This is a genomic window from Undibacterium sp. Ji83W (assembly GCF_049340385.1).
Lineage (GTDB): Bacteria > Pseudomonadota > Gammaproteobacteria > Burkholderiales > Burkholderiaceae_D > Undibacterium.
Genome location: NZ_JBMPOZ010000012.1, coordinates 173,015 through 224,634 on the forward strand (window position 1 = coordinate 173,015; position 51,620 = coordinate 224,634).

Sequence of the window (51,620 nt, forward strand, 5' to 3'; positions counted from 1 at the left end):
CAGGGTATGCATATCATCGTACTGACTGGCGACAATGCCGTCACAGCACAGGCAGTGGCAAAACAACTGGGGCTGGATGATGTGCGCGCCGACTTGCTGCCTGCAGAGAAATTCCGCATTGTGCAGGAGTTGCAGGCACAGGGCCGCGTGGTGGCCATGGCAGGCGATGGCATCAATGACGCACCTGCATTGGCACAGGCAGATGTGGGCATCGCCATGGGCAGCGGCACTGATGTTGCCATGCATAGCGCCCATGTGGTGCTAGTGAAAGGTGACTTGCGCGGCATCGTCAAAGCCCGCTCCCTGAGTCAACAGGCGATGAAAAACATCAGGCAAAACCTGTTCTTTGCCTTTGCCTATAATTTTGTGGGCGTGCCTGTGGCTGCCGGGCTTTTGTATCCGTGGTTTGGGATTTTGCTTAGCCCCATGATAGCTAGTGCAGCGATGAGCTTGAGTTCAGTATCGGTGATCAGCAATGCCCTGCGCTTGCGGCATGCCAAACTATAGTATTGAAGCGAGAGGAACAGGTAGAATACGCGCCTGTCCCTGCCAACACCTGGCATTGCCTTCGTAAATAGAAAAATTCATGCGTCTTTCCGTCCTGGCTATTGTTATATCTGCCCTGTTTATTCCACGTGTACACGCTGCCGAAAAACCCATCAGCGCGACCGTCTATGTTGCAGGTGATATCGCCGACTGTAGAAAAATCCCGCCTCTGGAAAATATGGCAGCCAAAACTGCAGAACTGATTGCTGCCGGCCTGGCAAAGGACAGCATGGCAAGAGCAATTACCTTGGGTGACAACACTTATCCTGTCGGCAAGCCCAAAGAATTTGGCAAATGTTATGATCCAACCTGGGGGCGCTTCAAGGATAAAACCCTGCCCTCGCCCGGCAACCATGATTACGGCACGCCCAAGGCTTCGGGTTATTACAATTACTTTGGTGAACTGGCCGGGCCAGACAGGCGCGGTTATTATGCAACTCAATTGGGCAAGTGGCTTATCCTTTCACTCAACAGCAATCTCGCCCCTGCCCAGATGCAAGTGCAATTGAAATGGCTGAAAGAAGAACTGGGCAGCAACAAGCAAAGCTGCACTCTGGCCTTCTGGCATCATCCTGTGTATAGCTCTGGCGGCCACGGCAATAATAAAAACATGCAAGAAGCCTGGACCATGCTGGCTGCTGCAAAAGCAGATATCGTGCTGACTTCACACGATCACGATTACGAACGCTTCGCCCCACTTGATGCGAATGGCGACCGGGATGACAAAAATGGTATACGCAGTTTTGTCGTTGGCACAGGTGGTGCCAGGTTGACGCCTATGTTTTTTCCCAAGGGTGCGACAGAAATCCGCGATAACTCTACCCACGGGGTATTGAAGCTGAGCCTGCATGACAAGTCCTATGAGTGGGAATTCTTGTCTGTGCCAGGACAAAGCCTCATTGATAAAGGCCGGGCTGCCTGCCACTGATCAGCCTCCTCAGCTTATAGTTGATATAGCTTGGCAAACCGTTAGTCTAGCCTTCTACACATATGCGGCTGCCAGTGTTGTCAGGCGATACTCGAGAATTGCCTGGCATTTATACCGTGCCGCGAGCATTCTGACGCTCTGATCCTTGCAGGGCCAGGAGGCCAAGATTAATCAGGTTCGGCATATCACCTTGGCAATATTTGGGTTATACGGAATACGAAATGGATGATATCGTCCATATCAAATTCAGATGATGATTCCGGATTTTTTTGCACTATACTCAAGTACGGCTCAACAACTTAGTCAGCTTTGCTGCCTGGCTTGTCACTTCCCGCGTCCGCCAGACGCATCATGGAGTCGTTATGCATATAGAAGAAACCCTCAGGCTGGATTTCAAGGATGTTTTGATACGTCCAAAACGGTCCACCCTCACCTCCCGTTCCCAGGTCAATCTGGAACGTGAATTCGTTTTCCATCATTCCCGCAAGACTTATCACGGTATCCCCATCATTGCTGCGAATATGGATTCTACCGGCACCATGGAAATGGCCGCCGCGCTGGACCCGCATCAATTATCTGTCGCCTTGCACAAGCATTATGATGAAGATGCGCTGGTCGACTATTTCTCTGCCTTGCAAAGAAAAGCGACGGCCTTTTATTCCATGGGTATCACCCAGTCCGATTTCGAGAAGTTTTCAGCCGTCATGGCACGCGCCCAGAACGCCATAGAATATGTCTGCATAGACGTAGCAAACGGGTATACCGAAGGCTTTATCAACTTCGTCAAAAAAGTGCGCACCACTTACCCGCACCTGACCATCATGGCTGGCAATGTGGTAACTGGCGACATTACTGAAGAATTGATACTGGCTGGTGCCGATATCGTCAAGGTGGGCATAGGACCTGGCTCAGTCTGTACCACGCGCAAGATGACGGGCGTGGGTTATCCGCAATTATCAGCGGTGATTGAGTGTGCCGATGCAGCGCACGGTCTGGGCGGACAAATCTGCGCCGATGGTGGCTGCGTCGTGCCGGGTGACCTGGCCAAGGCCTTTGGTGCCGGTGCCGACTTCATCATGCTGGGTGGCATGCTGGCTGGCCATGATGAATGTGCAGGTGATTTGATAGAACGCGATGGCCAGCAATTCAAGCGCTTTTACGGCATGAGCAGCCGCGCTGCTATGGACAAATATGCCGGTGGTGTCGCCAAATACCGTGCATCTGAAGGCAAGGAAGTACTGATACCTTACCGCGGCCCGGTGGAAGCAACTTTGCAGGATATTTTGGGTGGGGTACGTTCAGCATGCACTTACGTGGGTGCACACAAACTGAAGGAATTGACCAAGCGCACGACTTTCATCCGGGTGACACAGCAATTGAATGAAGTGTTCGGAAAATCCTGAAACACATAAACACTGTTTATCACTAAACGCCTTGACGATAAATTAGTAACAATACTACAAGCCAACTTCGAAAGAAGTTGGCTTTTTTTTCACAATTCGTATCATTTAAATGATTTAGCCAGCATTTGGCACAAATCCTGCATAGTTACGCGCAAGTAAAGTAGTTTTGATCTGGGTATTTTCATGATTTCAATCACTTCTGTGATTTGAATATTGCTAAGTGGCTATATCCATGGCAGGATAGCCGTTCGGATTTGTGAAAATTTCCTTAGCAGTGAACAAACTGGTTTTGCACCAAATAAATGCATTTATTTTTTGATTGCACCATTTTTTTGCATCGATGCTTTTTGCTGTGAAACAGCCGCTTGCTTGATTTAATTTTGGCTTTAAAACGGTCTTTTGTCTGGAGTAATATGAAAACGGTAGTCATTAAAAAAACAGGGAAGTTGTCATTTCTTACTTTCAGCCTGGCATCCAGTGCGCTGCTCATTAGCGCTTGTCAAAAGACCCCTGAACCGGCTCCTGTTGCCAGCGTACCTGATGCGCCTTCATCTACCCCCATGCCTACTGGTCTGGTGAAAAATCCTGTCAAACATGCCGATACTGCCGACGTGACCAAGTGGATGGATATGGCATCCAACAAGTCTGCTGCGCAAATCGCCAAAGAAGAAAAACTGGCGAAAGAAGCAAAAGAAGCCAAGGAAGCGAAAGAGGCTAAAGACGCCAAAGATGCAAAATTGGCAGCTGAGGCGAAAGCCCTGGCAGCCAAAGTCAAAGAAGTGCCTAAGGTCGCTTCTGCCACAGCAACTGCGCCAGCCCCAGTACCTAAACCTGTAGAAGCACCACCACCAGTGGTCGCTGCGGCACCCAAACCAGCGCCAGTTGCGGCACCGGTAGAAAACCTGACCTTGAAAGTTATCTCCAGCGTACAACCGAAATACCCCAGCACTGCAGTGCGTGCCGGTATCACTTCAGGCGTTGTCAGCGCTCGTGTACATGTTGATACTGATGGCAAAGTCTCGCAGGTAGAAATCGTCAAAGCCAATCCACCCAAGCATTTTGACAAGGAAGTGATTGCGGCAGCATCTCAATGGAAATATGCACCCATCTCCAAACCCTTGACGACTCTGCTGGAATTCAATTTCAAGCTCGATAATTAAAGAGTCAAAATTCAAGATTTATAATTAAAAAAAGCCAGCCTGATATTAAATCAGACTGGCTTTTTTTATGTTTACTGCTTGCTCAGCCTAGTCGCAGACTCTGACGTTGATCCTGATTGGCTGCTTGCGCTTTTTTGAACTTGCCAGCGTTACCCGTTTTACCAGCGCCGACGCCTTCTGCCATGCCTGCCATTTTGAATACACCCACCACCTGATGTAAATTATCAGCCTGTTCCAACAAGCTTTGGGCCGCAGCAGCGGCTTCTTCCACCAGGGCAGCATTATGCTGGGTCACCTGGTCCATCTGGATGATCGCCACATTCACCTGCTCGATCCCACGACTTTGCTCGCCGCCTGCCGCAGCAATCTCGCTCATGATGTCAGCCACCTGCTTGACCGAAGTCACGATCTGGCTCATCGTAACGCCAGTTTCATCCACCAGTGCAGTACCTGCATCAACTTTGGATACCGAGTCTCCTATCAATTGCTTGATCTCTTTGGCAGCACTGGCTGATCTTTGCGCCAGATTGCGCACTTCAGAAGCAACAACTGCAAAACCACGACCCTGCTCACCAGCCCTGGCAGCTTCGACTGCAGCGTTCAAGGCCAGGATATTGGTCTGGAAGGCAATGCCATCGATGACGCCAATGATATCGACAATTTTGCGCGAACTATCCTTGATAGCTCCCATGGTATTGACCATTTGCCCAACCACGTCCCCACCCTTGCTGGCAAAGTCTGATGAAGACATGACCAGTTGATTGGCTTGCGCGGCGCTGGCGGCATTATGTTGTACGGTTGAAGTCAGCTCTTCCATCGACGACGCAGTTTCTTCGAGTGAGCTGGCCTGACTTTCAGTACGTTCAGACAAATCCAGATTGCCCGTGGCAATCTCGTTCGATGCAGTAAAAATAGTGTCGGTGCTGGTCCTGACCTGCCTGACTATATTGATCAAACTCTGGTTCATATTCGACAAGGCTTGCAACAATTCGCCCGCCTCATCTTTCGAGCTGATCTTTATGTCCTGACGCAAATCACCGGCAGCGATATTGTTTGCGATATCAATCGCATAATTCAATGGACGCGAAATGCTGCGTACCAGCCATACACCCATGGCAGACGCAAACAGCACGGACAATATAATAAACAAGGACGCAAATACCTGGAAACGGCCAAAGAAACTTTGCGAAGCTTCATATTCAGACTTGCCAACGTTAAGTTGCAATTGTATGAGCCCATCCATGGATTCTTTCATGGATAAAAACAAGGGGTCCACTTTGCTGTTGAATAACTTCGAAGCCGCATCCATGTCTTTATTTTTCAGCGCTGTCAAAGTCGGATTCAAACCCTCTTCCAGGAATTGTTTGCGTCTTGCCGCAAACTGGTCAGCCAGGGCTTTTTCTTCTGGCGTCAGATATGTCGCCATGTACTCGCTCCAGATCTTGCTCGCCTCAGCCTTGCCTGCTTCAACAGCGGTGATGTGGGCTGGAGCTTTTTCCGGGGCATCAATTATTGCCTTGGCTGTAACGACCTGGTTTCTCATGAGCAGGCGTATCACGCCGTCCAGTTGTCCCAGCGCGACCAGCCTGTCGTCATAGACGGTTTTAATCGAATTATTGCTGGCATTCAAACTCAGGTAGCCAGCAGAACCTATGGCCAATACAAGCAAAGACAATAGAATAAAACTGAAAATCAGCTTGGTCTTGATACGAATATCCTGAAACATACTAGCCTCCGTAACATCGGGCGGATGGTGAACAACCATAAGTCAGCGTATCGCCTGCGAGGTATTTACTTCTAAATTGCAGGGACAACGGGGATGAGCGCATCAGAACTGGCCTGATGCGTGATTTGACTTTAAATGCTAAAAGGCAATAACTCAAGGCGCGACAAGTAATTCAACAATGCCTGAGCTATTTCCCCCACAAAGTATGAAAGATTGTTTCCATACACAAATATCGGTAGGAAATTTGAAAAATGTGGAAATTACTTTGCCTGATTATCTACATCACCAGTTGCCAGCTTGCGCAACACCTGGGCAGCCGCCATCAGACCGAAAGACGCTGTGACAACGATGGACGAACCAAAGCCGGCACAATTCAAACCAGTGACACCTGCACTGGCATTGTTATTGGTAGCGGCGTCGACACCGGCATTGGCATCGACTTCACAAACTTCGGCAGTCTCTGGCACGCTCAAGGCTTCCATGGAGAACACTGCATCAATGCCAAATTTACTTTTTGCCCCGCGCGGGAAACCATGGTTTTGACGCAGGCGTTTGCGCACCAGTGCCAGCAAAGGCTCTTGCTCGGTACGTGAGAGATCACGAATTTCTATCTTGCCGGGATCAGTCTGTCCACCTGCTGCACCTATGGTAATCAGCGGTATAGCATGTTGGCGGCAATAGGCAATCAGGGCCGTCTTGGCTTTGACATTGTCGATGGCATCGATCACATAATCAAAACCTGGCTGACCGAGCATGGCATCAAGATTGTCTGGCGTGACAAAGTCTTCGACTTCATTCACCTTGCAATAGGGATTGATCAGGGCAATCCGTTCGGCCAATGCAGTGACCTTGGCCTTGCCGACCGTATCAGTATTTGCCTGTATCTGGCGATTGATATTTGATTCAGCCACATTATCGAGATCTATCATGGTGATACGGCCTATGGCACTACGCGCCAGCGCCTCCACTACCCAGGAGCCTACACCACCGACGCCAATAACGCAGACATGCGCCTGCTTGAAACGCTCAAGACCTGCGGCTCCATATAGACGGGCAATACCACCAAAGCGGCGTTCAAAATCGATATCTATTACATCTTGCATAAGAAAATTGCGCCCGCAGGCTGGACATTGTAAGCAGGCGCTATTTTACTTGATGCGGCTCAAGCCGTGACTTTACCTGCCGGCTTTGCGCTTCAAATCAGAGAACAGCGAAAATACCCATGGCCTGGTCGCCATCAGCAGCGCCATGCCCTGCCTTTGTTCTGATGACAAGCTGGCATCAATATCTGCCAGCTCGTTAAATTCAGTCAGCAGGCGTGCCATTTTTCTTTGCAAAACAGCAATCGATGCTGCACTGAGTTCGCGGGTTTCAAAGCGTAAAACTGCCTGCTCTTCATGAAAGTCGCTCTGCAAAAATTCTTCCATGACTTGCGACTGATATTTCTTGCGTATAGGCCCGCCATCACGCCATTGCAGGGTGGTGTGAGTCAGTAATTTGATGCGGTTATTTGGATGAAGTTCGATCAAGCCCAGACGCTCAAGCTTCATCAATAACTGTAATAACTCAGTTTCTGCAATCTCAAATTGCCGGGCAATTTCCTTGACTTGCCATTGATTCAGCAAGAGGTAAAACACGCCCAGCAGCCTGGGTTGCTCTGCCAGTGTTTGTTCCTGCGACTCAGTTAATTCCCCCTTCAACTCTTGCTGGCCGCGTGCCAGCCTTGCCAGTTCCAGGAAATCCAGTTCCAGCAACTGGCAGATGGATTCCAGCCTGCGGACTGTAAACGTCGATTCAGAAAACAAACGTTTCACGCTGGCTTCACTGATTTGCAAATGAGCAGCCAGCTGCGCATAGGTCAGGCCTTTTTGTTTCAGGTGCTTTTTCAGGGCAATCGTGATTTGTTGAGTCAGGTTCATGGCAGGTCCATTTTTTTGGAGATATTTGAATGACTTGTGACAAGACCAAAAAGCTCACCAATGAGGCACAAAGGCACAGAGAAAAGCATAGATGGCTGTAGATTCACTCGCTTTTCTCCGTGCCCCTCTGTGCCCCCTCTGTGTCTCTGTGTTGAGAGGTCTTCTATAAAAACTTAACGTCACTTCACAAACGGCTAAAGGTATTGATATTCAATACTAATTTTTATTAGATTGTATATCAATACCTTAAATTGCAAAATGCAATCTTCAAATCGGGAGAAAACAACATGCCTAACAAAAACCAGTCGCATAGCGCAGTCAATGTAAATGACGTGCATTCCGCACTCAATCTCACCCAAGTAAGCAAGATCGTTGAGGTAAACAATCTCGCTCAGCTTGCCAGTACATTGGCCGCAGCAAAAAACAATAACAAAAAGATCGCCATCAGCGCAGGCCGCCATGCCATGGGCGGGCAGCAGTTTGCTGAAGATGCGGTCTTGCTGGACATGCGCGGCATGGACAAAGTACTCAACTTTGACCGCGAACTGGGCATCGTCACGGTCGAGGCTGGCATACAGTGGCCTGCGCTGATTGACTATCTGGAAGCAGCACAAAAAGACAGCCTGCATCAATGGGCGATACGACAAAAACAAACAGGAGCAGATGACCTGAGCATAGGTGGTTGCCTGTCTGCGAATGTGCATGGTCGTGGCCTGCAAATGCGCCCGTTTATTGATGATGTAGAAAGCTTCAGCCTGCTTGATGCGCAGGGAAGCTTGCAGCACTGCAGCCGCGACAGCAATCGTCATCTGTTCAGGCTGGTCATAGGTGGTTATGGCATGTTTGGCGTCATTACCAAAGTCAGCCTGCGTCTGACGAAAAGACAAAAAATGCGGCGTGATGTCAGCGTTATTACGCTGGATAATTTGATGCCTGCATTCCAGCAACGCATAGACTCTGGCTACGCTTATGGCGACTTCCAGTTCTCCATCGACCCTGCCAGCCCTGATTTTTTACAGCGAGGCGTATTTTCCTGTTATTGCCCGGTATCAGACACCAGCAGCATCCGGGAAGAGCATGCGCTCAGTGATGAGCAATGGCAGCAATTGCTGGTACTGGCCCATGTGGACAAGAGCCGCGCCTTTGATTGCTATGCCCAGCACTATATGGCCAGTTCTGGTCAAATTTACTGGAGCGACCGGCTGCAGCAAACTACCTATCTGGATGGTTATCACAAACAGATAGATGGCCTGCTTGGACACCGTGGTTCGGAGATGATAGGTGAGTTGTATGTACCCAGAGCTGAACTACCCGCCTTCATGCGCGATGCAGCACAGGATTTTCGCCAGCATGGTGTCGATCTCATCTACGGCACTGTTCGCTTGATAGAGGCAGACACAGAAAGCTTCTTGCCATGGGCCAGGCAAGACTATGCCTGCGTGATTTTCAATCTGCACACAGAACATACAGAAAGTGGCATCGCCGCTACGGGCGCAACATTTCGTCGCTTGATCGATCTTGCGATCAAACGTGATGGCAGTTTCTACCTGACTTATGGACGCTTTGCGACGATAGAACAAATCCGCCACTGCTATCCCAACTTTGAAAACTTCCTGGCTTACAAACATCGTTTTGACCCTGAACTGTTATTCCAGAGTACCTGGTTCCAGCATCATGCAGCCATGTTTTCTGCACACCTGGAGCAGGCAGCATGAAGACGAATCAAGCCAGCAATACTGCACTGATCGTTGCAGCCGGGGTACAAATGTTGGCGCGTGATCCGGACTATCGCGCTATGGTGCCAGACAGCATGGCCGCGCATGGCCAGCGCTTATTGCGTGCCAGCCACCCGCGCCTGTCCAGCCTCGTTACACGCCACTGGTTTCGCACGCTGGCATATGCAGCGGAAAAAATTACCCTGCCTGGCATCTTGCTGCACTATGTCTTGCGCAAGAAAGTCATCAGGGATTATGTTGCGCAATCCATCGCTGCTGGCACACGTCAGATCGTCTTGATAGGTGCTGGCTACGATACCCTGTGCATGGAATTGGCCGAGCAGCAAGCCGGGCTGAAATTGATAGAAATCGATCATCCGGCGACACAGGCCGTGAAGCGCGCTGCAGCAGGAACATCACACGCAAATCGCATTCACTGCATCGCTGCTGAACTGGGCAAGCAAAGCCTGGCAGAGGTATTAGGCAGCTGCAAAGACTTTGATGCAAACCTGAAGACCGTGTTCATCGCAGAAGGCTTGCTCATGTATTTGACGGTCAGTGACATTGCTACGCTATTAAAGCAAATGAAAATGGCGGCCCATGATGCCTCATTGATTTTTACATGGATGGAAATCCAGGCAAACGGCCAGCCCAATTTCCGCCCGGCCAGCAAGCTCATCGATTTTTTCCTCAAGAAAAAAGCCGAACCGTTTTTGTCCGGCATGGCACAAGACCAGGTTGCAATATTTTTGCAGCAACATGGTTTTAATCTGAAAGACTTGAAAGAAAGCATTGCTGCTGCCCAGCAGGCAAGCCAGAGCAAGCCTATTGCAGGGGAATATATTTGCCTGGCGCATAGCTAAGCGCACTTGAGTAAGCACGCCTGAATTTGATATGACGCAAGCATGGCTAGCCTGTCTATTGCATAATGGGCATACCCAATATATGCAAAGTGAACATGAATACTTTATTCGACAGTGCCCCAGGCTTTGATCAGCCCCTGGCAGTACTCAAGCATTGCCATGATCGCATACGCAAGCAATTGGCGACTATGGCCAAGCTGCTTGAACACTTGCCTACGCACGGGGCAGACAAGGATGCCCAACAGGCTGCGCAGTCTGTGTTGAATTATTTCATCAAGGCAGCGCCCTTGCATCACGAAGATGAAGAGATCAATTTATTGCCTGAGCTACAAGTGACAGCCAAAGATGAAGATGCAGCCCTGCTAGCCAGTCTGTTGCCAAAAATCCTTAGCCAGCATGAAGACATGGCAGCGCAATGGCAGCAATTGGAAAAGCAGCTAAGTGCCATCGTCAACACAGACGATGGTGCACCTGCCACTTTGTCGGCAGCGTCTGTGCAAGCTTTCAATGATTTGTATACCGAGCACATGCAAACAGAAGAAACCCAGATCGCCCCCATGGCAAAGCGCTTGTTTTCTGAAGCGCAAATGGCAGCACTGGGCGCTGCCATGCAGGCGAGACGTGGCATAGCCGCATAAAACATTTCCAAAAAAATCTGAACACTTTATCAAGGAAAACCATGTCCGTAGCTGATATCCGCACCGACTATAAAAAAGCCAGCCTGGCTGAATCTGATGTCACCGCTGACCCATACAGCCAGTTTGCCAGCTGGTTTGATCAGGCTTTGAAAGCCGATGTGGCAGAGCCAAATGCCATGACCCTGTCCACAGTAAATGCAGAAGGCAGGCCCAGCTCACGCATCGTCCTCATCAAGGAATTTGATGCCCGCGGTTTTTCCTGGTTCACCAATTACGATAGTGCCAAGGGGCAGGATCTGGAAAGTAATCCTCATGCTGCCCTGCTGTTTTTCTGGATTGCACTGGAAAGGCAGGTACGCATAGAGGGCCGCATAGAAAAACTCAGCGATGCAGAAAATGATGCCTACTTCAATAGCCGCCCGCTAGGCAGCCGCCAAAGTGCGCTGGCATCGCAACAAAGCCAGCCCATCGCTGACCGCGAAGCACTGGAAAAAAAACTGGCTGCCGTGGTGGCAGAATTTGGCGATCGCCCACCACGCCCTGCTCACTGGGGTGGTTACCGGCTGTTGCCAGAGCGCGTAGAATTCTGGCAAGGCCGCAGCTCGCGTCTGCATGACCGTATCATCTATACCCGTGATGAAAATGGCGCATGGAAAATTTCCCGCTTGCAACCTTAAAACTATTCAGCAACCCTGACTAGCTTCCTTGAGGAGATAGTCAGGGACCCAAATTGGCATGAGGCCAGATAGACCGTGGTATTCTCGGTGTTTTTTTCCCCACACCTAAGCTCATGCCCAAGAAAAAGATCTTGTTATTAAGCGTTTCCGCTGGCGCTGGTCACAAGCGTGCCGCCGAAGCCATAAAGGCAACGGCACTGACATATCCTGCCGATACTGAAGTCTTGCATCTGGACGTGATGGATTTTGTCACCGCCGGGTTTCGCAAGATTTATACTGATTTCTACATCAAACTGGTCAATAAAGCGCCAACGCTATGGGGTTATCTTTATCACGCCTCCAATGAAGCGCAATCTGACAGCACCATGGAGAAACTCAGGCGTGGCATAGAGCGCCTGAACGCCCGCCCCTTGTTGCAAGCGATTGCCGACTTTGCGCCGGATGTCATCATCTGCACTCATTTCTTGCCAGCAGAAATGCTGTCCCGCCTGTTGCGCAAAGAAAGGCTGCATTGCCCGGTCTGGGTACAAGTCACTGACTTTGATTTGCACAGGATGTGGGTGCATGAACACATGGCAGGCTATTTTGCCGCCAGCGAAGAAGTGGCAGATCGCATGCGCATCAATGGCATACCGGCTGAACGCATCCATGTCACGGGCATCCCTATCATGCCGGCTTTTACGCAACATCTGGACAGGAAAACCTGCGCAGCAGAATTCGGCCTTGACCCTGCACTGCAAACCTTCATGCTGATGGGTGGTGGAGCGGGTCTTGGTGGTTTGGACGAGGTAGCCGAGCGCCTGCTTTCCCTGCCTGGCAATTTCCAGCTCATCGTGCTGGCAGGTAAAAATGCCCCTGCCCTGCAAGCCTTGCAAAAACTGGCTTTGCGTTACCCTGGCCGCTTATTACCCCAAGGCTTTACCGATAAAGTGGAACGCCTGATGGCTTGCGCCGATCTGGTGATCACCAAGCCCGGTGGCCTGACTACATCTGAGTGCCTGGCCATGGGTCTGCCCATGATCGTCAACTCACCTATTCCGGGACAGGAAGAACGCAATGCTGACTTCTTGCTGGAACAAGGCGTTGCGCTAAAAGCCTATGATGACGTCAGCCTGGCTTATCGCCTGAATTACCTGTTGCAGCATCCCGCTAAATTGCGCGACATGCATGACAAGGCCCAGGCTATGGGTAGGCCGCAGGCTGCAACGCAGGTCTTGCAAACCATATTGGCTACCCCAGCTTGAGATTTAGTTTGAATATGAAATCTGCGAACAACTCAGCTAAAAATTCAGCTAATCATTCAGCTAAAAACACATTCGTGCCCTTCCTGATCTGCTTTGCCTTTGTCTGTGTACTGGCGCTATTCTTTGCGCAAGTTGAAATCCAGATCGAAGGCAGTGGCGGCTGGGCTGCAAATCTGCCAACCTGGCGTATAGAAAAACACTGGCTGCTGGATATCTTCTGGGGTGGCCGGGCGATGACGGGTTACCACGCCTGGGTATTCCCTTTTATTACCCTGTTTTTTCATTTACCCTTTGCCATGATGCAGCAATGGTCAGCAAAGCTTGAATGCCGTGCTATCGCCAGCATCATGACTTTCTGGGTGGTCGAGGATTTTTTATGGTTTGTCATCAATCCGGCTTACGGCATTTCGCGGTTTACCCCTCATGATGTGCCATGGCATATTCATTGGCTGCTGGGCGTGCCTACCGATTATTGGGTAGGATTCATCGGTGCCACTTTTCTCTATATTTATTCGTACAAAAACCATGCTCAACAAAATGCGAAGTAAACGGCTGAAGGCCAGCCTGAAAACCTGGTCCTCATTTGCCAGGCTGGCTGCAATTTCTTGCTCCAGTCTGCTATTGATGGTCAATGCTGCCAGCGCGCAAACGGCGCGACCTGACGATTGGGCCACTCCGGTTGCCGAGACTCAAAATCTGTACCGCGTGAACCAGGACTTTTACCGCAGTGCCCAGCTCGGCAGCAAAGATGTGGCGCTATTGCAGTCGCTCGGCATCAAGACTGTGGTCAGCTTGCGTTCCTTTCATTCTGATACCAGCATATTCAAAGATTCCAACATCAAGTTGCAACGCATAGGTATCAATACCTGGAGTATCAATGATAGCAATGTCATCTCGGCCCTGCGTGCCATCAAGGCTGCAGAAAAAGATGGCCCGGTGCTTTTGCATTGCATGCATGGCGCTGACCGTACCGGTCTGGTGACGGCCATGTACCGTATCCTGTATCAGGCCTGGACAAAAGAGAAGGCATTGGAAGAGTTAATGAAGGGTGGCTATGGTTACCACAGCATGTGGAAAAACATTCCTGAATATCTGAAAAACGTGAACATAGAAAAAATACGCGAAGGTGTGAATAAACCATGAAGTACGTATCTGTTTTAATAGGCATCACCTCCAGCTTGCTATTACTGTCAAGCACACAAGCAGCACAACTCGACGCCAGCAAATTCACTGAAACGCAAGTGCAGTTGATAGATCAAAGCAAGGCTGACAGCAATGGCAAGACTTTCGCTGCAGGCACCATACTCAACGCCCCAGTCGCCAAAGTATGCGCCACCATACAGGCTTATGAAGATTATCCCAGCTTCATGCCCAATACCACAAAAGTCAAAGTCACACGCCAGCCAGATGAGTCTGCGCTGGTAGATTTCACATTGAATCTGCCGCTGGGTAAAGTCAAAAAATACCGTCTGAAAATGACACCCAAAGTCAGTCCTGCCACATGTAACCTGAGCTGGAAATTACAGCCCTGGGAAGGCTTGAAGCAGGAAGAAACCATCGCTGACACTTCAGGATATTGGGAACTGACTGCCCTGGCAGATAACCCCGCCAAGACTGTCGTCAAATACCAGGTGTTTACCGACCCGGGGCCAGTGCCCATGGGTCTGGGCTGGATAGTTGATAGCATGAGTAAGGACAGCATACCCAAGATGATGGATGCGCTCAGGAATAAGTTGCGTTGATCTGCGAAAAAAAAAAAGAGTCGCCGACTCTCCTTTTTGCTACGCAGCGAACTCGCTGAATCAGCATCATCTCAATGCGTTTAACCTATCAATTTGCTGGCAAACATCTTCCTGGCCTTGGCTACCTTTGGTGCCACCACGAATGAGCAATAACCTTGTTCTGGATGCTGGCGGAAATAATTCTGGTGATAGTCTTCCGCAATATAAAACATCGGTGCCTGGCTGACCTCAGTCACGATGGCGTCATCCCACACCATCGCCATTTCCTTGACGACTTGCTCTGCTGTTGCCTGCTGTTGCGCATCGTGAAAAAATATCACGGAGCGATATTGTGTGCCGCTATCATTGCCTTGACGGTTCAGTGTAGTCGGGTCATGGATGGTAAAGAAAATTTCCAGTAAATCCCTGTAGTTGACGATGGCCGGGTCAAAGCTCAGGCGCACCACTTCTGCATGACCGGTTTTGCCGGTACAGATTTGTTCATAAGTGGGTTGATGTACCGCCCCGCCAGAATAGCCGGACTCTACCTTCAATACCCCGCGAATTTGCTGGAACACCGCTTCGGTACACCAAAAGCAACCGCCCCCCAGGGTGGCAAATTCAGTTGATGTCGTGGTCATGACTTTCTCCTAGTTTATATAGCAGCTTAATATCCTTAGTCTGCTTACAAGCCATTTTCTTACATTTATGAATTATTTGCTCACGGGCTGAAGCCAGATGCAAGTGCAGCAATTTCAGGGCCGACCAACTTACCCGACTTTTGTCTCTAGCCAAAGGCAGCCAATATGCACTACAGCAGAATGAGGATCAGAAACACCTTAGTCGAAATTCCGCTAAATGTGAATTAATGTAACCAGACAATCCAAAGATTACAAAAACTTACACGACAATATGAAAGGAAATACTTGGAATACGACTAAAATATTTCCTCAATTTTGGCACTGGTGAACAGCTGTACGGGACACAGCAAAACCAGTCAAAATCTGCTCACATCCTTTAGAGATGGCGGATACCAGAATTTAATTGCCAGACCAGCTCTGGCGCATATCTTCTCTTTGCTATTTCAATAAGTACATCATGTTAATTGACGTTATCAAAAACGGTTTCAGGACTATCTTCAGAGTGCGCCATGACCGCGAACTGCCGCCCGCTGGCCCCAAACCGGCATTTGGCAGCACTGTCGTTTATAACCGCCTGAAGATGCAATTGATTGTGCCTATTGACTATGAACAATGGGAATGGCTGACCGAAAAAGGCTGGCGCACGCTGGACATGCGCTCAAACCGCCGCCGTTATTTCAAGGTGCCGCGCAAAGCGGTAACTCGCCTGCTGCATGCTGATGAAACTGAGCGCGAAATCTTGCTTTTGCAAATCTTGGAACATCGCTACGACAGGTCGCGCCTGCATTAATTAATTTTAAAGCAATACAATTTTAAATTGTTTATATTTTACAAACTCCGCACACAAAACTTGCACTAGCATTAAGAAAATGGATTTTTAGCCACGTGTTGAACATCATTTTCTTGATACGCACTGTCAAAAATTAAAATCCTGACAATACTCAAGCAGGCTGCAAGCGGTTAAAATGCCCGCATGCAAAATATAAGTAACGACGCTGAGGTTCAGAACGAAGACGATCTCGCTCTGCAGACCTATTTCAAGCCTGGTATTACTCCCGAAGACGTTTCCGCTGTATTCCCCCTGAAGCGTGGCCAGCCTGTTTTACAGGCTTTTACGGCTTTGTTCCATGGTGGTTTCAACGGTGTATTGTTGCGCCTGCTGGTTTTGCGGGAATTGACAGCCGACGTGGAAACACCGTCGCTGAGCCGGGCGGATATCAATGCCAAGCTGGGTTATCTCGAAGCAGATGCCTTGGAGACGGTATTGTCACGCCTGCGCTCTACCGGTTTGCTGATCTGGGATGCCAGTCAGTCGGTTTACCGCATTGCGCCAACAGCACGTAATGTGCTGGCAGCGATAGAGTCCTTGCTGCAAGTGGAAGAAAACAACGACCAGGCTGAGATGAGCTATATGCTCACCCAGGTTGCTGGTGCCCAGGCCGTGGGCGGGGTCTCGGTAGAACAATTGCATCATTTGCTGGGCCGCCTGATAGAACTGACGGAAGAATTCTCGGATGCGATTGCCTCAGGCTCAGAATTCCAGTTGCGCACTGCCCAGCAAAAATGGCATACCGCCTGCGACTGGGTGGAAAAAGGCTCAGAGATCATTCATGCCATCACCAATGACAGCCGTGCCGATGCAGCCACCCACAGGGCAGCGCAGGCCATAGGCCGTGCCCAGAGTGCCTTGCTGAATATGCAGGGCATGTTCTCGCGGGCGCTGAACCAGATTGAACGTCAGCGTGTGCACCTGGGGCAGTCTGGTTTGTCGACCACCGATATCAAGACCTGGTTGCTGCAAAAAGATGACCTGGCTGCTCTGGCTGACGATGCTCTGGCAAAACCGGTAACGCCTATGTTTATCACGCCTTCAGAAATGATAGACGTGGCCGAGAGTGAACTGCTGAGCCACCGTGTATCAGCACTTGCTGGTGCCTTGCCTGCAGGTGAAAATGCACCATCGATTGCCAATGATGACAGCGACGCCCTGCATGAACTGGATCACTGGCTGGCCTTGCTGACTGAGGCCGATGCATCGGAAAAACCGATCTCATTGCAAGATATTTTATTGCCTTCGAATTTTTCGATTGCTTCTTACCGCGCGTCCATGCTGCCTTTGCTGGGTGACCCCAATGAATCCGCCCTGCAGGGTGCAACCGGGATACTGGCACGCCTGCCGCTGGTCTTCAATTCCAAAGACAAAATGCACAAGGTGCATGATGAGCATGTCGCGGCAATGTCCATTGCCAGCCTGAATGCCCCCGATGCACCACCTGCTGCGCAGCCAACCCGCAAAGCGAAGGCAACTGCACCCGCTGAACAATCTGCACCACCTGTACAGACAAGAGAAACACCATGACCGAAGATGCACAAATCCTGATCGCCCGCTTGCTGGCGCACCAGACCCTGCGCCGTGAAGACAAGCTGGTTAAACGCGCCTTGTCGGATGAATTGTTCCGTACCGAGATCGATACGCGCCTGAAAGCCTGCGGTATGAAGTTTATCGATAACGTGTATGCCGACTATGTCACTCTGGCACTCACACGTGACAGCGAATCCAAGGTATTTGGCACCAAAGAGACCTGGCAGAATAATAATTTTGGCCTGGCACGCGATGGCGTGGCCTTGCTGGTGGTCTTGTGGTCTCTGATTATTTTACCGAAGCGTGAACGCCAGGAAGCCCATCAACTGGCAGAAGAAAACCAGAATGATATGTTCGGCAAAGACAAACCCATGCCGCGCGCAGAAGATACTTCAATAGGTATTTCTTACCGCGCCCTGCTGGCAGACTTTGGCGAAAAGCTGGGCAAGAAAACCCGTATGGACATGAACCTGGGCCAGTTGGCACGCGTAGGTTTTATTGAACGCAAGGCAGACCTGATTTTGGAAGGCCCGTTGCTGGATTTGCTGATGGATACCGATACCCTGAAAGACCGCATCATCAATGGTGCGCTGTCAGATATTTTCCAGATACAGGTACCACGTACACCAGCCATCATCACACCTGCGGTTGAAACCCAGGCTGAAGTTGAAACTGCGACTGACACAACTATAGCAAGCGTGGACACACCTGTTGCCGATACCGATGCAAGCGCAGTCACTGGCACCGACATCAACACCAATACCGAAAAAGAATAAGCACCATGTTTCATATCAAATCGCTGGAACTTGTCCATTGGGATTATTGGCAACGCATCAAGAACATCCCTCTCGATGCCAAGATCATCACCATCGCAGGACAAAACGGTTCAGGTAAAACCACGCTGCTGGACGCCTTGCGCACCCTGTTTGGACTGGAATGCTCGATGGGGCGTTCGTACAAGCATTATGCCCGCCACTCTGGCCAGCAAACCGCGTGGATACGTGCGGTAGTGGATAACAGCGCAGTGGGGCCGCAGATTTCCAACCGCCCTTTCCGCATGTCCGGCCTGTATGAAGATGAAGTCACGCTGTTTTGCAAGATAGAAAAAAATGGTGGCGACTGGAAGCGCCAATACCTCATGCGCAGCGGCAAAACCGAGATAGAAGAAATACAGGAAGCCAATGACTGGCTCGGTGTGGAAAGTTACCGCAAACGCTTGTCGCATGCAGGTCTGTCGAATGCCATGGGCAAGGTGCTGGCGCTGGAACAGGGCGAGACGGACAAGCTCTGTGAATATGCGCCGCGCCAGTTGCTGGACCTGGTGTTCCAAGTGTTTGGCGACAAGGAAGTGCTGGATGCCTATGATGATGCGAAACGCCACCAGCGTGATACAGAAACTGAATTGCAGCGTTTTGAAACCGAACTTGAAGGTGCAAAAACCAATCTGGAAGGCTTGCGCCTGCGCGTTGCCAATTACCACCAGTATGAAGGCCTGAGCAAAGAGAAGCGCGATCTGCAGGAAGAGATACTGCCGACCCTGCAATATCATGAAGCATTGGAGAAAGCGGGTACTACCAGCCAGGCACTGCGTGCCAGCAAGCGATTTTTAAAGACGCAAGACCACGCCCTGTCTGACCGTCGCCAGCACCTGGCGCAGCAGGCGCAGCAAGTCTCAGATGCCAAGCAGGCAGAAGCCGCACTGGAAGCAGAAGAATCTTCACTGCGTGAAAAGCTGGGGCAGATCAACAGCAAACTGAAGCCGCAAGAAAGTCTGCTGGAACAAAAAGCGCGTTTGCAAAAATTGGCTGCCGAAGCAGATGCCGATGTTGCCAATATCGCTGACGATCTGGAGAAAAAAGAAGCTGAACTGTCACGCCAGAAACTGGAACGCGATGCCCTGACCCAGCGTATCGCTGGCGAAATGGAAACCATCGCCGCCCTGCAAGGCAAGTCTGCCCTGCCCGACCCTGAGAATGTGCGTCAGATGCGCCGTGCACTGACGGATGCGAACATCCCGCATTGCATGTTGCCAGAGATCGTAGAAGTAACCGACCCTAAATGGCAGGCCGCAGTAGAAGGCGTGTTGCGCGGCTATACCTCGGTTATTTTGCTGGACAAGGCAACTGACGCCTCTGCCGCTTACCGCATAGGTGAAAAACAGCGCTACAGCCATTTCATCGTGCCCGATCGTATCAGCGCACCCGTGGTCAAGGACCAGAGCCTGCTGTCTGTCGTCAACTTCACTGGTCAGGCACCTGGCTGGTTGATAGAACAGTTGCAGCGCATTGATACCGTAGGCTCAATTGAGCTTGGTATGAAGTTGCCGAAGAATCAGGAATGGATCACGCCTGACGCTTATCATTTTGAGCGCCGTGGTGGCCGTTCGCTGTTTGTTGAAGTATCGCGCTATCGCTTTGGTAATGCGGGCCGCACCCAGCGCCTGGAAGCCCTGCTCAAGTCTTTGCCACGCCTGCAGTCGCAAGAAGATGTGCTGACCATGCAGATCAGCAAACTGGCCGGTGAAATCAGCGCGTATAAAGCGCGCCTGGCAGGTGTCGATGCAGCAAAAGAACTGAGTGCCCGCCATGCCGAATTTGAAGAAGCCAGTCGCAATACCCAGCCGCTGAAACAACAGCGGATGGAAGTCGGTGGTCGCCTCGGTGAAATTGCACCTTTGCTGAAAGCCGCCACTGAACAACGCTCAGTCGCCCACCTGAAATGGGAACAGGCCAAGGCAGCCATTGCCGATGCCGAAGCCCAATTGCGCAGCTCAGAAAAACGCCATGCTGATGAACGCAAGGAACAATTTGAAACCCTGCGCGCCATGCGCGACACCTGGCATACCCTGCCGCATAACTGGAAGCGTGCGTCGCACCGCAAGGAACTGGTGGCCGAACATGAAAACGTCCACCAGATCGAATTGCGCATACGCAGCCTGACGAATAACCTGGCGCGTGATGACTGGGAAACTGATTCCACGGTGGTCGATCAGTACACGCGTTTGAATGCCCTGCTGCAAGGCCGCCAGGCAGAAACCGATGAACGACGCTACCAGAATAACCGTGCAATAGAAGCCACGGTGAATGCCCGTGCTGCCTATATGGACAGACTGCGCTTCACGATCAAATCCTACAGCAAGAACATCAAGCAACTCGGCGAACTGGCAGGCATAGAAGTGCATACCGATCCGGTCAAGCTGGAAAATGACGACATACAACTGGCTCAGGCTGGCTTGCATGTACGCTTCAAGTTTGACGGCAAAGGCCCGATAGGCATGAACGATGGTGAAGCATCTGGTGGCCAGCAAGTCATGAAGTCACTCATCTTGCTGATAGGCTTGCTGAAATCTGACGACGGCTCTGGCGGCTTTGTCTTCATCGATGAACCCTTCGCCCATCTGGATATACGCAATATCCAGCTGGTTGGTGAGTTCCTGAAGAACACTGATGCCCAGTACCTGATGACGACGCCGCTGACACATAATACCGATGTGTATGACCCATCAGAGCTGACGTTGATCACCAGCAAGAAGAAGAAAGATACAGAATGGGCACAGCCTATTTTTGTCTTGCAGAGAAAGACTGAGAAAAGCAAGGCTGCAAAGGCATGATGACTATCAACTGATATCACTTGATATCAGGGGATAACTCATTCTGGCAGCCACTTTTTTATGTATGCGTCGCTAACGCTGGAAGAGACCATTAGCGGCGTAATCAGGATGGTCGCCTGCAATGTTGTTGTTTCCATCTGCACAAGCAAATTGACCTATAGATTGCTGGCGAAACCATGTAAACTGCTTTGACATTACAGCCTGCCCAAACCTGCGGTAGAACAAGCAAGCTACTTCAAAACACATATGAAAAAAACAAGCAAAGCTGCATGGTCTGAAAATCCAAAACAGAACAGCATATTAGCTGCGCTACCCAAGGCAGATTTCGAGCGCATATTACCTGACCTGGAATTGGTTCCCCTTCCTTTGAAGTGGACCATGCTGGAATCTGGTGACCATGTACGTTTCCTGTATTTCCCTATCTCTGGCATCGTCTCGCTGATCTACGCACTGGAAGATGGCTCATCGAGTGAAGTGGCACTGGTCGGCAACGAGGGCATGGTGGGTATATCCATTTTCATGGGTGGCGATAGCATGCCATCCAGCACAGAAGTTCAAAGCACAGGCAAGGCATACAAACTCAGCAGAAAAATCATGAAAAGGGAGTTTTCCCTGGGTGGCAAGTTGCAGCAATATGCTTTGCTGTATACCCAGGCGCTGATTTGCCAGACTTCACAAACCGCCGTTTGCAACCAGCACCATTTACTGGATCAGCAACTGTGTCGCTGGCTACTGATGAGCATGGACAGATTGCATTCAAATGATATCGTGATCACCCAGGAAATGATTTCCAATTTATTGGGAGTACGTCGCGAGAGCGTCACCCAAGTCATAGGCCAGTTACAAAAAGATGGATTGATTACCAGCAGACGTGGGCATATCACAGTGGTGGACCGGCCAGCCATGGAAGCGCGTGTCTGCGAATGCTATGAAGTCGTCCGCAAGGAATACCTGCGCCTCTTACCGCCTGTGCCTGATGCGGAACCAACTGCGTGATGGCAACAAGTACTGGGAATATAGCTTTACCAGCGCGATGAGCCTACATTAAAATCTGCATCTACCAATCCGGCAATCCAGACTACATAACTTATGTTAATCAACTGCGTCACTTACCAGGAAGGCCGCAAACTGTCCGATATCTCCGTGGCAGCCATCAGCGACTATGTGCAACATAAAGACCAGTTTGTCTGGGTAGCCTTGCGCGATGCCTCGGATGAAGAATTACAGGAAATGCAGGTCGAATTTGAATTGCATGAACTGGCTGTCGAAGACGCACGCCATGGTTATCAAAGGCCAAAGATAGAAGAATATGGTGACTCCCTTTTTGCGGTTATTCACACTGTGGAAATGCTGGAAGGTGAATTAAATATAGGCGAGCTCAATCTCTTCGTCGGTGACAATTATGTATTGTCGGTGCGCAATCGTTGCCAACAAAATTTCCTGGGCGTGCGCCAGCGCTGTGAGCGGGAACCGCACTTGCTCAAGCATGGTTCTTCGTTTGTGTTCTATGCCCTGATTGATGCCGTGGTTGACCGCTACTTCCCGGTCGTAGAAGCGCTGGAAGAAGAGCTGGAACTTATCGAAGAACAGATTTTCACCAAGGGCAGTGAACGCGCGAATATCCAGCGCCTGTACCAGCTCAAGCGCAAGATCATGGTCGTCAAACACGCCGTCACACCGTTGATGGAAGCCTGCGGCAAGCTGTTTGGCGGGCGCGTACCTGCCTTATGCGTGAATACCCAGGAATATTTCCGCGATGTGTATGATCACCTGTACCGCATCAATACCTCGATCGAAACCATACGCGACACCATCAGCACGGCGATACAGGTGAACTTGTCCATGGTCGCGATTGATGAGAGTGAAGTCAACAAGCGTCTGGCTGCAGGTGCTGCGATTTTTGCGGTGCCTACTGCTTTTGCCGGTATCTGGGGCATGAACTTCAAGGCCATGCCAGAACTGGAATGGCATTATGGTTACCCGATGGCGATAGGCATCATGTTCTCAGCCTGTGCTTATCTGTATTACCGCTTCAAGAAATCCGGCTGGTTGTGACAATGCAGGACGTACACGCCAGTGCCGTCAGCGTTCACAAGTAACTTAATGAAAATCATCAAAGCAAAACGCATCACCACAGCAATGTGGTGATGCGTTTTTGTTTAGCACACCTGACTATTCAAATGGCGGTGCTTTGACAGCACGCATGGCGCTTTCCAGCGTAGCCGTGCTCAGCGGTTCGATAAAGCCTTTGATACCTGCCGTTTGCGCTGCTGGCTCGGTTGCAGGCATTTTGAGTAATGCTGTCTTGATCTCGGCTGCCACGTCTTTATTCGCATGTGGCAAGGCAACCACGAAATATTCAGGATACAGTTCCGTCGTCAGCAAGAACGGGAATTTAGCGTCCTTGCGCTCATCCAGGATAGTGAAATCGTCCAACTTGATTTTACCTTCCTTGGCCATGTTTTCCAGTATGCCGGTGCGCACAAAGGCCGCGCTGGATTTGCCGGATTGTACGGCCAGTACAGAATCATCCTGGCTGGTGGTGGTGAACAGACCGTAATCACGTCGGGGCTGCATGCCCTTTTGCGATAAATGATAGACCTGGAATAAATACCCGCCCGCAGACTGTATGCCCAGGGCGCTGACGGGTTTGCCTTTCAGGTCTTCTATCTTGGTGATGCTGCCGCCCTTCTTGACCACGACGACACCGCCAAATACTGAACCCTGCTTGCCATTCAGGGAAGCCAGCAGCGTTGCCCCCAGCTTCACCTTCAGCATCAAGGTCTGGTTGGGATTGGCGAGTATGAAATCGACTTTCTTGGCACTGGCATCACCAAACACCTTGGACACTTCCATGGGGACGATTTCTACTTGCTTGCCTGTCGTCTTGCTCAGGTACTTGCCCAGGTCTTGCCACTGGTTTTGGGTTTCTTGCGTGGAGCGCGGTGCATTGACGCCCAGCTTATAGGTTTCGGCACTGCTGGCTGTCATTGCACCAGAGAGCAACATCATGAAGCCAGCAATTTTTACGAGAAACAGGCAAGTACTTTTCATTATTTGCACCTTTGTAATCAAGAATTAAACGATTTCAATTTGCAACAGATAAAGCATGGCAATGATGAAGCTCTGTCTTGCACTAACGGACCAGTTTGAAGCTTTTTACATAAGCGTGAGGAGGAATGATTTCCAGGATAGCACCAACTACGGGGTAGCATGAGTAAATATGGGGGAAACCAAACTCATTGACAGGTTCCTTGCAATGCAGGCGTCGCGCCGATAACAGACTGACCTGAACCCGCTTCTTCCAAATCAAGTAGGTATTTTTTTAGCGTTTCGTCACTTCTTTCACGCTTTGCAGATGAGCCATGCGCTGCTCATTCAATTCCAGTATGCACAAGAAGCGCCGGTGCGAACCGCCAGTGCCACCAGCGGCGAGTGCAGCCTGTAATTCACATTGTTCTTTGCGATAGCGCAAATATTGTTTACTTGAAGATAATACATAAGCATGCACCCGCCTGCGGTTTTCTGGCGTATCGTCCCAGCGATGCACATGACCCAGAACATCTTCTTCTGTATCCTTGAGTGCCACATCGCTGTCAAGGACGCGTTTTTCCAGGCATGTACGAGCATCAGCCTGGCCTCCAAGTGAGAAACAGTCCTCACCAGAAATGGCACGTTGTGCCCAGGCACCTGAGCTAAAAACAAACAAAGGTAAAAATAACAGTAATTGAAGCAGGGGCATAATTTCAACATCCTTCGAGTATTTCAAATAAGGGCTCTGATAGCCCACGGAAAATTCTCTACATATTATCAAATCCATACCTGATTTGTGCTATCTTGCCGGACTGAGGGAAGCTCAATATCGTGCACAATCAAAAAAACAGAGAGCAAATGTATGAACGTAGATGTGGAAATTGCGACGGATGTGGCGACAGCAGCCGTGCTGGTCAATGAGGTACAAAAAAGTGGCGCTCATGCAGCCAGCGCTGATGAACATCAGCATGCCTGCGCCAACTGCAATGCCGTCCTGCAGGGTGCATATTGCCATGCCTGCGGACAGTCCGCCCATATTCATCGTTCCCTGCTGCATTTGGTAGAAGAGCTTTTGCATGGCTTGTTTCACTTTGAGACCAAGGCATGGCGAACTATTCCAAAACTGATCTGGTCACCTGGAAAACTGACCCGCGACTATATAGAAGGCCAGCGCACGCGCTATGTGTCGCCATTGGCCCTGTTTTTGTTTTTGATCTTTTTGATGTTCTTTGTGTTTTCTTTCACGACCAATAATCCGCTTGAGAGTATTACTGACAAGCCGCATACCAGAGAAGGGATCAGCAGGGTCTTACAAGAGACTCAGGCGAAGCTGACATCCCTGCAAAGTGAACGCGGCCAACTGCCGGCAGGAGACTCGAAACTGGAAGAACTGGATGAAAACATCGCCGATCTTAAAACAGAGATCACTGCACTGGAAAGCTCATTGAATTTACTTGGCATCAAAAGTGATGAAAACAGCCAGACAAAAGCTGAAGACAAGGATAATGGCGTAGGAAAACTAGCGCAAAAACTGGATGAAAAACTGTTTAAAAAAATAGAAGAGCAACAGGCAAAGCAAGCGGCGAAAAAACAAAAGGTAACAGTTACCTCTTCTCTTCCATCCATACAGGAAAAAATCAAGCATGCGGTCAATACACCTGAATTGACCTTATACAAAATGAAAAGCAATGCATCGAAGCTTGCCTTCATGCTCATGCCTATCTCCTTGCCGTTTTTATGGCTGCTCTTCATCTTCAAGCGCAGATATGGCATGTTCGATCATGCGGTGTTTTCGCTGTATTCCCTTTCCTTCATGGCCTTGCTTCTGATGACGACGGCCATACTGAATACCTTGAGTTTCAGCACCACAGCAGTACTGCTATTTGTTTTTGTGCCACCCCTGCATATGTTCAGGCAGTTACGTGAGGCTTATCAATTGGGAGTAGCTGCCAGCCTGTGGCGCACGATAGCCTTGCTGTTCGTGGCAGGATGTTCTTTGCTCATTTATCTGTTACTGATTTTGAGCTTGAGCGCCTGATCAGCGTGTAACCAGGAAAAGCCTGAACTCTAGGCTTCCCAGGTAACCCGGTTGCGACCATGGCTCTTGGCCTGGTATAAAGCCTTGTCTGCACGCTCCAGCAAGCGGCCAAGGCGATCGTCTTCTGTCCTGTATGTCGCTATGCCTATACTTACGGTCAGGGCAAAGACATCGCCAGTAGCCGTATCCAGGGCCAAGGACTGTATGTGAGCGCGTATGCGCTCAGCCACCAGCATGGATTCTGGCTGACTGGCCTGTTGCAAGAGTACACAAAATTCTTCCCCTCCCAGACGGCCAAACAAATCTGATTCACGCAACTCCAGCTTGACGGCTTCAGCAAAACGAATCAGTGCATGGTCGCCAGACTGATGTCCATATTTATCGTTGATGCTTTTGAAGAAATCCAGATCCAGCATCAGCAAGGTCATCTGGGTTTGATAGCGCTGGCAGCTTTTGAATATGTGTTCAGCATGTTCAAGAAAGGCCCGGCGGTTGGCTATGCCAGTTAAGGAATCTGTGGTGGCCAGTCTTTGCAATTCTCTTTCCAGCATCTTGCGCTGGGTGACATCGCGGCAGATTCCTTCTGCCCCCGCATAATTACCCTCATCGTCAAATAAGGCCTGGCTATTGACTGAAATATCTATGGTGCGGCCATCTTTGGTGACCATTTGCCCGGGGAAATCGCTGACCATGCCATGGAGCATGATTTCTTTTCTGAATGCTTCTCTGTCCGCCATCTGCGGATAAAGCGCAGCGGCAGGTTTGCCCTCAATTTCTTCAGGGGTGTACCCCAATATTTTAGATACTGCCGGGCTGACTTTTTGTACTATGCCGTCAACATCGGTACGGTAATACACGTCTTGCATGTTTTCAAACAATCGTCTGAAATTGAATTCACTGAGGCGTAATTGCTCTTCCATCTCGCTGTGCTCGGTCATGTCCATGCCGCTGATCAAGACGGCATCTTTACCCTCAAATACGATGGCATTACTGATCACCAGCAACATGCGGAAATTGCCCTTGCTGGTACGTATGCGAAACTTGCTATTCGCATTCGCCCAATTGCTGCCCTGCTTCTTTAATCGTCCTTGTGACCTCGGCTGGTCAATAGGATGAACAAATTCATCAACAGATTTACCTAGCAATAGCTGTTCATCGCTGACTTCAAGCAACTGAACCGCAGCGGGATTGAGTTTTACCAATTTGCCATCCACAACAATCGCTACGGCGACCGGCAAGATATCAAACAGGTAAGAATAATAATTATCTTTGTTCAAGACTGATCCTATCGGAGCGCGGCCCCACGCTCATATGTATGCTGGGATGCACCACTTCATTTTACTGCCGGGCAATGGTGAGCATAGTAAGAAAATGCAAGATCAGGCAGATTGTTTTTGAGGTGCAACAATCATCAGGGCAGAAGTGAAATTTAATATATCAAAATACATATCTGAAACCTTATGTATTTTGCTAAAGATTTACGCTGTCATGCGCCTGTCAGATGTATCACTTAGTGTATGCTAGCTTTAGCGCCGATCAGAGTCTGCATAGCCTCTTGCATTAGCAAACATTGACCACCATTGTTCACCATCGCTCACCATTGACCATTCGATAATACATCATGAAGAATCCCTTGCCAAACATATCCAGTCCCATGCGTCGGCTGTTTTTAATGACTTGCCTGGCTAGCTCTGTCAGCCTGCCTGCTCTACCAGCTTTAGCAGTTGAAAAACCGGCCCAAGCCAAACTGGTGGTGGTTCTGGTCGTTGATGGTTTGCCTCAGGAGCAAGTTGTTCGTTATCGTGATCAATTTGGCCAGGGCGGTTTCCGCCGCTTGCTGGATCAGGGTGCCTGGTTCTCTGATGCCCATCAGGCGCATGGAGTTACCGTGACTGCAGTGGGTCACTCTGCTGTACTGACGGGCGCTTACCCTTACCAGCATGGCATCATAGGCAATAACTGGATAGACCCGGTCACGCTGGAATCAGTCTATTGCACAGAAGACAAGCAATATACTTACATAGGTGAAGAAACCAAGGCCAGTGACGGCACGTCCCCAGCCAACCTGCGTGTCAGCACGCTGGGCGATGAATTGCGCTATTCGAATGGCGAACACAGCAAGGTGATTACCGTGTCCGGCAAGGACAGGGGTGCGATCCTGCTGGCAGGCAAGACCGGCACGGCCTATATGTATATGAGCAAGACCGGCAATTTTGCCAGCTCTACGTATTACATGAAGTCCCACCCCCAGTGGGTACAGCAATACCAGGCAGCAAAGCCGCAAGACCGTTTTTATGGCAAGGAATGGCGTCCCTTACTGCCTGATGCAGCCTATGTGAACGATGCCAATGATGAACTGGTCATCAATCAAAAAGAAAAAGACAAGCGCTTCCCGTTTGTCTATACCAGCAAGTCAGGCAAGCCTGACGCTGATTACTATAAAGATTTATACACTGGCCCTTATGTCGATGAAATGACACTGGACTTTGCCCGCGCTGCCATTGAAGGTGAAAAGCTGGGGCAAAACCCGACTGGCGTGCCGGATGTATTGGGTGTCAGCTTGTCCAGCCATGACTATGTCAATCACAGCTTTGGCCCTGAAAGCCGCATGTCGCATGACCATTTGCAAAGACTGGACAGGATGCTGGCAAATTTCTTTACCTACCTCGACAAGCGTATAGGTCTGGAAAACACCATGGTGGTGCTGACCGCCGATCACGGCTTCCCGAATGTGCCGGAATTTGCGCAATCCATCAAACGTGATGCTCAACGTCTGGATAGCAAAAAAATGACTGCAGACCTGAACCAACATTTGTCTGAAAAATTTGGGCAAAAGGATCTGGTCCGCAAATGGTCAGCGCCCAACTTCTTGCTCGACTATAAACTGATAGAACAAAAAAACCTGAAACGTGAAGATGTGGAAAATGCAGCAGCAAGATTCTTGCTGGGCTTGCCAGGAGTGGCCGACAGTTTTACCCGTACCCAGTTTGAAAACGGCAACCTGCCGCGTACACGCATGGGCACACTGGTACAACGTGCATGGCATAAGCAACGCTCAGGTGATATCATGATTGTCACCAAACCTTACTGGTATTTTGGCAGCGAAGCGCATGGCACATCGCATGGTTCGCCTTACATCTACGACACCAATGTGCCTCTCATATTGATGGGCAAGCCTTTCAAAGCAGGTTCCTATGGACAGTATGCTGAAGTCATGGATATTGCACCTACCCTGGCACATCTGTTGCGGGTACGTCCGCCGTCTGGCTCTGAAGGACGGGTACTGACAGAGATATTGCGCTGACCAGAATAGCTGAACGAAAAAAAACCGCATGGATCATCATGCGGTTTTTTTATGCATCATTGCTTTACTTGGCCTGACGGTAGTTATTCAACATAGGATAACTTCTGGCGTACAGAGAAAACAGGAAAGCCGCCAGCAAGGCAAAACCGGCAAAGAAGAACATCTGGAAAGCGGTGACGCTCATCCCAGTCGTCTTGATTTGTGCAGTCACTGCTTCGCTCTTGACGCTGGAGTTAGCCAGCAAAACCCACAGATTACCAATCGTAACCGACAAGTTCCAGAAACTCATTATCACGCCCTTCATCGCCAGCGGTGCCTGACTATAGGCAAATTCCAGACCTGTGGTGGACACCAGTACTTCACCAAAAGTCAGCAGGGCATAAGGCAAGATTTGCCAGGTGATTTCCAGGGCATTACCACCATCAATCGCCACTTGCATGAAACCTACTACGATCCAGGCCAGGCCAGCGAAAGCAATGCCAGCACCCATGCGACGCAAGGCAGTCAATTCAACACCGCTGCGCTTCAATAGAGGATACAAGACCAGGTTATTGAAAGGGATGAGCAACATCACCAGCAAAGGGTTCAGTGCCTGCATTTGGGCAGACTGGAACCATGAAGGCTTGGTCATCTGATCAGCCTGCAACACCCAGGTTGACGCCTTTTGATCAAACAAGGACCAAAAAGGTGTCACCAGTGCAAACACCACCAGGATACGCAATACCGAACGCACACCATCAACCGCCACATCAGGATGGATGCCACGGGCACGTTCCAGTTGCATCCATGCACCCATGCCGCCAAAACCCAGAACCAGTACCAGCGCCAGACACAGAGCTGCGACGATACCGACTTTAGGAATCAGGAACATGGAACCTATCGCCAGCAAAGCACCTGCCATCGCAATGAAATAGCCATTTTTTGCCTGACCGGGTACATCAGTAGTAAGGGCAGTACGCACCACATTCAGGAAAGAATGCGGGTCACGCGGCGCAGGTGGCACGTGGATGTACTTGGTACGACCAGACCAGAAAATGATGGTAGCAATCAACATCAGCACCCCAGGAATACCAAAAGCCATACTGGCACCCAGTTGCTTGAGGAAAATAGGCATCAACAGAGAGGCAAAGAAAGAGCCGAAATTAATGATCCAGTAAAAACCATCAAATACTTTTTGTGCCAGCGAACGGTTTGATTGATCAAACTGATCACCAACAAAGGATGTCACCAGCGGTTTAATCCCCCCGGATCCCAGGGCAATCAGGAATAGCCCGGTGTAAAAGCCGTTCCGGTTATCTTCAAAAATAGCCAGGCATGCATGACCGCAGCAATACACCAGGCTGAGCCAGAACACAGTATTGTATTTACCAAAAAAACGGTCAGCCAGCCATCCACCCAGCAATGGGAAGAAATACACACCGATGACGAAAGTATGGAACACCTCTTTCGCCATGCCCGCGCGCATGTTTTCAGGCATGGATAAAAGCAGGCTGGTAATCAGGAAGGGGGTGAGGATGTTGCGCATGCCATAAAAACTGAAGCGCTCACAGCCCTCATTGGCGATGATATAGGGTATTTGCTTAGGCATCTGCGCTTTTTCAGCGCCATCCATAGCCACGGATTGAGTCATTCGTCTCTCCTGTCAATTGTTTTTCACAGCGTCAGCAAACATCTCTTTTGAAGGTGGATTTGCTTATTGGAATTATGGATATGTTTTCCCTGAATTTCTCTTTATATAAATTGGATATATCTGGAAAAACAGTGGGCGAAGTATCCAGATTTGTGAGGGGGTAGTCAAGCCTGAAAACGCCCTGAATTGACTTAGAAAACCTGTGTGTTGAAGATCACCTGAAGCACAGTCTGAAAATGATGCCAGAGAACCATCAAAATCTGATGCAAAGTTAATCAGCGACAAGGCTGCAAGCCCCATGAACACTGGCTTTGTGCGGCGCAAAAATAAAAAACTTATGGGTTCATGACGATACGGTTATGAATAAAATTTAAGCAAAAGAATTTTATTGCACGCAAAAGAAATCCTGCATTAAAAATGAAAATGCCCACTTGTCAGGTGGGCATATCTCTTACATCAGGCTACAGCAGGCTTGCCACTGATTTTTCGCCATGCCCTGAATGGCAGGCGGAAGATAAAGCGCAGCATGACCAATGTCAACAATGCTTCAACAAACGTCATGATGAAGGCAAAGAAAGTATTCCAGCGAGTTTCACGGCGATGGAACTTGGCGATCATGCGGTCAACGCTGATTTCTATACTGTCATAGAAAGTTGGCACTACCAGCAAGGTCAGGAAGGTGGAAGTGATAGTACCGCCAATAATCGCAATCGCCAGTGGGCGATAAAACTCGCCGCCCTCACCCAGGCCTATGGCCACGGGCAACATACCGGCAATCAGCGCAAAGGTGGTCATCAGGATAGGACGCAGGCGCTTGCGACCAGCGTACATCAGTGACTCTTCACGGTCATAGCCTTCTTCTTCACGCTTCCTGGCGCAATCGAGCAAGAGAATCGCATTCTTTGCCACCAGCCCCATGAGCATGATGATGCCGATAAAGCTCATCAGGTTCAGTGTGCCTTTGGTCAGCAACAAGGCAACCACTACACCTATCAGGCTCAAAGGTAGTGACAGCATGACAGGAATAGGTGCAGTGAAAGAGCCGAACTGCATGACCAATATCAAGTACATCAAGCCTATGCCAGCGACCAGGGCAATGGTCATTTCAGTGAACAGTTCTTTTTGCGAACGTGCTGCACCGCCAAGTTCTATACCAAAACCAGTGGGGAAATTCATGGCCTTGGCGATCTTCAAAGCCTCGGTTGTCACTTCACCAGAAGACTTGCCTTGTGCATTGGCAGACACTTCTATCATGCGTTTGCCATCGGTATGCTGGATCTTGGCTGGCCCCTTGCCCATGGTGATCTTGGCGATTTGCTCCAGCGGCACCATCTTGTCACTACCGGCTACGGCAATAGGCAGGCGCTCTATGTTTTCTGCACTGATCCTGTCATCAGGATGCAGGCGCACTGCCACATCACGCGCTTCACCGGTAGGGTCAACCCAGTCACCAATCTCAACGCCGGCAAACGCCACACGCAAAGCCTGAGCTGCATCATTGACCGAGATACCAAGGGAATTTGCCAGGCCGCGATCCAGTTCTATCTGCAATTCATCCTTGGGATCTTGCTCAGACAAGCCTACATCCACTGCGCCAGGCACCTTGCTGAGTTGCCCCATGAAGTCAGTAGCGATCTCGGTGAGTTTTCTCGAGTCCGGTCCTGAGAACCGGATTTGCACCGGTTTTCTGGCACCATTACTCAGATCATCCTGCACCACATATTCTGCACCGATGATGGTTGCCACCAGCTTGCGTAACTCAACACCAACCTCACTGGCCGAGCGCTTGCGTTCTGTACTTTTGCCAATGTCAACATAGACACGGCCACCACCGGCATTGATGACGCTGTTGGTAGCCTTGGTTTCTTTGATGGTACGGGCAAGTTCGGCAGCTTTTTCCACTTTCATGCGGCCATAATCAAGACTGGCACTGGATGGTGTGCGAACATCAATCACCAGGGTCCCATTGTCAGACACAGGCAAGAAACTGGTGCCCCCCATACTTGCATGCAAGGCGATGGCACCGACAAAACTGAGGCCAGCGATCAGTGCCATCCAGACACGGTGATGCAAAGCCCAGGCGATTACATTACCGTAACGGTCGGCCTGATGGTCAAACCAGGTATTGAATTTGGCCAATACCCGGCTAATGCCGCGTTTGGGTGCAAGGTGATGTCCCACCGGGTCACCCCAGTAGGCAGACAGCATGGGATCAAGTGTGAATGAGATAAACAAACTGACCATGACTGAACTGGCAACAGTCAGTGCAAACGGCCTGAACCATTCACCAGAAACGCCAGGCATGAAAGCCACGGGAATAAATACCGCAATAATCGAGAACGTGGTAGATGCCACCGCCAAGCCAATTTCCTTGGTGCCATTGCTGGCAGCGGTACGACGATCAGAACCCATCTCCATATGACGCACGATATTTTCCCGCACCACAATCGCATCATCAATCAGCACACCAATTGCCAGCGACAGCCCCAATAGCGTCATGAAGTTCAGGGTAAAGCCGCACAACCAGACTGCGATAAAAGCGGCAATCACCGAAGTTGGCAAACTCATGGCCGTGATCAGGGTGGAGCGCCAGGAGTTGAGGAATACATACACCACAAAAATCGTCAGTACTGCTCCAAACATCAGGGATTCAATGACGTTGTTCAGGCTTGATTGTGCATCCTTGCCGCCATCCTGAGTGACTTCCAGCTTGCTGCCTTTCGGTAAAGTCTTGTTGATCTCTTCAATCAGGGAACGCACTTTGTTTGCCACCGTAACCGTACTGGCATCACGCGAACGGGTGACTGAGATACCGACATTGGGGTTGCCATTGCGCACACTGAAACCGCCTATCTCGGCAAAGCTGTCGGCAATATCAGCCACTTGCGCCAGCCTGACCAGATCAGTGCCACGGCGCTTGATGACGATATTCTGGAATTCTGCTGGCGATTCTATGCGGCCTATCAAGCGTATGCTTTGCTCATCCAGCTTGCCACGCACTTTACCTACCGGTGCCGTGGTATTTTGATTGCGCAATGCAGTGACCACCTCACCGACAGAGACATTGTATTCACGCAATTTTTGCGCATGCAACAGCACGGTCAATTCACGCCGCAAAGAACCATTCACACTGACAGTAGCAACACCATCTATGCCACGAAATTTATCAGATAACTCATCTTCTGCCAGCCGTGATATCTCGGCATGGCTGAGCGTACTGGACGACAGCGCCATCTGCATGATGGGCTGCGCCGAAGGATCGCTGCGCTCCAGTATCGGTTCGCGCATTTCCGTCGGCAGTTTATAGCGCACCGATGCAATCGCATTGCGCACCTCATCTGAGGCTTCAATCAGGTTTTTATTGAAATTAAAAACAATCACGACTTGCGCACGGCCTTCAAATGCGGTCGAACGCACTTGATATACACCGGTAATGCTTTGCAGTGATTTTTCCAGGCGGTTGATAATCTCGCGTTCGACTGTTTCTGGCGATGCACCGGGATATGGAATACTGACCACCAGCACTGGTTCCTCGACATCAGGGATCTGGTTAACCTTGAGTTTTTTCAACGCCAGCAAACCCATGCACATGAGGGCGATGATAATCACGATCATCGCAATCGGGCGCTTGATACTGAAATCAGAAAGGAACATGATTATTTCCCTTGTGGATTGACAGTTGCAGGGGCTGAAGCGGATGCGACAGTTGCTGCAGATGCTGGCGCTGCAGTTGTCGAGGCAGCAGTTGTTGAGGCAGCAGTTGCTGAAGCTGCAGGCAAGTCAGCACCGGCAGACGCAACCATTTTTACCTTCTGCCCATCCACCAAAGTCGAAATCGGATTGCGTATCACCTTGTCGCCATCCACCAGACCACCGCGTATTTCAAAGTCACCACGGCGTGGGTCGCGTTCGCCAATCACGATACTGACCTTTTTCACGATGCCATCCTTGATGCGCCAGGCATATGCTTTATCGCCATCACGCTGCAAGGCTGTGCTCTTGATCATCAGGGTCTGGGTAGAACCTGTCTCTATGCGACCTTCCGCATACAGGCCAGATACCCTTGGCGGCGTTGCATCGGCAAAAGCCACCAGCACTTCTACCTGCCTGGTGGTGGCATTAGCGGCCATGTCTACCCGCTTCACCTTGCCAGCGAATTGCTGGTCGCCATAACCATTGACACGAAAGCTTACTGCCTGGCCTATCTTGACATTGTTCACCTTGTCTGCCGATAACAAACCTTCAAAACGCATGCTGGTCGGGTCGATGACCTTGACCAGTTCCTTGCCTATCTGAGCGGTGTCACCGGCTGACACTTTGCGTTCACTGACCACGCCATCAAAGGGCGCGCGTACTTCTGTGCGTTGCATTTGCTGACGTGCCTGCACTGCGCGAGCCTTGGCGGCGACCAGATCACTCTGGGCATTATTGCGGCGGATTTCTGCATCTTCCAGTTGCTGCGTCGATGTCATGCCGGATGCGCGCAAAGTCTTCAGGCGCTGGAACTGGCGCTCGGCCTGCTCCAGTGTCTGTGCCGATGCCCTGGCAGCTTCTTCTGCCGAATTGCGGCTATCGCGGATTGAAGTGTCATCCAGCCGTACCAGCAAATCATTGCGCTTTACCGTCTCGCCGTTTTCTTTTAATACTTGCAAAACCACGGTTGATAATTCCGAACGCAGGTCGGCCTTGCGTTCTGGCTGTATCGAGCCGGTAATCACTGGCCCGGATGACAGCGCACTATTTTGTATGACCTGCAAATCTTCTTGCGTCACCAGCAGGGGGCTGTCAGGTATCTTGGCACTGGCTGACTTTGAGCTGGCTGAACCCGCGTTGGCTTTGGACTGGTCCGATTCCTTGCCATCTTTTCCTCCCTTGCTGCATGCCGTCAATGCCAGGGCAAGGGAAAGAAAAATCAGACTGGGTCGCAACATGGTGAATCTCCGTATATTTATAATAAATGTTTCATTAAGAACCTGATTTGTAACAAAAGGTTCCAATTCTTGCCAAGTATCCATGAGCATGCACACTAGTGTCAATCGTGCATTACCAGCTTGCAACATTAACTAAGTATCAGCTAAATACTAGCGAGTTTCTTGCATTGTCAGCATAAGTCCGGTAGGCTCCCGCCTCTTGTGTCTACCAAGCTCTGATTGTGTCTGCTATTGTGTCTGCTTCTACGTCTGCTGTTGCTTCCAGGTCTGCTTCTACGTCTGCTTCGCCACCTGTCTTATTGATCGTTACTGATGTTTTTGGCAATACGTCTGCGATTGCCAGTTTTGCCCGGCAATTTTCCCTGCCCTGCCTGATCGCCTCGCCATATACTGGCGAGAAAACACAATACCCCGCAGAAACCCTGGCCTATCATGCATTTATCGCTGAAGGTGGCGTTGGCGCCTATGCTGAACACCTGTCTCACTTGATAGAAGACTATCAAGCCAGCCTGCGTTATGCCATAGGCTTTAGCGCCGGTGCCAGCGCCCTATGGCTGAACAGCGCCAATCCGGCGATGGCAAATCTGCAGCAGGCAGTCTTGTTCTATGGTTCGCGCATACGTGATCATCGCGATGTGCAGCCTGCCTGCCCGGCACGCCTGATATTTGCGGAACAAGAAGTAGCGTTTGAACCGGCAGAACTCGTGGCCGACTTGCGACAGCGCAATCAGAACGCGGAACTGGTCAAGGGTAGCAAGCACGGCTTCATGAATCCCTATTCTGCCGGTTTTTGCCTGAAAACCCAGGAACGCTTTATGAAAGAGTTACTCGATCTGACGCAATTCAGTGCTGCGGCCTGAGTCGCAGGCTTACTTATAGCTGGCTGGCAAGATTGAGTTTCGCACCCTATTCCCCTATACTTCGCACGCGTGACACAATCACCGCCCTGCGTTTTCGATTGCACCAACCCGCGATCAAAGACCGTTTTATTTGCATGACAACAAACCACCTATTTAACTAATTTTTGCGGTACTACTGCATTTGCCTGATCTGGCAGATCGCCTGGTTGTACCGCGCGGAGCCATAAGCATGACCGCTTTTGTATTTAATGAAATCAATTTTGACGACCACGAACAAGTCGTGTTCGCATCCGAAGCCAAATCCGGCTTGAAAGCCATCATCGCAGTCCACAATACCAATCTTGGCCCGGCCATGGGTGGTTGCCGTATGTGGAATTATGCTGATGAAGCTGAAGCTGTACGTGATGTCCTGCGCCTGTCGCGCGGCATGACCTACAAGAACGCCGTTGCTGGCCTGCCTATAGGCGGCGGCAAAAGCGTCATCATAGGCAACCCAAAAACTGACAAGACCCCTGCCCTGTTTGAAGCCCTGGGTGAAGCCCTGGAGCGCCTGGGTGGCCGTTATGTCACAGCAGAAGATGTCGGCACCAGTCCGGCGGACATGGCCAATGTTGCCAGCAAAACCAAATACGTAGCCGGTCTGGGTGACCGTGGCGACCCATCCCCATACACCGCACTGGGCTGCTTCGTTGGTGCCCAGGCTGCAGTCAAACATCATTTCAAACGCGACAGCTTTGATGGCCTGACCGTGGCCCTGCAAGGTCTGGGTCATGTTGGCTATGACTATGCACGCCAGTTGAAAGAAGCCGGTGCCAAACTCATCGTCACTGACATCGACCAGGCCGCACTGAAACGCGCACAAGAAGAACTGGGTGCAGAAGTCGTCGCCATCGACGCTATCTATGACGTACAAGCCGACATCTATGCGCCATGTGCCCTGGGTGCTACCCTGAACCCTGACACTTTGTCACGCCTGAAAGCAAAGATCGTTGCCGGTGGCGCCAACAACCAGTTGTCAACTCCAGAGATGGGTGAAATCTGCCGTCAAAAAGGCATTTTGTATGCACCTGACTTTGTCATCAATGCCGGTGGCATCATCAAGGTTTGCTATGAATACCTGAACACACCAGAAGACGGCATGGTCGCCCATGTACGCCGTATCGGTGAAACCCTGGCAGAGGTATTTGCCCGTGCCGATGCAGAAGGCTTGCCAACCAGCGTTATCGCTGACCGCATTGCAGAAGCGAAGTTCAAGAAATAAAACCATGCAAGCCCAGGCTTGCTAATGCTGACAAAAAGCCACCGGATTGATGTTCTGGTGGCTTTTTGTTTTTTCAATTGTTTCTCGCTTTGTATCTGCCGAAATCACAAACATCTGTATCTACTGGCCCAATCTCAACAAGCATATTCTATCTGGGAGGCAGGTTTTCTTATCCAACCGGAGAATATGAATGACGATGTTATCGAATATACGCATGCTGACCCACTATAAATCCTGGGCAGACGACAAGATGTTTTCCATGCTGAGTAACTTGCCAGAAGAAGAGGTATTGCGACCTCGCCTGACTCGCTTTGGCAATATGCTGCATACCTTGAACCATGTGTATGTGATAGACGATGTCTTCCGTGCCCATTTGCTGGGTCAGGCGCATGAATATCAAGACCGCAATACTGCCACTACACCGCCACTGAATGAATTGTGGAGCGCATCAAAGCAGATGAATGAGTGGTACCGGAATTTCACGAAAGACTTGAATGAAGATGATCTGGAACGCGTCATCCATTTCAATTTCATTGGCGGTGGCGAGGGTGTCATGAGTTGCCAGGAAATGCTGCTGCACGTCGTCAATCACGCTACCTATCATCGCGGTTTTGTGGGCGATATGATGTACCAGGCCAAGGTCATGCCACAGTCTACTGATCTGACTGTGTTCGTCAGGGATGTGCTACGGGCTTGAAACTTTTATGTGAATCCCGGGTCAATTGAGTGCGTGCTTGAAACGCATTGCTTTCAAGCTTACACTCATCACTGGCTTTACACTGTCTATAGCGACCCTGAAGATCATGACCATACTTACTACTGCACGCCTGCGCCTGGAACCAATGGCCGACAGCCATTTTGAAGGCCTGTTCCACATGAACAGTCAGCCTGAAGTCATGCAATACATTACTGGCAAACCGGATACGCCTGAGGACACGCTCGCAATGATAGAGCGCATCAAGGCACGCTGGATAGAATATGGGTTTTCCTGGTGGAGTTTCATAGAAATAGCCAGCAATGAAGTCATCGGTGCTGGCTGTATACAGCACCTGGGGCGCGACCCGGCCAATCCCCTGGAAACCGGTTGGCGTCTGCGCAAGGAAAGCTGGAACAAGGGTTATGCATCGGAAGCCGCGCAAGCCATGGTTGCCTTTGCATTTGAAAATCTCAAGACAGAATCCTTATGCGCTGTCTGTCACCAGGACAATCACGCATCAGCCCATGTCATGAAAAAACTGGGCATGCAATATCGTGGCATAGAACGCTGGTATGACATGGATACTGCAGTCTATTCCATGGATAAGCCAGAATGGCTGGCAAACAAGAAATAGCGTTAATCTGCTGCGACGATAATGCGGTTGCGGCCGTCCTCCTTGGCGCGATACAAGGCCATGTCACTGGAGGATAGTGAAACGTCGGCATCAATATCACTGGCCTGCATGAGGGCAATGCCTATGCTGACCGTCACCGGGATGATATGGCTATGTACATTGACTGGCGTATCCAGCAGTTGTTTTTGTACGCGCTCAGCAAAAATGGTGGCATCGGCAATGCCCGTGCCTGCCAGCACCACGGCAAATTCTTCACCGCCAACCCGGCCTGCATAATCGCTCTTGCGTAATTCATCATGCAGGATATGGGCAAAATGCCTGAGCACCAGATCGCCAACAGCATGCCCATAGCTATCATTGATCAGCTTGAAATTATCCAGGTCACACATCAGTACTGCGGCGGACTTGCTGGCACCGCGCTGTATGCGTGCCAGCTCTTCTTCCATGCGGCCCATGAAACTGCGACGGTTCGGGATTTGCGTTAAAAAATCGATGGTCGCCAGTTCCTGCAACTCCTGCTCTATGCGCTTGTGTTCGGTGACATCAGTAATAAAGCCATGCCACAGGGTAGATCCATCAGGCAGGCGACGCGGTCTGGCATCCATCTGACGCCAGCGCATGCCTTGCTGCGGCAGGTTGACGCGGTATTCCAGATGCAGATATTCCAGCCTGCTGGCTGACTTCAGGACAGCATTGCGATACGCAGGAAAATCTTCACTGTGTATGCGTGCATTGACCAGCGCCACGGCTTCATCCATCTGTGCCGGGCTTAGTTCATAAATATCGCGTATGCCTTCACTAAGATAGGTAAAACTTTCTTCACCATTGACATGCATGCAATACTGGTATGCCAGGCCGGGCACCTCATTGGTCAGACAAGTCACCAGATCTACACTTTCCTGCAGACGTTGTGACAAGGTGCGCATGGCAGTGATGTCGGTGGTGGTGCCTATCATACGCAAGGGGCTGCCATCTTCTGCGCGGCTGACCACCTTGCCACGGCTGGATATCCACTTGTAACTACCATCTTTGCAACGCACCCTGTGTTCAACTACATATTGCTCAGTCTGCGCTTCGAAATGCGCCTTGATGGTGGCTTGCACGTAGGGCAGGTCTTCAGGATGGAGCCTGGTATAACTTTCTTCTATGCGGTTCGAGATTTCTGCATCGGTATAACCGAGTATGGCTTTCCAGCCCGGCGAGTAATGAATTTGCCCGGCGGGCACATCCCTGTCCCAGATACCAGTGCCGCTGCCTTCTATCGCCAGGGCCATACGCAACATGCTGGCCTGACTTTGCCCGGCCAATACCTGCGCCTGCTGGATTTTTTGTTGATCGTGCTTGTGTTGTACGAGGTTAGCAATCAGGCTGGCAAGCTCATGCAAGACTTGCCCTTCGGGCTTTTTTATGGAGGATATGTCCTTTGTAAAAAAGTACAAGCCACCAAGCAGGGCATGTTCATTGTCGGCAATGGGTATGCCATCAAACAAGCATAGAGCATGGCTTTGCGCTACATCCTGTAATTGACTGACATATGTACTTTGCTGCTGAGCCTCATATTGATCAGGAGTTGTGTCTGGCAGATGGAAGTTTTCTGCTGCGACTGCGATGTTTTGCATGACATCAAGACAGGCTTGAGGCAAATTTGAAGTAATCAACAAGCCGGTTTCATTCTCATGTTCGGCATCGCGCGACACCATGATAGCCGTCAGCAACCCGGGATAATGGGTATCCAGGCTGGCGACCACCTGACGCAAGCTCTCATCCAGTGCAGTCTTGCTGGCGATACCACTCATACACAAGCGGTACAGATCCAGCAAATACTGACAGTCATCATTGCTCTTACGCAAATTATCCAGACTCATATTTACCCGGCATTCTTGATCAGAGTTTGTTTGCACGTATTCAGCAGGCTGAAAAATCAAGGTCGATATGCTGTGAGCGACAATCCTCGAGGGGAGCTAAATACTCGCCCGATTTGATCATATACTAAAGAGAGGATGCATGATGGTGAGCAACAATTTTTAATACAAATACTGCATACAATGCGCTATCCCGCTACTTCAGTACAATTAAGGCAACAATAAATTGCTTTACGGACTAGGCGTGACTCATCACAAGCCGAGCAAATAAATGCATTCAAGCGCATACGCTTACTTTCTGCAGTGCGCGGACGAAGCGCTGGTTTGGGCGCATTGCTGACGCTCAGCACCAGCCCCTGCCATTGTTCATACTCACGCTCATAATCCCCAGATCGTCTTGAAAATAGATATCAATCATCATTCTGCAATGCTCTCTTATAGGATGAATTAATCACAAACCCTGCTGTTTCAATTGCTCAATCTCAAAGTCACCATCATCGACCAGACGCTCCCACCCCGCAAACTTGCCCAGCCCCAGTGTCCTGGCCATGGACAGTAATAAACTCTGACCAGGTGCAGCGCGCTCAGGTGTCAATTGATAGACAGGATCATTAAAGGCTGCTGCCGGGGTCGTGAACTTCCAGCCCATGTCTTTGAACTGGGCCAGCACATCATCGAGCCATAAGGCATTGATCAAATTGTGATGAATGAGTAAGACCTGTGGAATATCTCGCCCCTGCAATTGCCAGGATAAGGCGCGATAAGCTTCGGCGCGCTGGCGTACATGGGCCAGATAAGCGCGCTTGATGGCACTTACATCTGCCTGCGGATTTTTCTGGAGGATAGCTACCAGTTTTTCATTTAAACGCCAGTCGCTGGTATCCAGGCTGACATAGGCGTTGCGGTAATTTTTCTGCTTCAAGAAATTGCGCATGCCATCGCGCTTTTCTGGTGTATTTCCTTCACGCAGATAAGTATAGCGATACCATTTCTGGTAGCCAGGCAAAGTGCTGATGATCTGGTCACAATCCAGAATTTCTTGCTGATACTGTGCCAGACTGACTTTATCGCTATGCAAATCAGGGTGACTCATGGTGTGATTGCCGACAGAATGGCCCGCATCGCCCCAGGCTTTGGCAAGTGCATAACCGGCAGGTAGTTTTGCTGCATAGTCCGCCGTCACAAACAAAGCTGCTGACACACCATGCTTAGCCAGGGCATTCAACATGGCTTGATTGCGCTGCTCAGGGCTGAGCCTTGGTGTCTGTTCAAGATTGGGGGCATCGTCAATAGTGATCGCTACTGTTTGTGCACCCGCATTTGCTGCAAGCGAAATGAATGTCATTAAAAATACAGCATTCGCTGCAAGAGCTAAATTTTTGAAAAGTTTCAATTTGAATTCGTTTTCTGAATTAATTTAATCGACGACATAACCAGCAGATTTTGCTGATGTGCCAGTAGTAGCATCGGCAGCATCGGCAACATTGACGAGCATGAACTGCTGACCATTCCATTGATAAGATTCGGCTTGTTCACCTGGTGTTGCAGGTATCGCCAGCAGAGATTTTTTATTCCCGGCTGCATCATAAGTCCACTCAAAAGCCCCGGCTACCAGGGTTTGCAGCAACTTGTATTCGCTTTGCACCATGCCATAAACCTGCAATTCTTCATAAGCAGCACCCTGCTGTATCTTGAGTATGAATACAGGTTTTCCTGCCAGGGTAAATTCGGTATGTAGTTGCAGCCGTGGATTATAGCTATCGGCAAACTGTTTTTGCGAGACCACCCGCCAGGCCTGTTTTTCTTTTTTCAGTATGCTGACAATGCTGACTGTGCTTGAAATTCCAGCTTTGTTTTTATTGCCTGGCTGGCTTAGCGGTTTGCTGGACCAACTGACGATCTTCCAGTCATCTTGTATGCTGAGCATGCTGTAATTTTCAAAGTCACTCAGATTAGTCTTGCTCAATACCGGGATGGCATCTTGTTGAGGAGGCGCGCTGGCTGCAGATTTATCGCCTGGCTGACAGGCTGCCAGCATCACAAGAATGAAGAGAGAAAGCAGCGTTTTTTTATATGGCATGAATGAAGAATGTCAGGAGATTTTTCTTTTGATGCCAGTACAAATTGCGGGCGGGCAACAAAATAATATGCGGTAGCATAACATTAAGTTTTAGCTCGCGTATGAAGTGCATATATCCATACAGATTCTCATTTCATTTCTGGTGCAGCGGCTTATAATTCTTAAGCTGCACTGTTATATATGCACTCTCTGCACTCGTTACTGCACTTGTTCAATCACATGAATTCAAACCGAAATAAAAATTGAAGGAGATATCAGCATGAGTATCGTTAGCTCACACGAACCTGGTGCCTTTTGCTGGGTAGAATTGGCCACCAGTGATCAAAAAGCTGCCAAGGCATTTTATGGTGAACTGTTTGGCTGGACGGCCCAGGACAATGAGATGGGGCCAGGAAGTTTTTACACCATTTTCCAGCTCAAGGGACATGATGTGGCAGCAGCATATACTCTTGATTCTGAGCAGCAAGCTGGCATACCACCACACTGGACTATTTATGTCTCTACCAAGGATGCAGAAGCAACCGCAAAGCGCAGTGCGGAACTGGGTGGCGAAGTCGTCGTCCCGGCATTTGATGTTTATGACCTGGGTCGCATGGCGGTATTAAAAGATCCTACAGGTGCTTTTCATAATATCTGGCAGCCAGGCAAGAATATCGGTGTGGGCATACATAATGAACTAAATGCCTTTTGCTGGGGACAACTCAACAGTAGTGACACAGCAAAAGCAGAGGCGTATTACAAGGCCTTGTTTGGCTGGGGTGCAAAAACGGGGAGCGATGGTGGTATGACTTATACGGAATGGCAGCACAATGGCACGCCTATAGGTGGCATGATGGACTTGCCTGACGGTGCCATGGCTCCCTCACACTGGCTTGCGTACTTCAGCGTGGCAGATTGCGATGTCACTGCTGCCAGGGCGCAGGCACTGGGTGCCGCTACTTATGTGCCACCTAGTGATATTCCAAATACTGGTCGCTTCGCTGTCATGGCCGATCCACAAGGTGCTGTCTTTGCGATTTATCAGGAAAATTGAATAATGATCGAGTAATAATTGAGTAATTGCAGTTCCCGGCTTGTGTAAGGATAATGCTCTAGTTTTTCAATAACAAACTGATAGCCCGTGCTACGCCAAGCCTGGGGCTGGACAAGACATCCTTGTCTATATCAATCAAGTCCTGCGCCGCTGCTGCCATTGATGCCTGTGCCAATACCACGACATCAATGTCAGCAGCCTTTTCCTGCAATGCCACTCTGACTGAATGACTGATGGCTTGCAAATAAGCCTGCTTATCCCCTGACAGAAAATGCGCCCACGCATGGTCAAGCAGCAGGTTACTGATCACTACCGGTTTGCCTGAAACACTGGCCGACTCCATCAATAATTCAGTAGTAGGGCCTAGCGTGCTTTCCAGTGCCGCGACCAGCAATATGCGCGACCCCGATGCAACTGCGCGATCAGCCATGGCGCGATCTATCCTGGCTGTCTGCAAGCCAGATCGCCCATTCATACGTTCAGCAATTCCACCTATGCTGGAACAGGTGCATACCACCATGGCCGCGCCACTGATGGCAGCCTCTTGCATCGCTGCCTCCACGCTATTGATAACGACAGGATCAGCGGCTCCATATTGTTGTACAGCCGTAAGCAGGCTTTCATCAACATGATGATGTACTTTAAGCCCTGGTGCCAATTCCAGCATCAGTGCATCAAAGCCCGCCACATGCACAGGTGAAGTGTGTAAAAAAGCGAGTTGTTGCTGCATACGGTCTTTACTGTTGAAGTACTCTGTCAATTAAGTTTTTTCATATGGGCGACCAATTGGTCGAGGGCAGTACCCCAACCCTGATGGAATCCCATTTCCATATGTTTTTGCTTGTCTTCTGCATTTTTATGCAGGACTACGGCTTTATATCTTGTGCCAGTCTCATGTGCTTCAAATGTAATGATGGCGGTCATGAAAGAGTTGCCGGTAGGACGAAAACCTGGCCCCAGGGCATCGGTAAATACCAGCTTCTTGCCGGGTATGACTTCGAGATAACAACCGGCGTTGTCATGATCGACACCTTCTGGCGAACGCATGACGGTGCGGAAGATGCCACCCGCTCTCAGGTCAATTTCACAGTCCACGGTTTTCCATGGCGCAGGTGTAAACCACTCAAGCAAATGTGCTGGCGTAGTCCAGGCAGCCCACACCAGGGATGGCGGGATATCGACTATACGTTCCAGCACCAGATCGAATTTACCTTCTTCCATTGTCACGTCAGGCATCATGGTTCTCCTTTATTTTGTGTAAATATGCATCAAGTTGATTAAAACGTTTTTCCCAATCACTGCGCTGCGAAGCCAGCCATTGCTCAGCTTCTTTTAATGCCTGGGGTGCCAATTGATAGGTTCTTACCCTGCCTTTTTTTTCTGACATCACCAGACCAGAATGTTCGAGTACCCGCAAATGCTGGGTAAACGAGGGCAAGGCCATGTCAAATTCCAGCGCCAGTTCGCTGACTGCGGCGGGGCCCCGGCACAGGCGCGCCAGGACTGCGCGCCGGGTCGTGTCGCCGAGGGCAGAAAACAAGTGGTCAAGCTGGGTTTGTTGAACTGACATACAAATAATATAGCGCAAATCAATACTTAGGTAAATACCTTTGTATTGAAATTTCTTTTTATTGAAGATTTGTTTTATTGAAGATTTGTTTTATTGAAGATTTGTTTTATTGAAGATTTGTTTTGTTGAAGATTTACTTATTATTGCGCGATTTTTTCTTCAGGCCGCATGTTCTTCAGTTTTTGATCAAAAATCTCTTGCAGGTATTGATAGCGTGGGGAAAGGTATAAATACACAGGCTTGAAAAATAAATCTTGCAGGTAATAGCTGCCTGCAGCAGCCTGGCTTTCTTCCAGCATTTTCAGCGCGAGGGATTTAGTCATGATGCAGGCGTCGCCAAGTTTTCTTAATACCATATAGGCGCAATCATGTTCTGAGCCTACTGGTATCAGATGGTCTAGCTCTTTATGCGCTGCAATCGCCGCGTTCCCGCGCACATAAAACACTTTATGCCTGTTAAGGTCAGCCAGGGATTTCACGACTATATTCTTGTCATGTGTCAGCAAGCTAAAACTCAGATAACCCAAAGCGGTAGGAACGCGACTTGCGGTAGGTGCCAGATTCTGGAATTCTTCAAAGCGCGGCAACTCGCCCGCTGTTTCACTATCCTGCAGCATCTTTACTGCGCGTCCGGGTGGATATGCTGTGAGACTGCAAGAAAAACCACTGTGCCTGCACAGCTTTTCCAACAGAATTTTGCTTTCTATAAAAGCTTCGGCTGCCTCGCTAAGGGAAGAAGAAAAACGCAATACTTCAGTTTGCATTGGCTGTTCACTGGCGCAGGCAACGGCACAGGCACTGCAGAAAAAGATGAATAGAAATGCGCGCATGATGATGGACTTTCAAATCGTGGCAGGCATTCCGTTTCCTTACATGGCGGTTAAATAAAGACAGTAACCATGAATAATTGAGCCTTCCCGTCCCTAGTATTTAACAATTTTCAGTGGCTTACAAGCAGGACTTGCGATAGTGTTGCGGGGCAGATTCAGACTGGTAATTTTTACATTGAATCTTATGGCTCTGACATATCAATCCATCATTTTTTGATAAGGACGACTGCACTTCAGTACCAGATCTTGGAAAATGCTGGAGCTGCAAGCAAATCAGGGGCAGTTTTATGTAAGCCCTAATTGGACTGAGCTCAGCAATTCAACGGCATCAACATGGCTACCCTGCATTTAATGTGTTACAGGTTCAGCTTCCAATGCTTCTGCAGTACGTTCGGCATTATAAAGTTCCAGATTCAACAAACCCAGGCGCTTGGCTACAATGGTGGGCACAAGGGCCTGACCAGCGACGTTGACTGCGGTGCGCCCCATATCGATGATAGGTTCTACGGCCAGCAAAAGGCCCACGCCTTCCAGCGGCAAGCCAACTGTGGACAAGGTCAGTGTCAGCATGACGGTTGCACCGGTGGTACCTGCTGTTGCGGTTGAACCCAGTACAGAAACCAGGGCGATCAAAGCCAACTGCGTTACGTCCAGATGCAGGCCATAAAATTGCGCAATAAAGATAGCCGAGATGGCCGGGTAAATCGAGGCACAGCCATCCATCTTGGTGGTCGCGCCCAGCGGCACGGCAAAGGCAGCATATTCACGTGGCACACCGAGATAACGCTCGGTCACCCGCTCTGTCAGGGGCATGGTACCCATGGACGAGCGTGAGACAAATCCCAGTTGCACTGCTGGCCAGACACCGGTGAAGTACTGGCGCACTGACAGCCCGTGCAACTTGACCAGCAAGGGATACACTACGAACAAGACCAGCAGTAAACCCACATACACTGAGGCGCTGAAACTGGCGAGTGAACCCAGCGCATCCCAGCCATAACTGGCTACCGCATCACCCAGCAATGCCAGCGTACCTATTGGTGCCAGGCGTATGATCCACCACAATATTTTTTGCACCACAGCACCGACCGCATCGGTAAAACGCAACAGCGGTTCGGCACGCTCACCGACCTTGAGAGCCGCAACGCCAACAGCAATAGAAATCACCAGTAACTGCAATACATTGAAACCAAGCTGGGTACTGGCAACTGCTTTCTCACCCACCAACTTGACTGAACTGCTGGCTGTCATACCCAGGATATTGCCCGGTAATAGTTGATTCAGGAAAGCCCACCAGGAACCTGTCCTTGAGGGTGCACTCGCCTTGGCAGCATCGACTACTGCACCGGCACTGGGGTTAGCCAACAAGCCTATCGTCAAACCAATGGCAACAGCGATAAAAGCGGTAATCGCAAACCATATCAAGGTCTGAGTCGCCAGTTGTGCTGCATTTTGCAAACGGCGCAGATTGGCAATGCTGCTGACCACCGCTGTCAATATCAAAGGCGGGATCATGAGTTTTAACAAGCCCACATAGGCATTGCCGATTGTACCAAGCGCGACTTGCAGCCAGTTAGCGTCGCTACCTTGCGTGCCCATGTTGCGCGCTATCAGGCCCACCACTACGCCAGCCAACAGACCCACGACTATCTGCGGTCCGAAAGACTTCCACCAGCGTGCGCCGTGCCCGCTTGGCAATGGTGATGTGCCTGTCTTATTTGAAGTTTGCATATCCATATTCCCCATACTTCTGACATTATTATTGATGCTTGCCATCATGCACCAAAGCCAGTGCTAATGGCAAATACAGAAATTCACCGCTTCAATAAGCTCAGGGTATAAGGAGGGATGCCGGGGTTTAATAGCAAGAAGAAAGCCGTGTTTTACTAAACGACTTTTCCCGCTGCCAAACCTGTATCAGTAGGTTTTTTTCGTACATCTCCATTTAAAAAACCACCCACAAAACTGCGACGTACAAGCAAATGGTAGCTGAGCAAACAGAATATTGTCGTCAGCAGCATATTCAAACCCATTCTGGCTATTGCACCAAATGGACTGTGAAACAGCAAGATGCCAAATCCCACCGTCCCCAGCATGTGCACCAGATAAACCCAGTAAGAACTGTCCGCCAGATAAGACAACAAACGGTTCTGGCGAGGCAAATAGCGCAGGAACAAGCCTATCAGGGCAAAGCTCCAGAGCCAGCTGACAGTATTGTACAGATACGCCATGGCCGCCTGCATGCCATGGCTGGCAGACTCTGCATTGCCGCCACTCTTCACCAGTGCCAAAAACAGAATGAACGGGGGCAAGCCCGCACAAAGGTATAGCCAGCACTTGCGCTCAAAGCGCGGCAATAAATCTGCCTGGAATCGATAAAGAAAAATCCCGCAGGTAAAAAACATGCCGCTATGGATGAATTCGGCTGGATGTGGCATGAAAGAACCTAGCGGTGTCACCATGCCATTGCGATAAAAACTCCCTGCTGCCGCCAAAGGCAGAACCAATAAAAATACGCCCCACCAGTTGTTGCACAGCGCTTTCCAGGCTTTGGCAAAGCCATCCTGAAGCGCCGGTGGAATAAATGCGGACCATCGCAGCAGCAAGGCATACACCAGGCAATACATGAACAAGTAATAGATAAACCACAAATGCAGTAGCGATACCTGAGGCCTGCCAGGTATTTGTGGAATCAGGTCAAAGTCCAGGCCTATCGTGCCAAGAGCATTCAGATGTACATACACTGCCACCAGCAAACTCATTGAGACAAGCAGTAAAGGCCAGAACACCATGAAGGGCCAGACCAGCTTGCGCATGCGCTGACGCAGCATGGCAGACATTCCACGCTTGGCGACCAGCATGGCAACGAAAAAACCCGCCAGGATGAAAAACACAGGCATGCGGAAAGCATGAATGAGGACTATCAGTAAATCTGCCAGCAAACTGGTCTGGCTATCGCGCCAGGGTGTAGGCGCAGGATTCACCATATAGTTGACAGACACGTGCACGACTATGCCCAGCCACATCATGATGGCCCTGAGATTATCGAGGGAATGCAAGCGTTGATAAGTATTCATAGGGCATGTTCAAGGTTAGCGTGGGCCAGCTCTTGCTGGCGTCTTGCTTACAAGCGATAAATCCAGTCGCTTTCATTTTTTCTGGCATCGTTGAGCAATTGCTGCGGGCTGCGGCCGGAAACTTCCTTGCAATCCCGTATCAAGTGAGATTGATCCGCGTAACCCATTGCATTTGCATGCTCAGTCCAATTAGGCGTATGCCCCTGCTCCAGAGCAAGCAAAACCTGGCTGTGACTGCGTTTGGCGCGCCATAATCTGGACAAACCCAACAAGGGCAAGCCTGCTTCTTTCCTGACCCGCCTCTGTACCTGACGAGCACCAACTCCAAGCAAACTGCAACTCAGACGCAAACTCAGGTTTTGTCCCATCTTGCGCAAACGTGACCAGGGACTGGAAAGCAGGGAACTGCTGTTTTGTGCGACATAGCTTTCAATCAGCGAGCGCCTGTCAGCATGTGTATCAGCCAGGGCAACGGCCTGCAGCAATGCCAGCCCTGACGGATTCAATATCTCCGTCGCATCGACAAATCTGTCCTGCACTGTCGTCAGGTCCAGCTCAAACAAGGCATGAAAGGCATCCGAGTAAAACACCGCCATGAAACTGTGTCTGTCACCGAGGTTCATGGACACCCCATACTGGCTCTGGCAACCAGCCACAAAGATCTGCGGCAAGTGCTGCTCACGCTTGGTTTTTCCCTGTTGCAGCAGACTCACCTCACCTTCCAGCATCCAGGTGATGCAACAGAATGGTGTAGCAGGGTAACGATTCAGTTGATCCGACCCATCCAGATGACAGCCACGGGTATCCCGCACGATATACATCAACACATGCTCAGCCGCCTGACCACTGACTGGCCAGATATGCGTTTGCGCTTTGGGGATAATGTGAGTCTTGTGCATGTAGTGGATGCTACCTGCTTCGATGATGGATGTATTGTACGTTTACGACATTTTTGAAGTTTTATGAAGGCCAGTGTTTGGTTTGTTTGCCTATTGTTGGCAATTTGCTCAGATCATCTAGTGTGCTGCCGAGGGGGCTGTTGCTGTTGCTGTTGCTGTTGCTGTTGCTGTTGCTGTTGCTGTTGCTGTTGCTGTTGCTGTTGCTGTTGCTGTTGCTGTTGCGTTTGACTTTGGGGTGGTAGTTGTTTTTGACGTTCGGCAGTTCCCATGTGTAGGCGCCGTTTGTGCTGTACAGAAAATGGAAAAAGAAGGACCGCTGTTTGAGCCGCAGGCGAGTTTCGGGCCTTCCCATTTTTTGTACTGCACAAACGGTATGTAGTGGTCTAATTTGCCAGGACAGTGAAATAAGAGGAAACTCAATCTCAAAGAGGCCTCAACATGATGAAAAAGCACTTCGACACACCACTCAAACTAGAAGTGGTAAAGATGGTGAAAGAACAAGGATTGAGCATATCAAGGGTCAGTCAAAGCATGCACATAGGAGAAACGGCGATACGCCGGTGGATGAAACAATACGAAATTGAACTTGATGGAGAGCCGTTGGCAAGTAAGCCACTGACAGCAGAACAACAACGCATCCGTGAGCTGGAGCAAGAGAACCGGCAACTGCGCATGGATGTGACCATCTTAAAAAATGCGTCGGCCTTCTTCGCCAGGGAAATGAAATG

Annotated in this window: 48 protein-coding genes (1 of these 48 cut by a window edge); 27 read left to right on the forward strand and 21 right to left on the reverse strand. The window is 50.0% G+C overall.

Annotation, left to right across the window (positions count from 1 at the left end):
• From ACO0LD_RS19840 to ACO0LD_RS19855, 4 genes are all read left to right on the forward strand, one after another.
• A protein-coding gene (locus ACO0LD_RS19840; protein WP_423009902.1) for a heavy metal translocating P-type ATPase crosses the window boundary here: on the forward strand, positions 1–507 show its final stretch. The gene continues 2,088 nt to the left of window position 1, outside the view; the window shows 507 of its 2,595 coding nt (coding positions 2,089–2,595); its start codon lies off the left edge, out of view; it ends in the stop codon at positions 505–507.
• A 79-nt stretch (positions 508–586) separates the two neighbouring features.
• Complete coding sequence (locus ACO0LD_RS19845; protein WP_423009903.1) at positions 587–1,474, forward strand: metallophosphoesterase family protein; 888 nt, start codon at positions 587–589, stop codon at positions 1,472–1,474.
• Between the two features lie 362 nt (positions 1,475–1,836).
• Positions 1,837–2,877, forward strand: coding sequence for a GMP reductase (locus ACO0LD_RS19850; protein ID WP_423009904.1), 1,041 nt, complete (start codon positions 1,837–1,839; stop codon positions 2,875–2,877).
• Between the two features lie 413 nt (positions 2,878–3,290).
• On the forward strand, positions 3,291–4,037 hold the full coding sequence (locus ACO0LD_RS19855; protein ID WP_423009905.1) for an energy transducer TonB: 747 nt from the start codon (positions 3,291–3,293) through the stop codon (positions 4,035–4,037).
• An 82-nt stretch (positions 4,038–4,119) separates the two neighbouring features.
• Here ACO0LD_RS19855 and ACO0LD_RS19860 read toward each other — a convergent pair whose 3' ends face one another.
• The 3 genes from ACO0LD_RS19860 to ACO0LD_RS19870 all read right to left on the reverse strand — a co-directional run bounded on the left by ACO0LD_RS19860 (position 4,120) and on the right by ACO0LD_RS19870 (position 7,682).
• Positions 4,120–5,763 carry a methyl-accepting chemotaxis protein gene (locus ACO0LD_RS19860; RefSeq protein WP_423009906.1) on the reverse strand — a complete coding sequence of 548 codons (1,644 nt, stop codon included), beginning with the start codon at positions 5,761–5,763 and terminating at the stop codon, positions 4,120–4,122.
• Between the two features lie 260 nt (positions 5,764–6,023).
• Positions 6,024–6,866, reverse strand: a complete 843-nt coding sequence (locus ACO0LD_RS19865; protein WP_423009907.1) for a tRNA threonylcarbamoyladenosine dehydratase — start codon at positions 6,864–6,866, stop codon at positions 6,024–6,026.
• Positions 6,867–6,938: 72 nt separating this feature from the next.
• A complete protein-coding gene (locus ACO0LD_RS19870; protein ID WP_423009908.1) occupies positions 6,939–7,682 on the reverse strand; it encodes a helix-turn-helix domain-containing protein in 744 nt (247 codons plus the stop codon).
• Between the two features lie 287 nt (positions 7,683–7,969).
• On the opposite strand from ACO0LD_RS19870, the gene ACO0LD_RS19875 reads away from it, so the two are divergent.
• The 8 genes from ACO0LD_RS19875 (at position 7,970) to ACO0LD_RS19910 (ending at position 14,561) form a co-directional block, all read left to right on the forward strand.
• Complete coding sequence (locus tag ACO0LD_RS19875; protein WP_423009909.1) at positions 7,970–9,397, forward strand: FAD-binding oxidoreductase; 1,428 nt, start codon at positions 7,970–7,972, stop codon at positions 9,395–9,397.
• A complete protein-coding gene (locus tag ACO0LD_RS19880) occupies positions 9,394–10,260 on the forward strand; it encodes a class I SAM-dependent methyltransferase (RefSeq protein WP_423009910.1) in 867 nt (288 codons plus the stop codon). The genes ACO0LD_RS19875 and ACO0LD_RS19880 overlap by 4 nt, the downstream gene beginning before the upstream one ends.
• Positions 10,261–10,355: 95 nt before the next feature.
• Entirely contained in the window at positions 10,356–10,898 is a 543-nt protein-coding gene (locus ACO0LD_RS19885; RefSeq protein WP_423009911.1) for a hemerythrin domain-containing protein, read from the forward strand.
• Positions 10,899–10,939: 41 nt separating this feature from the next.
• Positions 10,940–11,575, forward strand: a complete 636-nt coding sequence (pdxH, locus tag ACO0LD_RS19890; protein ID WP_423009912.1) for a pyridoxamine 5'-phosphate oxidase — start codon at positions 10,940–10,942, stop codon at positions 11,573–11,575.
• Between the two features lie 113 nt (positions 11,576–11,688).
• On the forward strand, positions 11,689–12,819 hold the full coding sequence (locus tag ACO0LD_RS19895; RefSeq protein ID WP_423009913.1) for an MGDG synthase family glycosyltransferase: 1,131 nt from the start codon (positions 11,689–11,691) through the stop codon (positions 12,817–12,819).
• A 14-nt stretch (positions 12,820–12,833) separates the two neighbouring features.
• The gene (locus tag ACO0LD_RS19900) at positions 12,834–13,367 is read left to right on the forward strand and encodes a hypothetical protein (RefSeq protein ID WP_423009954.1); all 534 of its coding nucleotides are present in this window, start codon (positions 12,834–12,836) and stop codon (positions 13,365–13,367) included.
• Positions 13,357–13,962, forward strand: coding sequence for a dual specificity protein phosphatase family protein (locus ACO0LD_RS19905; protein WP_423009914.1), 606 nt, complete (start codon positions 13,357–13,359; stop codon positions 13,960–13,962). The genes ACO0LD_RS19900 and ACO0LD_RS19905 overlap by 11 nt, the downstream gene beginning before the upstream one ends.
• Entirely contained in the window at positions 13,959–14,561 is a 603-nt protein-coding gene (locus ACO0LD_RS19910) for an SRPBCC family protein (protein ID WP_423009915.1), read from the forward strand. Before ACO0LD_RS19905 ends, ACO0LD_RS19910 begins: the two co-directional genes overlap by 4 nt.
• An 80-nt stretch (positions 14,562–14,641) precedes the next feature.
• On the opposite strand, the gene msrA is transcribed toward ACO0LD_RS19910, so the two are convergent.
• The gene (gene msrA / locus ACO0LD_RS19915; protein WP_423009916.1) at positions 14,642–15,181 is read right to left on the reverse strand and encodes a peptide-methionine (S)-S-oxide reductase MsrA; all 540 of its coding nucleotides are present in this window, start codon (positions 15,179–15,181) and stop codon (positions 14,642–14,644) included.
• Between the two features lie 457 nt (positions 15,182–15,638).
• Here msrA and ACO0LD_RS19920 point away from each other — a divergent pair, with 457 nt between their 5' ends.
• The 6 genes from ACO0LD_RS19920 to corA all read left to right on the forward strand — a co-directional run bounded on the left by ACO0LD_RS19920 (position 15,639) and on the right by corA (position 23,208).
• Positions 15,639–15,971 (forward strand): hypothetical protein, encoded by a 333-nt coding sequence (locus tag ACO0LD_RS19920; RefSeq protein ID WP_423009917.1) that lies wholly within the window; start codon positions 15,639–15,641, stop codon positions 15,969–15,971.
• 183 nt (positions 15,972–16,154) lie between these two features.
• A complete protein-coding gene (locus ACO0LD_RS19925; RefSeq protein WP_423009918.1) occupies positions 16,155–17,540 on the forward strand; it encodes a hypothetical protein in 1,386 nt (461 codons plus the stop codon).
• Entirely contained in the window at positions 17,537–18,319 is a 783-nt protein-coding gene (locus tag ACO0LD_RS19930) for a hypothetical protein (protein ID WP_423009919.1), read from the forward strand. Before ACO0LD_RS19925 ends, ACO0LD_RS19930 begins: the two co-directional genes overlap by 4 nt.
• Before the next feature lie 5 nt (positions 18,320–18,324).
• Positions 18,325–21,153 (forward strand): ATP-binding protein, encoded by a 2,829-nt coding sequence (locus tag ACO0LD_RS19935; RefSeq protein WP_423009920.1) that lies wholly within the window; start codon positions 18,325–18,327, stop codon positions 21,151–21,153.
• Positions 21,154–21,399: 246 nt separating this feature from the next.
• Positions 21,400–22,149: a Crp/Fnr family transcriptional regulator gene (locus ACO0LD_RS19940; protein WP_423009921.1), complete on the forward strand. Its 750-nt coding sequence runs from the start codon at positions 21,400–21,402 to the stop codon at positions 22,147–22,149.
• A gap of 93 nt (positions 22,150–22,242) precedes the next feature.
• Entirely contained in the window at positions 22,243–23,208 is a 966-nt protein-coding gene (corA, locus tag ACO0LD_RS19945; protein ID WP_423009922.1) for a magnesium/cobalt transporter CorA, read from the forward strand.
• Positions 23,209–23,325: 117 nt separating this feature from the next.
• Here the strand turns inward: corA and ACO0LD_RS19950 are convergent, their stop codons facing one another.
• The gene (locus ACO0LD_RS19950; protein WP_423009923.1) at positions 23,326–24,207 is read right to left on the reverse strand and encodes a phosphate/phosphite/phosphonate ABC transporter substrate-binding protein; all 882 of its coding nucleotides are present in this window, start codon (positions 24,205–24,207) and stop codon (positions 23,326–23,328) included.
• Positions 24,208–24,478: 271 nt separating this feature from the next.
• A complete protein-coding gene (locus tag ACO0LD_RS19955; protein WP_423009924.1) occupies positions 24,479–24,895 on the reverse strand; it encodes a lysozyme inhibitor LprI family protein in 417 nt (138 codons plus the stop codon).
• 153 nt (positions 24,896–25,048) lie between these two features.
• Here ACO0LD_RS19955 and ACO0LD_RS19960 point away from each other — a divergent pair, with 153 nt between their 5' ends.
• Positions 25,049–26,224 (forward strand): DUF3667 domain-containing protein, encoded by a 1,176-nt coding sequence (locus ACO0LD_RS19960; protein WP_423009925.1) that lies wholly within the window; start codon positions 25,049–25,051, stop codon positions 26,222–26,224.
• 29 nt (positions 26,225–26,253) lie between these two features.
• Here ACO0LD_RS19960 and ACO0LD_RS19965 read toward each other — a convergent pair whose 3' ends face one another.
• Positions 26,254–27,501 carry a diguanylate cyclase gene (locus ACO0LD_RS19965; protein WP_423009926.1) on the reverse strand — a complete coding sequence of 416 codons (1,248 nt, stop codon included), beginning with the start codon at positions 27,499–27,501 and terminating at the stop codon, positions 26,254–26,256.
• 344 nt (positions 27,502–27,845) lie between these two features.
• Between ACO0LD_RS19965 and ACO0LD_RS19970 the strand changes: the two genes are divergently transcribed.
• Positions 27,846–29,528, forward strand: coding sequence for an alkaline phosphatase family protein (locus ACO0LD_RS19970; protein WP_423009927.1), 1,683 nt, complete (start codon positions 27,846–27,848; stop codon positions 29,526–29,528).
• Between the two features lie 64 nt (positions 29,529–29,592).
• Here the strand turns inward: ACO0LD_RS19970 and ACO0LD_RS19975 are convergent, their stop codons facing one another.
• From ACO0LD_RS19975 to ACO0LD_RS19985, 3 genes are all read right to left on the reverse strand, one after another.
• Positions 29,593–31,158: an oligopeptide:H+ symporter gene (locus tag ACO0LD_RS19975; RefSeq protein WP_423009928.1), complete on the reverse strand. Its 1,566-nt coding sequence runs from the start codon at positions 31,156–31,158 to the stop codon at positions 29,593–29,595.
• Positions 31,159–31,614: 456 nt separating this feature from the next.
• Positions 31,615–34,812, reverse strand: coding sequence for an efflux RND transporter permease subunit (locus ACO0LD_RS19980; protein WP_423009929.1), 3,198 nt, complete (start codon positions 34,810–34,812; stop codon positions 31,615–31,617).
• A gap of 2 nt (positions 34,813–34,814) precedes the next feature.
• Positions 34,815–36,089: an efflux RND transporter periplasmic adaptor subunit gene (locus ACO0LD_RS19985; RefSeq protein WP_423009930.1), complete on the reverse strand. Its 1,275-nt coding sequence runs from the start codon at positions 36,087–36,089 to the stop codon at positions 34,815–34,817.
• A 233-nt stretch (positions 36,090–36,322) separates the two neighbouring features.
• Here ACO0LD_RS19985 and ACO0LD_RS19990 point away from each other — a divergent pair, with 233 nt between their 5' ends.
• From ACO0LD_RS19990 to ACO0LD_RS20005, 4 genes are all read left to right on the forward strand, one after another.
• A complete protein-coding gene (locus ACO0LD_RS19990; RefSeq protein WP_423009931.1) occupies positions 36,323–36,949 on the forward strand; it encodes a dienelactone hydrolase family protein in 627 nt (208 codons plus the stop codon).
• 229 nt (positions 36,950–37,178) lie between these two features.
• Positions 37,179–38,210 (forward strand): Glu/Leu/Phe/Val family dehydrogenase, encoded by a 1,032-nt coding sequence (locus ACO0LD_RS19995; protein WP_423009932.1) that lies wholly within the window; start codon positions 37,179–37,181, stop codon positions 38,208–38,210.
• Positions 38,211–38,400: 190 nt separating this feature from the next.
• Entirely contained in the window at positions 38,401–38,907 is a 507-nt protein-coding gene (locus tag ACO0LD_RS20000; protein WP_423009933.1) for a DinB family protein, read from the forward strand.
• A 106-nt stretch (positions 38,908–39,013) separates the two neighbouring features.
• A complete protein-coding gene (locus ACO0LD_RS20005) occupies positions 39,014–39,541 on the forward strand; it encodes a GNAT family N-acetyltransferase (protein ID WP_423009934.1) in 528 nt (175 codons plus the stop codon).
• Positions 39,542–39,543: 2 nt separating this feature from the next.
• Here ACO0LD_RS20005 and ACO0LD_RS20010 read toward each other — a convergent pair whose 3' ends face one another.
• From ACO0LD_RS20010 to ACO0LD_RS20020, 3 genes are all read right to left on the reverse strand, one after another.
• Positions 39,544–41,406, reverse strand: a complete 1,863-nt coding sequence (locus ACO0LD_RS20010; RefSeq protein WP_423009935.1) for a sensor domain-containing diguanylate cyclase — start codon at positions 41,404–41,406, stop codon at positions 39,544–39,546.
• A 448-nt stretch (positions 41,407–41,854) separates the two neighbouring features.
• On the reverse strand, positions 41,855–42,748 hold the full coding sequence (locus tag ACO0LD_RS20015) for a polysaccharide deacetylase family protein (protein ID WP_423009936.1): 894 nt from the start codon (positions 42,746–42,748) through the stop codon (positions 41,855–41,857).
• 72 nt (positions 42,749–42,820) lie between these two features.
• Complete coding sequence (locus ACO0LD_RS20020; protein WP_423009937.1) at positions 42,821–43,483, reverse strand: hypothetical protein; 663 nt, start codon at positions 43,481–43,483, stop codon at positions 42,821–42,823.
• Between the two features lie 259 nt (positions 43,484–43,742).
• Here ACO0LD_RS20020 and ACO0LD_RS20025 point away from each other — a divergent pair, with 259 nt between their 5' ends.
• Positions 43,743–44,516: a VOC family protein gene (locus tag ACO0LD_RS20025; protein WP_423009938.1), complete on the forward strand. Its 774-nt coding sequence runs from the start codon at positions 43,743–43,745 to the stop codon at positions 44,514–44,516.
• 58 nt (positions 44,517–44,574) lie between these two features.
• Here ACO0LD_RS20025 and ACO0LD_RS20030 read toward each other — a convergent pair whose 3' ends face one another.
• The 4 genes from ACO0LD_RS20030 to ACO0LD_RS20045 form a co-directional block, all read right to left on the reverse strand.
• On the reverse strand, positions 44,575–45,246 hold the full coding sequence (locus ACO0LD_RS20030) for an Asp/Glu/hydantoin racemase (protein ID WP_423009939.1): 672 nt from the start codon (positions 45,244–45,246) through the stop codon (positions 44,575–44,577).
• Positions 45,247–45,272: 26 nt separating this feature from the next.
• The gene (locus tag ACO0LD_RS20035; protein ID WP_423009940.1) at positions 45,273–45,755 is read right to left on the reverse strand and encodes an SRPBCC family protein; all 483 of its coding nucleotides are present in this window, start codon (positions 45,753–45,755) and stop codon (positions 45,273–45,275) included.
• Positions 45,745–46,086, reverse strand: coding sequence for an ArsR/SmtB family transcription factor (locus tag ACO0LD_RS20040; protein ID WP_423009941.1), 342 nt, complete (start codon positions 46,084–46,086; stop codon positions 45,745–45,747). Before ACO0LD_RS20040 ends, ACO0LD_RS20035 begins: the two co-directional genes overlap by 11 nt.
• 140 nt (positions 46,087–46,226) lie before the next feature.
• Positions 46,227–46,703 (reverse strand): hypothetical protein, encoded by a 477-nt coding sequence (locus tag ACO0LD_RS20045; protein ID WP_423009942.1) that lies wholly within the window; start codon positions 46,701–46,703, stop codon positions 46,227–46,229.
• A 28-nt stretch (positions 46,704–46,731) separates the two neighbouring features.
• Here ACO0LD_RS20045 and ACO0LD_RS20050 point away from each other — a divergent pair, with 28 nt between their 5' ends.
• Positions 46,732–46,974: a hypothetical protein gene (locus ACO0LD_RS20050; RefSeq protein ID WP_423009943.1), complete on the forward strand. Its 243-nt coding sequence runs from the start codon at positions 46,732–46,734 to the stop codon at positions 46,972–46,974.
• A gap of 290 nt (positions 46,975–47,264) precedes the next feature.
• Here ACO0LD_RS20050 and ACO0LD_RS20055 read toward each other — a convergent pair whose 3' ends face one another.
• From ACO0LD_RS20055 to ACO0LD_RS20070, 4 genes are all read right to left on the reverse strand, one after another.
• Positions 47,265–48,647: a dicarboxylate/amino acid:cation symporter gene (locus ACO0LD_RS20055; protein ID WP_423009944.1), complete on the reverse strand. Its 1,383-nt coding sequence runs from the start codon at positions 48,645–48,647 to the stop codon at positions 47,265–47,267.
• 155 nt (positions 48,648–48,802) lie between these two features.
• Entirely contained in the window at positions 48,803–49,993 is a 1,191-nt protein-coding gene (locus ACO0LD_RS20060) for an acyltransferase family protein (protein ID WP_423009945.1), read from the reverse strand.
• 47 nt (positions 49,994–50,040) lie between these two features.
• Positions 50,041–50,892 (reverse strand): helix-turn-helix domain-containing protein, encoded by an 852-nt coding sequence (locus ACO0LD_RS20065; protein WP_423009946.1) that lies wholly within the window; start codon positions 50,890–50,892, stop codon positions 50,041–50,043.
• A gap of 61 nt (positions 50,893–50,953) precedes the next feature.
• Positions 50,954–51,244, reverse strand: a complete 291-nt coding sequence (locus ACO0LD_RS20070; RefSeq protein WP_423009947.1) for a hypothetical protein — start codon at positions 51,242–51,244, stop codon at positions 50,954–50,956.
• A gap of 86 nt (positions 51,245–51,330) precedes the next feature.
• On the opposite strand from ACO0LD_RS20070, the gene ACO0LD_RS20075 reads away from it, so the two are divergent.
• The coding region (locus ACO0LD_RS20075) for a transposase (RefSeq protein ID WP_423009948.1) at positions 51,331–51,620 on the forward strand (290 nt) is incomplete at its 3' end.

Bases quoted from the DNA above. Each gene is read 5' to 3' on its own strand.
- ACO0LD_RS19950 (WP_423009923.1), bottom strand. From the start codon at position 24,207: ATGAAAAGTACTTGCCTGTTTCTCGTAAAAATTGCTGGCTTCATGATG.
- corA (WP_423009922.1), top strand. From the start codon at position 22,243: ATGTTAATCAACTGCGTCACTTACCAGGAAGGCCGCAAACTGTCCGAT.
- ACO0LD_RS19940 (WP_423009921.1), top strand. From the start codon at position 21,400: ATGAAAAAAACAAGCAAAGCTGCATGGTCTGAAAATCCAAAACAGAAC.
- ACO0LD_RS20000 (WP_423009933.1), top strand. From the start codon at position 38,401: ATGACGATGTTATCGAATATACGCATGCTGACCCACTATAAATCCTGG.
- ACO0LD_RS19970 (WP_423009927.1), top strand. From the start codon at position 27,846: ATGAAGAATCCCTTGCCAAACATATCCAGTCCCATGCGTCGGCTGTTT.
- ACO0LD_RS19875 (WP_423009909.1), top strand. From the start codon at position 7,970: ATGCCTAACAAAAACCAGTCGCATAGCGCAGTCAATGTAAATGACGTG.
- ACO0LD_RS19895 (WP_423009913.1), top strand. From the start codon at position 11,689: ATGCCCAAGAAAAAGATCTTGTTATTAAGCGTTTCCGCTGGCGCTGGT.
- ACO0LD_RS20045 (WP_423009942.1), bottom strand. From the start codon at position 46,703: ATGCTGCAGGATAGTGAAACAGCGGGCGAGTTGCCGCGCTTTGAAGAA.
- ACO0LD_RS19935 (WP_423009920.1), top strand. From the start codon at position 18,325: ATGTTTCATATCAAATCGCTGGAACTTGTCCATTGGGATTATTGGCAA.
- ACO0LD_RS20060 (WP_423009945.1), bottom strand. From the start codon at position 49,993: ATGAATACTTATCAACGCTTGCATTCCCTCGATAATCTCAGGGCCATC.
- ACO0LD_RS19845 (WP_423009903.1), top strand. From the start codon at position 587: ATGCGTCTTTCCGTCCTGGCTATTGTTATATCTGCCCTGTTTATTCCA.
- ACO0LD_RS19855 (WP_423009905.1), top strand. From the start codon at position 3,291: ATGAAAACGGTAGTCATTAAAAAAACAGGGAAGTTGTCATTTCTTACT.
- ACO0LD_RS20070 (WP_423009947.1), bottom strand. From the start codon at position 51,244: ATGGGAAGGCCCGAAACTCGCCTGCGGCTCAAACAGCGGTCCTTCTTT.
- ACO0LD_RS19850 (WP_423009904.1), top strand. From the start codon at position 1,837: ATGCATATAGAAGAAACCCTCAGGCTGGATTTCAAGGATGTTTTGATA.
- ACO0LD_RS19880 (WP_423009910.1), top strand. From the start codon at position 9,394: ATGAAGACGAATCAAGCCAGCAATACTGCACTGATCGTTGCAGCCGGG.
- ACO0LD_RS19920 (WP_423009917.1), top strand. From the start codon at position 15,639: ATGTTAATTGACGTTATCAAAAACGGTTTCAGGACTATCTTCAGAGTG.
- ACO0LD_RS19925 (WP_423009918.1), top strand. From the start codon at position 16,155: ATGCAAAATATAAGTAACGACGCTGAGGTTCAGAACGAAGACGATCTC.
- ACO0LD_RS19900 (WP_423009954.1), top strand. From the start codon at position 12,834: ATGAAATCTGCGAACAACTCAGCTAAAAATTCAGCTAATCATTCAGCT.
- ACO0LD_RS19860 (WP_423009906.1), bottom strand. From the start codon at position 5,763: ATGTTTCAGGATATTCGTATCAAGACCAAGCTGATTTTCAGTTTTATT.
- ACO0LD_RS19975 (WP_423009928.1), bottom strand. From the start codon at position 31,158: ATGACTCAATCCGTGGCTATGGATGGCGCTGAAAAAGCGCAGATGCCT.
- pdxH (WP_423009912.1), top strand. From the start codon at position 10,940: ATGTCCGTAGCTGATATCCGCACCGACTATAAAAAAGCCAGCCTGGCT.
- ACO0LD_RS20030 (WP_423009939.1), bottom strand. From the start codon at position 45,246: ATGCAGCAACAACTCGCTTTTTTACACACTTCACCTGTGCATGTGGCG.
- ACO0LD_RS19960 (WP_423009925.1), top strand. From the start codon at position 25,049: ATGAACGTAGATGTGGAAATTGCGACGGATGTGGCGACAGCAGCCGTG.
- ACO0LD_RS20025 (WP_423009938.1), top strand. From the start codon at position 43,743: ATGAGTATCGTTAGCTCACACGAACCTGGTGCCTTTTGCTGGGTAGAA.
- ACO0LD_RS20005 (WP_423009934.1), top strand. From the start codon at position 39,014: ATGACCATACTTACTACTGCACGCCTGCGCCTGGAACCAATGGCCGAC.
- ACO0LD_RS20035 (WP_423009940.1), bottom strand. From the start codon at position 45,755: ATGATGCCTGACGTGACAATGGAAGAAGGTAAATTCGATCTGGTGCTG.
- ACO0LD_RS19885 (WP_423009911.1), top strand. From the start codon at position 10,356: ATGAATACTTTATTCGACAGTGCCCCAGGCTTTGATCAGCCCCTGGCA.
- ACO0LD_RS19870 (WP_423009908.1), bottom strand. From the start codon at position 7,682: ATGAACCTGACTCAACAAATCACGATTGCCCTGAAAAAGCACCTGAAA.
- ACO0LD_RS19980 (WP_423009929.1), bottom strand. From the start codon at position 34,812: ATGTTCCTTTCTGATTTCAGTATCAAGCGCCCGATTGCGATGATCGTG.
- msrA (WP_423009916.1), bottom strand. From the start codon at position 15,181: ATGACCACGACATCAACTGAATTTGCCACCCTGGGGGGCGGTTGCTTT.
- ACO0LD_RS19905 (WP_423009914.1), top strand. From the start codon at position 13,357: ATGCGAAGTAAACGGCTGAAGGCCAGCCTGAAAACCTGGTCCTCATTT.
- ACO0LD_RS19865 (WP_423009907.1), bottom strand. From the start codon at position 6,866: ATGCAAGATGTAATAGATATCGATTTTGAACGCCGCTTTGGTGGTATT.
- ACO0LD_RS20055 (WP_423009944.1), bottom strand. From the start codon at position 48,647: ATGCAAACTTCAAATAAGACAGGCACATCACCATTGCCAAGCGGGCAC.
- ACO0LD_RS20010 (WP_423009935.1), bottom strand. From the start codon at position 41,406: ATGAGTCTGGATAATTTGCGTAAGAGCAATGATGACTGTCAGTATTTG.
- ACO0LD_RS19955 (WP_423009924.1), bottom strand. From the start codon at position 24,895: ATGCCCCTGCTTCAATTACTGTTATTTTTACCTTTGTTTGTTTTTAGC.
- ACO0LD_RS20020 (WP_423009937.1), bottom strand. From the start codon at position 43,483: ATGCCATATAAAAAAACGCTGCTTTCTCTCTTCATTCTTGTGATGCTG.
- ACO0LD_RS20065 (WP_423009946.1), bottom strand. From the start codon at position 50,892: ATGCACAAGACTCACATTATCCCCAAAGCGCAAACGCATATCTGGCCA.
- ACO0LD_RS19995 (WP_423009932.1), top strand. From the start codon at position 37,179: ATGACCGCTTTTGTATTTAATGAAATCAATTTTGACGACCACGAACAA.
- ACO0LD_RS20040 (WP_423009941.1), bottom strand. From the start codon at position 46,086: ATGTCAGTTCAACAAACCCAGCTTGACCACTTGTTTTCTGCCCTCGGC.
- ACO0LD_RS19985 (WP_423009930.1), bottom strand. From the start codon at position 36,089: ATGTTGCGACCCAGTCTGATTTTTCTTTCCCTTGCCCTGGCATTGACG.
- ACO0LD_RS19930 (WP_423009919.1), top strand. From the start codon at position 17,537: ATGACCGAAGATGCACAAATCCTGATCGCCCGCTTGCTGGCGCACCAG.
- ACO0LD_RS19910 (WP_423009915.1), top strand. From the start codon at position 13,959: ATGAAGTACGTATCTGTTTTAATAGGCATCACCTCCAGCTTGCTATTA.
- ACO0LD_RS20015 (WP_423009936.1), bottom strand. From the start codon at position 42,748: ATGACATTCATTTCGCTTGCAGCAAATGCGGGTGCACAAACAGTAGCG.